Origin of the sequence: Gordonia sp. SMJS1 (genome assembly GCF_029866425.1) — a bacterium.
Classification (GTDB): Bacteria; Actinomycetota; Actinomycetes; order Mycobacteriales; family Mycobacteriaceae; genus Gordonia; species Gordonia hongkongensis.
In genome coordinates, this window is the sequence record NZ_CP123381.1 from 4,659,326 (window position 1) to 4,716,996 (window position 57,671).

Annotated in this window: 46 protein-coding genes and 5 pseudogenes (2 of these 51 running past the window's edge); 18 read left to right on the forward strand and 33 right to left on the reverse strand. The window is 68.3% G+C overall.

The window, feature by feature from the left end; all coding sequences use genetic code 11:
- Positions 1-293 (forward strand): annotated as a pseudogene (locus QAD21_RS21130) (FAD-binding oxidoreductase); its annotated part reaches 871 nt to the left of the window's first position; the annotation flags it as partial.
- Between the two features lie 38 nt (positions 294-331).
- Here the strand turns inward: QAD21_RS21130 and QAD21_RS21135 are convergent.
- The 12 genes and pseudogenes from QAD21_RS21135 to QAD21_RS21190 form a co-directional block, all read right to left on the reverse strand.
- Positions 332-1,408, reverse strand: coding sequence for a hypothetical protein (locus QAD21_RS21135; protein ID WP_205333353.1), 1,077 nt, complete (start codon positions 1,406-1,408; stop codon positions 332-334).
- Between the two features lie 98 nt (positions 1,409-1,506).
- A complete protein-coding gene (locus QAD21_RS21140; RefSeq protein ID WP_068970790.1) occupies positions 1,507-2,613 on the reverse strand; it encodes a hypothetical protein in 1,107 nt (368 codons plus the stop codon).
- Between the two features lie 18 nt (positions 2,614-2,631).
- On the reverse strand, positions 2,632-3,099 hold the full coding sequence (locus QAD21_RS21145; RefSeq protein WP_058249667.1) for an SRPBCC family protein: 468 nt from the start codon (positions 3,097-3,099) through the stop codon (positions 2,632-2,634).
- Between the two features lie 44 nt (positions 3,100-3,143).
- A complete protein-coding gene (locus QAD21_RS21150) occupies positions 3,144-3,542 on the reverse strand; it encodes a helix-turn-helix transcriptional regulator (RefSeq protein WP_058249934.1) in 399 nt (132 codons plus the stop codon).
- Positions 3,543-3,545: 3 nt separating this feature from the next.
- A complete protein-coding gene (gene dnaJ, locus QAD21_RS21155) occupies positions 3,546-4,748 on the reverse strand; it encodes a molecular chaperone DnaJ (RefSeq protein ID WP_058249666.1) in 1,203 nt (400 codons plus the stop codon).
- Between the two features lie 237 nt (positions 4,749-4,985).
- Positions 4,986-5,630, reverse strand: a complete 645-nt coding sequence (grpE, locus tag QAD21_RS21160) for a nucleotide exchange factor GrpE (RefSeq protein WP_068970965.1) — start codon at positions 5,628-5,630, stop codon at positions 4,986-4,988.
- Positions 5,627-7,471: a molecular chaperone DnaK gene (gene dnaK / locus QAD21_RS21165; RefSeq protein ID WP_068970966.1), complete on the reverse strand. Its 1,845-nt coding sequence runs from the start codon at positions 7,469-7,471 to the stop codon at positions 5,627-5,629. Before dnaK ends, grpE begins: the two co-directional genes overlap by 4 nt.
- A gap of 333 nt (positions 7,472-7,804) precedes the next feature.
- Positions 7,805-8,594 (reverse strand): annotated as a pseudogene (locus QAD21_RS21170) (ABC transporter permease).
- Entirely contained in the window at positions 8,591-9,754 is a 1,164-nt protein-coding gene (locus QAD21_RS21175; protein ID WP_205333352.1) for an ABC transporter substrate-binding protein, read from the reverse strand. Before QAD21_RS21175 ends, QAD21_RS21170 begins: the two are co-directional and overlap by 4 nt.
- Entirely contained in the window at positions 9,751-10,425 is a 675-nt protein-coding gene (locus QAD21_RS21180; protein WP_240198782.1) for an ABC transporter ATP-binding protein, read from the reverse strand. The genes QAD21_RS21175 and QAD21_RS21180 overlap by 4 nt, the downstream gene beginning before the upstream one ends.
- A gap of 35 nt (positions 10,426-10,460) precedes the next feature.
- Positions 10,461-11,499: pseudogene (locus tag QAD21_RS21185) on the reverse strand (acyl-CoA dehydrogenase family protein).
- Between the two features lie 5 nt (positions 11,500-11,504).
- Complete coding sequence (locus QAD21_RS21190) at positions 11,505-12,032, reverse strand: DUF4242 domain-containing protein (RefSeq protein WP_205333351.1); 528 nt, start codon at positions 12,030-12,032, stop codon at positions 11,505-11,507.
- 101 nt (positions 12,033-12,133) lie between these two features.
- Between QAD21_RS21190 and QAD21_RS21195 the strand changes: the two are divergent.
- The 3 genes and pseudogenes from QAD21_RS21195 (at position 12,134) to QAD21_RS21205 (ending at position 15,675) form a co-directional block, all read left to right on the forward strand.
- Positions 12,134-12,737, forward strand: a pseudogene (locus tag QAD21_RS21195) (TetR/AcrR family transcriptional regulator).
- Positions 12,738-12,920: 183 nt separating this feature from the next.
- On the forward strand, positions 12,921-13,739 hold the full coding sequence (locus QAD21_RS21200) for a DUF1353 domain-containing protein (protein WP_205333349.1): 819 nt from the start codon (positions 12,921-12,923) through the stop codon (positions 13,737-13,739).
- Positions 13,740-13,840: 101 nt separating this feature from the next.
- A pseudogene (locus QAD21_RS21205) lies at positions 13,841-15,675 on the forward strand (DUF222 domain-containing protein).
- Positions 15,676-15,756: 81 nt separating this feature from the next.
- Here the strand turns inward: QAD21_RS21205 and lon are convergent.
- Together lon and QAD21_RS21215 are read right to left on the reverse strand one after the other, a co-directional pair.
- Entirely contained in the window at positions 15,757-18,099 is a 2,343-nt protein-coding gene (gene lon, locus QAD21_RS21210; protein ID WP_205333400.1) for an endopeptidase La, read from the reverse strand.
- 496 nt (positions 18,100-18,595) lie between these two features.
- Positions 18,596-18,778, reverse strand: a complete 183-nt coding sequence (locus tag QAD21_RS21215; RefSeq protein WP_280360213.1) for a hypothetical protein — start codon at positions 18,776-18,778, stop codon at positions 18,596-18,598.
- Between the two features lie 196 nt (positions 18,779-18,974).
- Here QAD21_RS21215 and QAD21_RS21220 point away from each other — a divergent pair, with 196 nt between their 5' ends.
- Positions 18,975-19,394, forward strand: coding sequence for a MauE/DoxX family redox-associated membrane protein (locus QAD21_RS21220; protein ID WP_058249658.1), 420 nt, complete (start codon positions 18,975-18,977; stop codon positions 19,392-19,394).
- Here QAD21_RS21220 and QAD21_RS21225 read toward each other — a convergent pair.
- The 3 genes from QAD21_RS21225 to QAD21_RS21235 are packed head-to-tail and all read right to left on the reverse strand — an operon-like array spanning position 19,391 to position 21,962.
- Positions 19,391-20,863 (reverse strand): MFS transporter, encoded by a 1,473-nt coding sequence (locus QAD21_RS21225; RefSeq protein WP_280360214.1) that lies wholly within the window; start codon positions 20,861-20,863, stop codon positions 19,391-19,393. The two genes, QAD21_RS21220 and QAD21_RS21225, sit on opposite strands and share 4 nt — an antisense overlap.
- Positions 20,860-21,378, reverse strand: coding sequence for an alpha/beta fold hydrolase (locus tag QAD21_RS21230; RefSeq protein WP_280360215.1), 519 nt, complete (start codon positions 21,376-21,378; stop codon positions 20,860-20,862). Before QAD21_RS21230 ends, QAD21_RS21225 begins: the two co-directional genes overlap by 4 nt.
- Entirely contained in the window at positions 21,375-21,962 is a 588-nt protein-coding gene (locus QAD21_RS21235) for a TetR/AcrR family transcriptional regulator (protein ID WP_280360216.1), read from the reverse strand. The genes QAD21_RS21230 and QAD21_RS21235 overlap by 4 nt, the downstream gene beginning before the upstream one ends.
- A gap of 98 nt (positions 21,963-22,060) precedes the next feature.
- Here QAD21_RS21235 and QAD21_RS21240 point away from each other — a divergent pair, with 98 nt between their 5' ends.
- Positions 22,061-22,966, forward strand: a complete 906-nt coding sequence (locus tag QAD21_RS21240; RefSeq protein ID WP_280360217.1) for a chlorophyllase — start codon at positions 22,061-22,063, stop codon at positions 22,964-22,966.
- A 27-nt stretch (positions 22,967-22,993) separates the two neighbouring features.
- Here the strand turns inward: QAD21_RS21240 and QAD21_RS21245 are convergent, their stop codons facing one another.
- Positions 22,994-23,395 (reverse strand): SRPBCC family protein, encoded by a 402-nt coding sequence (locus QAD21_RS21245; protein WP_280360218.1) that lies wholly within the window; start codon positions 23,393-23,395, stop codon positions 22,994-22,996.
- Positions 23,396-23,456: 61 nt separating this feature from the next.
- Complete coding sequence (locus QAD21_RS21250; RefSeq protein WP_280360219.1) at positions 23,457-24,182, reverse strand: GAF and ANTAR domain-containing protein; 726 nt, start codon at positions 24,180-24,182, stop codon at positions 23,457-23,459.
- A gap of 176 nt (positions 24,183-24,358) precedes the next feature.
- On the opposite strand from QAD21_RS21250, the gene QAD21_RS21255 reads away from it, so the two are divergent.
- Positions 24,359-25,081, forward strand: a complete 723-nt coding sequence (locus QAD21_RS21255; protein ID WP_280361822.1) for a cutinase family protein — start codon at positions 24,359-24,361, stop codon at positions 25,079-25,081.
- A gap of 7 nt (positions 25,082-25,088) precedes the next feature.
- Here the strand turns inward: QAD21_RS21255 and QAD21_RS21260 are convergent, their stop codons facing one another.
- Both QAD21_RS21260 and QAD21_RS21265 read right to left on the reverse strand, forming a co-directional pair.
- A complete protein-coding gene (locus QAD21_RS21260) occupies positions 25,089-25,370 on the reverse strand; it encodes a hypothetical protein (protein WP_065632445.1) in 282 nt (93 codons plus the stop codon).
- A gap of 415 nt (positions 25,371-25,785) precedes the next feature.
- Complete coding sequence (locus tag QAD21_RS21265) at positions 25,786-26,340, reverse strand: TetR/AcrR family transcriptional regulator (protein WP_223258919.1); 555 nt, start codon at positions 26,338-26,340, stop codon at positions 25,786-25,788.
- Positions 26,341-26,735: 395 nt separating this feature from the next.
- On the opposite strand from QAD21_RS21265, the gene QAD21_RS21270 reads away from it, so the two are divergent.
- From QAD21_RS21270 to QAD21_RS21280, 3 genes are all read left to right on the forward strand, one after another.
- The gene (locus QAD21_RS21270) at positions 26,736-27,761 is read left to right on the forward strand and encodes an alpha/beta hydrolase (protein ID WP_259937315.1); all 1,026 of its coding nucleotides are present in this window, start codon (positions 26,736-26,738) and stop codon (positions 27,759-27,761) included.
- Between the two features lie 64 nt (positions 27,762-27,825).
- Positions 27,826-28,923 carry a Rieske 2Fe-2S domain-containing protein gene (locus QAD21_RS21275; protein WP_280360220.1) on the forward strand — a complete coding sequence of 366 codons (1,098 nt, stop codon included), beginning with the start codon at positions 27,826-27,828 and terminating at the stop codon, positions 28,921-28,923.
- A 27-nt stretch (positions 28,924-28,950) separates the two neighbouring features.
- Positions 28,951-30,036 (forward strand): dihydrodipicolinate reductase, encoded by a 1,086-nt coding sequence (locus QAD21_RS21280; RefSeq protein ID WP_058249649.1) that lies wholly within the window; start codon positions 28,951-28,953, stop codon positions 30,034-30,036.
- Positions 30,037-30,165: 129 nt separating this feature from the next.
- On the opposite strand, the gene QAD21_RS21285 is transcribed toward QAD21_RS21280, so the two are convergent.
- The 3 genes from QAD21_RS21285 to QAD21_RS21295 form a co-directional block, all read right to left on the reverse strand.
- A complete protein-coding gene (locus QAD21_RS21285) occupies positions 30,166-31,098 on the reverse strand; it encodes an oxidoreductase (protein ID WP_211539795.1) in 933 nt (310 codons plus the stop codon).
- Positions 31,099-31,168: 70 nt separating this feature from the next.
- Entirely contained in the window at positions 31,169-32,527 is a 1,359-nt protein-coding gene (locus tag QAD21_RS21290) for a styrene monooxygenase/indole monooxygenase family protein (protein WP_211539793.1), read from the reverse strand.
- Positions 32,528-32,654: 127 nt separating this feature from the next.
- On the reverse strand, positions 32,655-33,215 hold the full coding sequence (locus tag QAD21_RS21295; protein ID WP_078114005.1) for a dihydrofolate reductase family protein: 561 nt from the start codon (positions 33,213-33,215) through the stop codon (positions 32,655-32,657).
- 138 nt (positions 33,216-33,353) lie between these two features.
- On the opposite strand from QAD21_RS21295, the gene QAD21_RS21300 reads away from it, so the two are divergent.
- On the forward strand, positions 33,354-35,585 hold the full coding sequence (locus QAD21_RS21300; protein ID WP_159371545.1) for an acyltransferase family protein: 2,232 nt from the start codon (positions 33,354-33,356) through the stop codon (positions 35,583-35,585).
- 17 nt (positions 35,586-35,602) lie between these two features.
- Here the strand turns inward: QAD21_RS21300 and QAD21_RS21305 are convergent, their stop codons facing one another.
- From QAD21_RS21305 to QAD21_RS21320, 4 genes are all read right to left on the reverse strand, one after another.
- Positions 35,603-36,679 carry an ABC transporter ATP-binding protein gene (locus QAD21_RS21305; protein WP_159371546.1) on the reverse strand — a complete coding sequence of 359 codons (1,077 nt, stop codon included), beginning with the start codon at positions 36,677-36,679 and terminating at the stop codon, positions 35,603-35,605.
- Complete coding sequence (locus QAD21_RS21310; protein WP_226514175.1) at positions 36,676-38,274, reverse strand: iron ABC transporter permease; 1,599 nt, start codon at positions 38,272-38,274, stop codon at positions 36,676-36,678. Before QAD21_RS21310 ends, QAD21_RS21305 begins: the two co-directional genes overlap by 4 nt.
- A complete protein-coding gene (locus QAD21_RS21315) occupies positions 38,228-39,199 on the reverse strand; it encodes an extracellular solute-binding protein (RefSeq protein WP_058249930.1) in 972 nt (323 codons plus the stop codon). Before QAD21_RS21315 ends, QAD21_RS21310 begins: the two co-directional genes overlap by 47 nt.
- A gap of 189 nt (positions 39,200-39,388) precedes the next feature.
- Positions 39,389-39,904 carry a YdcF family protein gene (locus QAD21_RS21320; RefSeq protein ID WP_058249929.1) on the reverse strand — a complete coding sequence of 172 codons (516 nt, stop codon included), beginning with the start codon at positions 39,902-39,904 and terminating at the stop codon, positions 39,389-39,391.
- 214 nt (positions 39,905-40,118) lie between these two features.
- Between QAD21_RS21320 and QAD21_RS21325 the strand changes: the two genes are divergently transcribed.
- From QAD21_RS21325 to QAD21_RS21350, 6 genes are all read left to right on the forward strand, one after another.
- Positions 40,119-41,579, forward strand: coding sequence for a wax ester/triacylglycerol synthase family O-acyltransferase (locus QAD21_RS21325; RefSeq protein WP_280360221.1), 1,461 nt, complete (start codon positions 40,119-40,121; stop codon positions 41,577-41,579).
- 141 nt (positions 41,580-41,720) lie between these two features.
- Positions 41,721-45,398 carry a (Fe-S)-binding protein gene (locus tag QAD21_RS21330; RefSeq protein WP_058249641.1) on the forward strand — a complete coding sequence of 1,226 codons (3,678 nt, stop codon included), beginning with the start codon at positions 41,721-41,723 and terminating at the stop codon, positions 45,396-45,398.
- A gap of 134 nt (positions 45,399-45,532) precedes the next feature.
- Positions 45,533-46,786 carry a pyridoxal phosphate-dependent aminotransferase gene (locus QAD21_RS21335; protein ID WP_058249640.1) on the forward strand — a complete coding sequence of 418 codons (1,254 nt, stop codon included), beginning with the start codon at positions 45,533-45,535 and terminating at the stop codon, positions 46,784-46,786.
- 141 nt (positions 46,787-46,927) lie between these two features.
- Entirely contained in the window at positions 46,928-48,709 is a 1,782-nt protein-coding gene (locus QAD21_RS21340) for an SDR family oxidoreductase (protein WP_058249639.1), read from the forward strand.
- Between the two features lie 5 nt (positions 48,710-48,714).
- Positions 48,715-49,617, forward strand: a complete 903-nt coding sequence (locus tag QAD21_RS21345; RefSeq protein ID WP_280360222.1) for a metal-dependent hydrolase — start codon at positions 48,715-48,717, stop codon at positions 49,615-49,617.
- Between the two features lie 22 nt (positions 49,618-49,639).
- Positions 49,640-50,764 carry a PDR/VanB family oxidoreductase gene (locus tag QAD21_RS21350; RefSeq protein ID WP_280360223.1) on the forward strand — a complete coding sequence of 375 codons (1,125 nt, stop codon included), beginning with the start codon at positions 49,640-49,642 and terminating at the stop codon, positions 50,762-50,764.
- Here the strand turns inward: QAD21_RS21350 and QAD21_RS21355 are convergent.
- Entirely contained in the window at positions 50,726-52,366 is a 1,641-nt protein-coding gene (locus tag QAD21_RS21355; protein ID WP_058249637.1) for an MFS transporter, read from the reverse strand. The genes QAD21_RS21350 and QAD21_RS21355 overlap by 39 nt on opposite strands.
- A 115-nt stretch (positions 52,367-52,481) precedes the next feature.
- On the opposite strand from QAD21_RS21355, the gene QAD21_RS21360 reads away from it, so the two are divergent.
- The gene (locus QAD21_RS21360; protein WP_058249636.1) at positions 52,482-53,072 is read left to right on the forward strand and encodes a TetR/AcrR family transcriptional regulator; all 591 of its coding nucleotides are present in this window, start codon (positions 52,482-52,484) and stop codon (positions 53,070-53,072) included.
- Between the two features lie 34 nt (positions 53,073-53,106).
- Here QAD21_RS21360 and QAD21_RS21365 read toward each other — a convergent pair whose 3' ends face one another.
- The 4 genes from QAD21_RS21365 to QAD21_RS21380 form a co-directional block, all read right to left on the reverse strand.
- A complete protein-coding gene (locus QAD21_RS21365; RefSeq protein ID WP_058249635.1) occupies positions 53,107-54,654 on the reverse strand; it encodes a hypothetical protein in 1,548 nt (515 codons plus the stop codon).
- Positions 54,655-54,749: 95 nt separating this feature from the next.
- Positions 54,750-56,186: a UDP-glucose/GDP-mannose dehydrogenase family protein gene (locus QAD21_RS21370; protein ID WP_058249634.1), complete on the reverse strand. Its 1,437-nt coding sequence runs from the start codon at positions 56,184-56,186 to the stop codon at positions 54,750-54,752.
- 132 nt (positions 56,187-56,318) lie between these two features.
- Complete coding sequence (gene dcd, locus QAD21_RS21375) at positions 56,319-56,891, reverse strand: dCTP deaminase (protein WP_058249633.1); 573 nt, start codon at positions 56,889-56,891, stop codon at positions 56,319-56,321.
- Positions 56,892-56,912: 21 nt separating this feature from the next.
- Positions 56,913-57,671 carry the 3' portion of an HNH endonuclease signature motif containing protein gene (locus QAD21_RS21380; protein WP_280360224.1) on the reverse strand. The gene runs 741 nt beyond the window's last position, so 759 of the gene's 1,500 nt are visible here — the last part of the coding sequence; the start codon falls outside the window, past its right edge; it ends in the stop codon at positions 56,913-56,915.

Consider the following 57,671-nt stretch of genomic DNA (forward strand, 5'->3'; position numbering starts at 1 on the left):
TGTACGACCTGACCGTGCTGCGCCGCATCGCGTCGACCAATCCCTGGCTGCGGGTCACCGCCGTGTCCCAGGAGGAGCGCGATCCGTGGTGGATCAACGCGGTGGCGACGCCCGCCGAACTCGGCATCGACCACGAGATCGGCACCCTGGCCGACGTCGTCGCCCGGTCCGGTGATTGGCAGGACCGCCAGGTGCTCATCGCGGGATCACCGCAGATGATCGAGAACACCCGACGCACGCTGATCATCGCGGGCGTCCGGGCCAGCCGCATCCAGCACGACCCGGTGTTCTGACCCGGTACCGGAGTTGGCTCCCCCGAACCGGTTGCGCCTCAGGGGACTTCGAGGCTCGGCTCGCCGCCGGCCGGAGCCGTGACCGTTTCGGTCTCGGTCACGGTGTACGTCTCGGGAGCCGACTCGGTCACCGTCTCCGTTCGAGTGACCGGACGCGGGGTGCTGGTGACCGTGGTCGTGCGGACCGAGGTTTCCGTTGCGGTCTCGGTGACCGTCGCCTCCTCGGTCGAGGTGACCGCTGCCGGTGTCTCGGTCACGGTGACGGGCGCGGGTTCGGCGACCGTCGACTCGGCGGTGAGGATCAGCGTCATCCCGACGGCGGCCAGGAACACGGCCGCGCCGATGGCGGCGCCGACGAACCACCAGCGACGTCCCGTGGACGTCCGCGGGGCGGCGGGGGGTGCTGCCGCGGCGACCACCGCGGCGTCGGCCGCACCGAGGGCCGAGGCCAGCGCCGGGTTGTCCGCGACGGTGACGGGGCGTTGCGCCGCGTACTCGAAGGCCGGCGCGATGCCGGGGAGTTGCGCGCCGGGGCCGACCACGATGACCGACGTGATGTCACGCCCGCGCGGCAGGCGGGTGACCGCCGTCGCGAGCCGGGTCGCCGCGTCGGGGTCGGTGACCGAGGCGATCTCGCCCGGCGCGAAGTCGGTCGTGCCGAGGACGGCGCCGGAAGACGTGTCGACGGTGGCGAGGGTCGTGCCGGCGGCCGGCGCGGCATCGCGATCCAGGTCGACGACGGCCACCACCCCACCGCGCGTCGCATGCGTGCATGCGATCTCGGCGAGTGCGGCGGCATAGCCGGTGACGACGACCTTCTCCGTCCACGACGGCCCGGTGCCGGCGCCCGGCGCGAAGGCCCGTGCCAGGTGGTCGCGGACGTCTGCGCGGGACGCCGAGATGCCGATGCGGTCGACCTCCACAGGCACGGAATCGACGAGTTCGAGGATCGCGGCCTCGGCACCGGCCGCCGACGCGTCCGGGAGGTCGACAAGATTGCTCGCCAGGACGTGGCCGTCGGCGTCGCGGACCACCGAGCTGATCTGGTCGTCGACGACGGAGATACCCAGGACCACGAACCCTGGCATCGGACCGTTTGCCGGTACCTCGGACATGGTTCACCTCCCGTCGCCGACCTTGCTGTGGCGTTCTGACCCGCAAGCCTAGCGGCTGACGCGAGGACCGGGGCATCCGGCTGTGTCCGGCGTCCGGCTCAGATCGACTCGGCAGCGTGCTGGGTGTACGCGGCGTCGCGCACCGCTTCGTCGGTTTCCAGGCCGGCGCCCAGGGCACCGCCGACGGTCGCGAGGGAGCACGTCAGCCAGGCAACCTCCAGATAGTCGGTGAAGCCGACAGGGTGGTCGAGCGTCGCACCGATGACCTGCGGCACCACGAGGCAGAGCGCGCCGATCGCGGACAAGACGAACAGCGCCGCGTAGAACGCGCCCACACCGAGAACGACTGTGATCATGGTGACGATGTTGAACAGCACCACCTGTTCGCGCGTCTGTCGGGAGCCGCCGCGTTCCCACAGGTCGGCGCCGATGATCAGGGTCGCGGTGATCGCGATGATCGAACCGAGTGCCACGCCGGTGAGCCGAATCCCACCGAAAGTGTCTGCGAGCAGCCAGATGTCGGCGGTCACCAGTGCGAAGACCCCGGCCGCGATAGCGCCGGTGAGTGCGCGGCTCAGGCCGAGTGCCAGCCGCCACGGGCGGTTGGCGCGCACCATGCCGGTGAGCAGACGCAGGTTCCCGGTCAGGACACGCGCGGTGAACGCGGTGCCCGCCTCGTCGACGTCGGTCCCGAGTTGGCGCACGCGATGGCGCAGCGCCGACCGCGCCGGCGACTTCTGGTGACTGCGGAGGTCGTCGGCGTCGGCACCGAGGAGTTGACCGACGAGTCCGGTGATGATGCCGCGGGCCCGCTGCCGCACTCCGGTGGCGCCGAGCGCCGGCACCGAGAGGACCGCGACGCCGTGCACTGCGTTGGCATGCGCGACGACCGGACGTTTGCCGACGTGTAGCGGCAGGTCGGTCAGGCAGAGCACCAGATCCCACTCGTGTTCGAGCAGAAGATCTCTCGTGGCGTCGACGATCTCGGCGTCGCCGACCGGCGGCTGTACGACGCCGGCCTCGAGGAGATCCAGCTGCCAGCGCGCGCCGGGGAAGGTCGTCTGGATGTGGTCGGTGAGGTCGGCTTCGATGAGCTTGCGGGCGAGGTCGATCGCCTGGCCCGGCGCGGCGACGATGCCGAGGACGACGACGGGTTCATCCGAGGTGCCGGGCTCGGGGAACGACTCGGGGGAAGAGGAGTCCATCAAGGGTGACGGCTCGGCTCAGGCGAACCGGGCCGCGAGGGCCCGCAGGGTGCCCTCGATCCCCTTGCCGTTCTTCTTGTCGTAGCCGATGAGTTCCATGATCTTCGGTACCCGGAGCGTCGAGTAGTCGAAGGTCTCGGTGACCGCGGTCGTGGTCGGTGACGTCGACTCGAGTTCCCACCGCCAGCGGTGCCCCATCGGGTGCTGCCATTCGACGACCCGACCGGGTTCGAAGTCGGTGACGGTCGAGGTGATCTTGTACGGCACGCCGTACTGCTTCATCCCGACGCTGAAACGCGCCCCACGGGTCAGCGTCTCGGGCCCGTCCACAGGGGTGTCGCGGACCGTGCCGGAACCGTCGAGCTCCGGATGCCGATGCGGATTCGACACGAGCGCGAACACATCGGCGGCCGGGGCGTTCACGACGACCCGGCGCGAGACCTTGTGCGGGCCGGAGTCGACGGTGGTGACGGGTTCAGAAGCCATACGCTCAACGTTACGCACGTCCGTGGGCTCGCGTCGAAACCACGTCAGTCGGTGGTGCGTTTGCGTCGCGGCTGCCAGACGACCAGGGCGTTGGTGCGTGGCACGGGGACGAGTTCGCCGCCGCGGCGGGTCCGCGACGCCTGCACCTCGTCGGTCAGCTCGCGCACGCGGTGCTGGAGCGCCTCGACCTGATTGCTCAGGTCGATGATGCGTTTGATGCCCGCGAGGTTGACGCCTTCCTCCTGCGAGAGACGCTGGATCTCGCGCAGGAGTTCGACGTCGCGGGACGAGTAGCGGCGACCACCGCCACTCGTCCGTTGCGGGGTGACCAGGCCCAGTCGGTCATAGGTCCGCAGGGTCTGGGCGTGCATGCCGGCGAGTTCGGCGGCCACCGAGATCAGGAAGGTCGCGCCGTCGCCGTCGAAGTTGCTCGCACCGGCCATGACTCATCGCCCCCAGTCCGCCCGCGGGTCGAAACCGCTTGCCCGCTCGGCCTGGTCGTAGGCGCGCATCGCCTCGACCGCGGCCTCGTCGAGCTTGTTCGGAACCGCGACCTTGACGGTGACGAGCAGGTCGCCCGCCCCGCCGGAGCGCTTGGGCACCCCACGACCGCGCACGCGCAGCGTGCGGCCGTCGGTGGTGTTCGGCGGGATCTTCACCCCGACCGAACCCTCCAGGGTCGGAACCGAGACCGTCGCTCCGAGAACGAGTTCGGAGATCCGCACCGGCAGCTGCACCCGAAGGTCGTTGCCGCTGCGGGTGAACTGCTTGTGCGGGGTCACGTGCACGACGACGTAGAGGTCACCCGACGGGGCGCCACGACGACCGGCCTCGCCCTGCCCGGCGAGCCGGATGCGTTGACCGTCCTCGACGCCGGCGGGGATCCGGACGTTGATGGTGCGCGCCCGGACCTTCACGCCGCTGCCGTCGCAATCGGTGCACGGGTCGTCGATCCGCGACCCGGTGCCCTGGCAGTCCTGGCAGGGCTCGCTGAATCCGAACGCGCCCTGGTTGCGGCTCACGAACCCGGAACCGTTGCAGTTCGCGCACACCCGCGGACTGGTCCCGGGCTTGGCGCCCGAGCCGTGGCAGGTGGTGCAGGGCGACGGACTGGTCACCCGCAGGGGGACGGTCGTGCCGAGCGCGGCGTCGGAGAACGAGAGCGTCGTCTCGGTCTCGAGGTCCTTGCCACGACGCGGCCGGCTCGCCGTCGAAGTACGTTGCGTTCCGCCGCCGCGGTTGAACAGGCCGTCGAAGATGTCGCCGAAACCGCCACCGCCGCCCCCGGTCTGTGCCCCGCCGAACAGGTCGCCGAGGTCGAAGTCGCCACCGCCGCCGGTGGTGTAGGTGGTTCCGCCGCCGGGGAAGCCACCCGGGAAGCCGTTGCCGCCGCCGCGGAATCGTCCGCCGGCGAACATGGCGCGTGTCTCGTCGTATTCCTTGCGCTTCTCGGCATCGCCGAGGACGCTGTGGGCTTCGGACACCCGCTTGAAGCGCTCTTCGGCCGCGCTGTCACCCGGATTCGCATCCGGATGCAGCTCGCGCGCGAGCTTGCGGTAGGCCTTCTTGATCTCTTCAGCCGAAGCGTCAGAAGCAACGCCCAGGTCCTTGTAGAAGTCGTGTTCTAACCACTCACGTTGTGGTGCCACCAGACGTCACCTCCTTGAGTTCTGTTGTCTGGATTGAAGTTTCAGTTGGGGCCACCTGCTCCCTGAGGTGCGAGCCGACCACCTGCTCCCCGAGGTGCGAGCCGACCATGTGCTCCCTGAGGTGCGAGCGAAGCGAGCCACGAAGGGTTCGTCGCCCTTCGTGGCTCGTCGCTTGCGCTCCTCGCACCTCAGGGATCAGTGGTGAGTTCGCCCACTCAGGATCGAGCGACGGTCGTTCTATTGTGCACCGGGCGCGTCGCCCGCGGGAGCGGGATCGGTGACCGTCACCATCGCGGTGCGGATCACCTTCTCGCCCAGGCGGTAGCCGCATCGGTACACCGATCCGATCACCGGGTTCGCGCCGGTGCCGTCGTGCTGCACGGCTTCGTGGAGTTCGGGATCGAACTCGTCACCCGCCGCACCGAAGGCCACGAGACCTTCGGCGGCCAGCACACCGGTCAGCTTGTCGGCGACCGCACGCAGCGGACCGCTGTCGAGGTCGCCGTGTTCACGGGCACGGTCGAGATCGTCGATGATCGGCAGCAGCTTGTCGATCAGGATCTGCTTGCCGTAGGCGACCGAACCCTGCTTCTCCTCGGCGGCACGCCGCCGGAAGTTGGCGAACTGGGCGCGTTCTCGCTGCAGGTCGGCCGTCAGCTCGGCGACGCGGGCATCCGGTTCGTCGGCTGCGGCGTCCGGCTGCTCCTCGGTGGCCTGTGACATGTCGGTCTGCTCGTCGACGACCGGTCCGGCATCGGCCGGGCCAGGTCCGGCGGCCGGCTCGTCGCGCACCTCACCCGTCTCCGGGTCGATACGACGACGGTCGGTCACCGTCACCGGCTCCTCGCCGGACCCATTCGACGAATGGGCTCCTGCGGTCACTTGTTCTCCTTCGAGTCGGCATCGTCGACGACCTCGGCGTCGACGACGTCGGGATCGGTGTCGGCCGCGGCGGACTCACCGTTGGGGGACTCGGCAGCGGCGTTGGCGTAGATCGCCTGGCCGAGGGCCTGCGACTCCTCCGACAGCTTCTCGATCGCGGACTTGATCGCCGCGGTGTCGTTGCCCTTGAGCGCTTCCTGCGCCCCGGCGACGGCCGCCTCGACCTTCTCCTTCAGCTCCGCCGGGACCTTGTCCTCGTTCTCCTTGAGGAACTTCTCGGTCTGGTGGACCAGCGACTCCGCCTGGTTGCGGGTCTCGGCCTCCTCGCGGCGCTTGCGGTCCTCGTCGGCGTGCGCCTCCGCGTCCTTGATCATGCGGTCGATCTCGTCCTTGCTCAGGCCGGAACCGTCCTGGATGCGGATCGAGTTCTCCTTGCCGGTGCCCTTGTCCTTCGCGGTGACGTGCACGATGCCGTTGGCATCGATGTCGAAGGTCACCTCGATCTGCGGGACACCCTGCGGCGCAGGGGCGATGCCGCCGAGCTCGAAGCTGCCGAGCAGCTTGTTGTGCGAGGCGATCTCGCGCTCACCCTGATAGACCTGGATCTGCACCGACGGCTGGTTGTCCTCGGCGGTCGTGTAGGTCTCCGACCGCTTGGTCGGGATGGTGGTGTTGCGCTCGATCAGCTTGTGCATCACGCCGCCCTTGGTCTCGATACCGAGGGAGAGCGGGGTGACGTCGAGCAGCAGCACGTCCTTGACCTCGCCGCGGAGCACACCGGCCTGGAGTGCGGCGCCGACGGCGACGACCTCGTCCGGGTTGACGCCCTTGTTCGGCTCACGGCCACCGGTCAGTTCCTTCACCAGGTCGGTGACGGCCGGCATACGGGTCGAACCACCGACGAGCACGACGTGGTCGATGTCGCCGACGGAGATGCCCGCATCCTTGATGACGGCCTGGAACGGGGCGCGGGTGCGCTCCAGCAGATCAGAGGTGATCTTCTGGAACTCGCTGCGCGAGAGCTGCTCGTCGAGGAACAGCGGGTTCTTGTCGGCGTCGACGGTGATGTAGGGCAGGTTGATCGAGGTGCTCTGCGAGCTCGAGAGTTCGATCTTGGCCTTCTCGGCGGCCTCGCGGAGACGCTGCAGGGCCATCTTGTCCTTGGTCAGGTCGATGCCCGAGGTGCTCTTGAACTTCTCGACGAGCCAGTCGACGACGCGCTGATCCCAGTCGTCACCACCGAGGTGGTTGTCACCGGAGGTCGCACGGACCTCGACCACGCCGTCGCCGATCTCGAGCAGCGAGACGTCGAAGGTACCGCCACCGAGGTCGAAGACCAGGATGGTCTGTTCCTTCTCACCCTTGTCGAGTCCGTAGGCCAGGGCGGCCGCGGTCGGCTCGTTGACGATCCGGAGCACGTTGAGGCCGGCGATCTGGCCGGCTTCCTTGGTGGCCTGACGCTGCGCGTCGTTGAAGTAGGCCGGGACGGTGATGACCGCGTCGGTCACGTCCTCACCCAGGTACGACTCGGCGTCGCGCTTGAGCTTCATGAGCGTGCGCGCGCTGATCTCCTGCGGGGTGTACTTCTTGTCGTCGATCTCGACGGTCCAGTCGCCTTCGCCCATGTGGCGCTTGACGGAGCGGATGGTGCGGTCGACGTTGGTGACCGCCTGGTTCTTGGCGGGCTGGCCGACCAGCACCTCGCCGTTACGCGCGAACGCGACCACCGACGGGGTGGTCCGTGCGCCTTCGGCGTTGGCGATCACGGCGGCTTCGCCGCCTTCGAGCACGGCCACCACCGAGTTGGTGGTACCGAGGTCGATTCCAACAGCACGAGACATGTTTGGCTTCCTCCTAGTTTGCGGGTGTGCACCCGAGTCCTTGTCCCGGGGTCTCGCGACCGCGGGGATGTCGTGGCGAAACTCTGCGGGACCGGACTTCAGTGCGTCCGACTCATGTCCTACTGAAAAAGTAGATCCGAGTCAAACCGACTTGAGTCTTCGTCGCTCAGTTTTCTCGAAGTGTGTAACGGGGGTGGCCGACGGATTGTTCCCGGATCGTCGAAGAAAGTTGAGCGGATGTCGCTCAATGTCCGCCGGGCCGAAAACGCGTATGACGTTGCGCCCGGTTTCCGGGCACAACGTCATACGGAATCGCGAGGCCGTCGGCGGGGCTCAGCGTCGTCGGGTGAGCACCAGCCGGGCACCCGCATCGAGGAGGAAGCCGAGGATGCCGATCACCACGATCAGGGCGGCCACCTGGTCGTACGCCAGCTGATCGCGGGCGTTGAGAATCTGGTAGCCGAGACCGGAGCGCACGCCGAGCATCTCGGCAGGCACCAGGACCACCCAGGCGATGCCGAGCGCGACACGGATACCGGTCTGCACGTTCCCGCGGATCGCCGGGATCACCACAGACACGAGGACTTCGGTCCGGGTGGCGTGGAACGATCGCGCGACCTCGACGAAGCCGGGGTCGATCGACTTCACGCCGGCGGCCGTGTTGATGACGATCGGCCAGATCGCCGCGATCGCGATCAGGAAGATGACCGGTTCGTCGCCGATGCCGAACACCATCACCGCGACCGGAGCCCACGACAACGGGGAGATCATCCGCAGGAAGGCGACGATCGGATTCGCCGCGCGTTCCGCGGTGAGACTCAGGCCGATCAGCAGGCCCAGCGGGAACCCGAGCACGACGGCGATCAGAAGACCGATCAGCAACCGCCACAGACTCAGTCCGATGTCGGGCAGCAGCACGCCGCGATCGAGGAGTTCCAGCATCGCCGGGAACACCTGCTGCGGAGCGAACTGGCGGGCGAGGGAGTCCGCCGCGGGGGACGACGGTGGTCGTCGCCCACCAGATCGCGACGAGCACCGCGATCGCGATAAGCGGCGGGACGATGGCGGAACCGGATCGCCGGCGCGGGTCCGTCGTGGTCTCGTCCTGGGTCAGCAGCGTCATGGCGTCACCTGTTCGGTTCTCGTGAGATCGGCGGGTAGTCCGAGAGCGGCTGCACCGCCGCGCATTCCGATGGCAGTACGGATGAATCGGTCGTCGACGAGGTCGGCATGGACGGTCGCCGGGTCCAGACGGCCGAGGAAGCGGCGATCACCGTCGACGAGGGTGTTGTCCATCTCGGTGACGAGCCGCTCGGTGAAACTCGCGAACGGGAAGGGTTGGAATCCGAGCCGTTGCGGCTGCCAGTCGACGTTGCTCACCGCGAAGTCGGCCGGGTCGTAGGTGAGCGCCTTGGCGATGGCCGGTTTCGGTTGCGGGAGATAACCGCCGGCGAGTTCCGCGGCGGCTCGGGGACGATCGAGATCGATGTGGTGCTGGGCCGCGACCACGGAGTCGGCGAGGGATTGGACCGCGGCGGGTCGTTCGTCGATGGCCGACTGATGGACGAGGAGCGCGCAGCAGGCGTGCTGTCGCCACACGTCGCCGAGAAAGGTGTGGATGCGGCCGATCTTGCGCACCTGGGCCATCGCGTTGAACGGATCGGCGACGACGTAACCGCCGATCGACCCGTTCGCCAGCGCCGGCACCATGTCCGAGGGGCTCATCACGATCAGCTCGACGGTCTTGTCGCCCCGGGACGCCCCGGTACGGATGACCGGTCGCAGCCCGTGGGTCCGCAACATCCGCTGCAGGATGATGTTGTGGATCGACCACCATGCCGGGATGGCCACCTGAGAGCCGGCGAGTTGCTCGAGGTCGACGATGTCGGGCGCCACGGTCAGCGCCGATCCGTTGGTGTGATTCCAACCCAACACCTGCACGGGGCTCTGCATCGCGTACCGGAGTGCCACCGCCATCGGCATCAGCAGATGGACGACGTCGACCTTTCGCGTCACGAAGGCCTCCGCGAGCGAGGACCAGCTCCGGAACAGCACGGGTTTCGTCGAACTCACGGCCGCGGGGTCGTATAGTCCGGCGGCGTGTGCGACGAGAAGCGGCGCCGCATCCGTGATGGGGAGGTAGCCGACCCGCAGTGCATCGGACGCACCCGGTGGCGCTGCCGTGGCCGCCCGGCCCAGACCGACGACGCCGCCGATGCCGCCCGCGACGGTGAGACCACCGACCCCGGCCAGGAGGAGTCGGCGTGAGATGGGCGCGTTCACACCTGCTGCCCCACCTGGTGACCGAAGTGCGTCAGGATCTCCGCGCGCCGGTCGGGATCGTCTCGGCCGAGACCGAATTCGAGCCGCCACTCCCCACCGATCCGGCCGGTCTCGGACAGCAGGACGATCCGGTCGGCGAGTTCGAGCGCCTCGTCGACGTCGTGCGTGACGAGGACGACGGTGATCCCCAGTTCGGCGGCCAATTCGGCCAGCCAGCTGCGCAATTCGCCGCGCACCGCCGGATCGAGCGCGCTGAACGGTTCGTCGAGCAAGAGCAACCTCGGCCGGATCGCCGCCGCACGGATGATCGCCACGCGTTGCGCCTGACCGCCCGACAGCTGATCGGGGTAGCGGTCGGCGAGACCGTCGAGCCCGAAGCGGCGCAACAGGCCGAGTGCGTAGTCGTTCTCGAACGACGCACGGTGCGCGGCGAATCGCCGTCCGAACCGGATGTTCTCTTCCACGGTCAGCCACGGCATCAGCAGCGCGCGCTGGAAGACAACCCCCGTGTGCGGTCGCTCACCGCCGGACTCGTCCCGCCACTCCAGGCTGCCGGCGTCGAGGGTCTCGAGGCCGGCGAGCACACGCAACAGCGTGGTCTTTCCGCTGCCGCTACGCCCGAGGACGGCCACGAACTCCCCGTCGTCGACGGCGAGGTCGATGCCCGACAATACAGCGGTGTCGCGAAAGGCTCTGCGGCCACCAGTTATTCGAACTGCGCGAGTTCCCACCGCAGTTGTCCTTCCGAGGGTGATTGGATGGGGATGAAAGCTGTTTCCCGGAACCGCCGGTTGGTGGCGCTCGCGGTCGCATAACCCGCACCGCCGCGGACGGTCGCCTCGAGCCGGGAGGCCGCGACCGCGGTTCGGGCGGCGTCGAGGCGCAGCCGGATCAGTTGGGCCGGCGACGGTGTCGTCGGATCGGCGGCGAACGTCGCGAGACGTGCACGTATCGACTCGAATTCGGCCGTCCGGTCGTCGAACTCGGGACGGAACACCTCGTTGACCCCCGCCAAGGACTCGACGGCACCGTCGAGTGCGGCACCGATGGCACCGCTGCAGAACGCGGACTGCAGCAGCAGGAACACCGGACGTATACCCCGGACGAACCCGGTGAGGTCGTCGGAGATCACGTTCTCGTCCTCGATCACCACGTCGGTGAGCGCGAGGGACGTCGAGGCGGTGGATCCCAAACCGATGAGGTCAGGCGCGGAACGGATCTCGACGCCGGGCGCGTCCGCGTCGACGACCGCGACGAGGGTCGTGTCACCGGCGCGCACCGGGAGGACGATCAGCGACTCGGCGTAGACGTTCGACGCCCAGCGGATCAGTCCGGTCGCCACGACCCCCCCCCCCCCGGCCGCGACGCCCCGTGATGGGTACGTCGCCGAGCCCGGCCACCTGTTTCAGACCGGCCGCCATGGCCGTGACACCGATCCGCTCGCCACCGAGGAGCGACGCGAGGTGCCTCTCCCGCAACGCTTCCGGCGATCGGGCGACGTACTCGATCGTCATCCGCTGCGCCCACAGCGAGAATCCGGCCGACAGACTCACTGCCGACACACGTTCGAGGACGTCGATCATCGACGTCAGCGAACCGTCGACCACTCCCCGGCCCAGGAGGCCGGCCGCACCGGCCGCGGCGATGTCGACCCGGGTGTCGGTGTGGCCGGCGTCGAGGTCGCGGGCGCGGCCGGCCACGGATGCGACGACTTCGCCGAGTTCATCGGTCAGCGTCGGCGCCATACCGGTCAGCCCTGTAGCCGGTGGAGGCGGTCCACCGGGGTCGAGACGACCTCACGAGCGTGACGGACGGCCGCCTCGTCCGGGGCGTCGTAGAAGCACAGGCACTTGTCGGTGTCCTCGCGGACGTAGGTCCGCAGGAAGCTGACCTCGGGGACGTCGGCATACTTCGGCGAGTTCGCCTTCTTACGGGCCAGGTAGGTCTCCATGTCGATGGCTTCGGGGATGTCCCATTCGACGAGATAACCGGCGGTCGGACGCGCCTTCTTCAGCTCGTCGAGGTCGGCGCCGACGAGCCGGACCTCGTCCGGGCCGGCAGCGACGAGCCCCCGGAAGTCCTCGACCTCGTCCAATACGGCCGCCCGGCACCCCTCGAACTCGGCGATCACGAACAGTCGCTCGGCGCCTTCGGTCACCTGCGTCTCGATCAATTCGCCGCCGGCGGTCCGCAGATGTGCGTCGAGTCCTTTGATAAGTTCTTCGATCTTGCCCGCGTCACTGTCGGCAGGTTCGAGTTCGTAGAGGAAGAGCGCCATGGGTGAGCCTTTCTGCGTCGGTGTGCCCGCTGGTGACCGCACCGACCCTGGCATAGACAGACCAGTCTGTCTACGGCGTCTCGTGGTCTACCCTTGGCGCTGTGAGCAACCCCGCACAGGCGAGCACCAGCCGCGCGACCTCTGCTGCCGGGCCCGGCAGCCCGGCCGATCGACTGCTCGCCACCGCCACCGAACTGTTTGCCGCACAGGGCATACGGTCGGTCGGCATCGACCTGATCCTGCGCGAGTCCGGCGTTGCCAAGGCGAGTCTGTACAACGCCTACGGCTCGAAGGACGGGTTGGTCGTGGCCTACCTCGAGCGTTTGGATCAGGCTGATCAAAACCGGTGGTTCGAGGCGACGAAGGCCGTCTCCGATCCGCGCGAGCGGATCCTGGCCTTCTTCGACCTCGCCATCGCCGGGCCCGACCCGCAACTTCCGCGGCTGTCAGTACGCCAACGCCGCGACCGAGTTCCCCGACACCGACCTGCCTCCCATCACGGCGCACCGCGCGTGGCTCCTCGACACCCTCGGCGACAACCTGCGCGCACTCGGAGTCCCGGAGCCCGATGTGACCGCGCGACAGATCCAGGTGGTCTACGACGGTGCGCTCTCGGGGTCGAAGATGGCTCGCTCCACCGCCCCCATCGAGACGGGCCGGCTACTGGTCGAGGCACTCCTCGACCGTCACCCGCCGGTTGCGTAGCGCCACCCCCGCTGGTTGAGCAGGCGACGAGCGCAGCCGCCGGGCCGAGCAAGCGACGAAGGAGCGCGTCGAGGTCGAGGAGCCGTGTCGAAGCCACCTCGCAACACGCCGCGCTGTTGGTTACCCACTCGTCCCGGTCGCACCCGGCTACCGTCAGTTCATCCCCTCGACGCGGAGGTGGCGATGAACGAGACCACACCGAGCGATCCGCGATGGGTGCCGTGGCGGGTCGCGCCGACGTCGGGCTTCGAGGTCGACGACCCGACCGGGCGTGGCGAGGTCGAGATCGCGCAGATCGACGAGCGACAGTTTCTCGTGCGCAACGCCTTTCGGTTCTCCGATCCCGCGGTCGAGGAGTACCTGGTAACACAACTGGTCGAGCGAGGACAGACGGAAGCCGATGCGCGGGGCGCCGTCGACGCGGCCCGCGCGTTTGTGCCCGGCGACGACAACCCCACCGACCTCGCCTCGATCCCCCGGTTCCTGCGCTGGTTCGAGAACCCTTACGGCAGACACTCACTCGCGGCGCTCATCCACGACGAGCTCATCACGGGCACCGTCAACTCCGGCGCGCTCGGGAGTGACACCCTGTCCGACCGGTTCTTCCGCGAGATGATGCGGGCGTCCGGCGTCCCCTGGCTCAAGCGGTGGATCATGTGGTCGGCCGTGGCACTTCGCACGCGATGGGTCGCCGGCGGATGGCGACGTCTCAGTGTGGTCGCGTGGCTGGTGCTGAGCCTCGTCGGCATCTGCGCGGCGGTCGGTTCGGGCGGGGCGTTGCTGTTCGATTGGTCGTGGCCGACATCATCGCCGGCGGTCTCTCTCCTGCTTTCCCTGCTGATGATTTTCGTCGCCGCGCCGCTGTGGGGGCGCCAGTGGGCGGCGAGTCTCGTTGCGGCCGTGGCCGCCTTGTGGGTCCTGCCCGCCGCGATCGTGGCCTACTTCGCCTATGCGCTGTATCTGTTGTCGGAGAGGATCGCTCGCACCGTCGGGCTCACGTAGCGGCTCGGCCGAGCATTCTTGTCGGTGGTCGGGTCTATCTTGGATGTATCAGTTGGACCGGTCAACCAGGCCGGGCGGCAACGACTTCGGGGGGAGTCACTGTGGGGGCATGGACGGATCTGCCGGGCGAGTTCCTCGCCGGGGTCGATCCTGCCCGCCCGGCCGAAGCCGACACCGCCACCCATATGCAGCGCCTGGGGTCGATCCGCGCGGGCGAATCGTATCTGGCGTGGTGCCGCTACCAGACGATCCTGGTGCTCTGCGACCGGCTGTTGACCACTGTCGGCAACAGTTACGTCTCCGACGGTTTCGGTGACATCGTCGCCCGGGTCTCGCGCGAGGCCGGGATCACCCGCTACCGGGCGGGGATGCTGGTCGACGAGGCGCTGTGTCTGCGTGACCGACTGCCGCGGGTGTTGGAGACGTTGCGCGACGGCATCATCGGGCCGCACCAGATCCGGGAGATCATCGGACGCACCCACTTGGTGTCCGATGATCACCTTCTCGACCCCGACGACCCCGACAGCCGCCGGATCATCGAGGTGCTCGACGAATCGATCGCCGACCTGCTGCGCTCTCGGTCCGGGTCGTGGTCGACGTCAGGTTTGCGCGACATGATCGACCGCCTGGTCTTCGGCCACGACGCCGACGCCGTCCGGGAACGGCGCCGCGAAGCGCTCGACAAACGAGGGGTGTGGACCGAGAACCACGGTGACGGGACCGGTGAGATCACCGCGGTCATGGCTGCCGAGAACATCCGGGCTTGCGACGCCTCGGTACGGGAGTTGGCCGCATCCGTGTGCGACCGGGATGGGCGCACCCTCGGGGAACGGAAGTCCGACGCCATGTGCGCGTTGCTCACCCGAACAGCGTTCACGTGTGCGTGCGGTCAGTCCGACTGCACCGCAACACCTGTCGATCCTGGAGGTTCGGCGGCGGGTACCGAGATCGTGATTCACGTGGTGACCGACGCCGACACCCTGGCCGGCGGTCCGGACCCGGCTGGGTCGACGGGCATGGGGTGATCTGCGATGACCATGTGCGTGACCTCGCCGCCCGGCCCGACGCGACCATCAGACCGGTCACCCCGGTCCGCACACCACCGTCGCATGTCGTCGCCGGAGGCCCAGCCGTGACCGGCGATGGCGGATACGACGACACCACTACGCAGGCGTCGAACATCGCCGCGCCACAGCAGGATACGGCGGGCAGCGACACCGACACCGACACCAACGCCGATGCCGGCGGCGCGGGCTACGCGTCGACGCCCCCGACTTCGGCCACACCGTCGGCGGAGCCACCATCGACGGAGCCGGTGTCGTCGGAGGTCGTGGTGGTCTACCCGGCTGCCCTGCCTGGTGACCCGTATCGGCCGACAAATGCGTGCGCGGAGTTCGTGCGGGTGCGCGACGGCTACTGCACCGAGCCGGGTTGCACGCGTTCGGCATTCACCGCCGATGTCGATCACGTCGCCGAGTACGACCACGCCCGACCCGCCCGCGGGGGTGCAACCTCGAGTGAGAACCTCAACGCCAAATGCCGTCCCGGTCATCTCCACAAGACCCACAGTGGCTGGACCGATGTGCAGTACCGCGACGACGAGGGCCGTCTGGTCACCGAATACGTGACCCCGGAAGGGTTCGTCATCCCCGGCGAGGCCGAAACCCTCGAAGACCTCTTCCCCAACCTGCGTCGCATCCGGTTCGAACAAGCCGCGAAAGCTCCACCCAGTCCGCGGATCATCGTGCCCGAACGGCAAGGCAGACAACAACAAGGCCGACCACCGCGCACGATCACCGAACGCACCGCCGCCAAACACGCGAAGCGGCGAGAAGAACGCGCCCGCAACAAGGCACAACGCGAGGCGGATCGACTCGCCCGAGCCGAGGCCGCCAGCCATCAACCCGGCACGCCCGACGACCCGCCACCCTTCTGACAGACGCCAACACCCCGGCGGAACGTAATCGTCCACGAACCACCGGGGTGTTGGGCTGGGCCTGGGCTACAGCGCGCGGAATCAGGCCGCGGTCACCTGCGCGTCGTCGGCGACTTCCAGCGCCTGCGCGACGATCTCGGCGACATCGGTCATCGGCCGCACGTCGAGGGTGTCGAGCACCTCGGCCGGCACGTCGTCGAGGTCGGGCTCGTTGCGCTGCGGGATGAAGATGGTCTTCAGCCCGTTGCGTTGTGCGGCAAGCAGTTTCTGCTTGACCCCACCGATCGGCAGGACCCGCCCGTTGAGCGTGACCTCGCCGGTCATCCCGACATCGCTGCGCACCTGACGTCCCGTCGCCATCGACACCAGCGCGGTGACCATGGTGACGCCGGCGCTCGGACCGTCCTTCGGCACGGCTCCGGCCGGAACATGCACGTGGATGGTCTTGTCGAGCGCTTTCGGGTCGACGCCGAGCTGCTCGGCGTGCGCCCGCACGTACGACAGTGCGATCTGCGCCGACTCCTTCATCACGTCGCCGAGCTGGCCGGTCAACTTCAGCCCCGGCTCACCCTCGGTGGCGTTCACCTCGATGAACAGGACGTCGCCGCCCATGCCCGTGACCGCGAGACCGGTTGCGACACCGGGGACCGCCGTCCGTTCCGCCGATTCCGGCGTGAAGCGCGGACGCCCCAGGTAGTCGCGCAGATCGGGCTCGTCGATGATGACGGGCGCCGTCGCGGTTCCCCCGTCTCCCGATTCGACCGCGAGGTTGGTCGCGGCCTTACGAAGCGCCTTCGCCAGCAGCCGTTCGAACTGCCGCACACCGGGTTCGCGGGTGTAGTTGGCCGCGATCTCCCGCAGCGCCGCATCGGTGACGGTCACCTCGTCGGGTGTCAGCGCCGCCCGCTCGGCCTGCCGGGGCAGCAGGTAATCGCGGGCGATGGCGACCTTGTCGTCCTCGGTGTACCCGTCGAGCGTGACCAGCTCCATACGGTCGAGCAGGGCCGACGGGATGTTCTCGATGACGTTGGCGGTCGCGAGGAACAGCACATCGGACAGGTCGAGATCGAGATCGAGGTAGTGATCGCGGAAGGTGTGGTTTTGCGCGGGGTCGAGGACCTCGAGCAGCGCGGCGGCCGGGTCGCCCCGGTAGTCCGAGCCCACCTTGTCGATCTCGTCCAGCAGCACAACGGGATTCATCGATCCCGCCTCACCGATCGCCCGTACGATCCGGCCGGGCAGGGCGCCGACGTAGGTACGCCGGTGGCCGCGGATCTCCGACTCGTCGCGCACACCGCCGAGGGCGACGCGCACGAACTTGCGGCCCAGCGCCCGGGCGACGCTCTCACCGAGCGATGTCTTGCCGACACCGGGAGGACCGGCGAGCACCATCACGGCGCCCGACCCGCGTCCGCCGACGACCTGCAGGCCGCGTTCGGCGCGTCGGGCACGCACCGCGAGGTATTCGACGATGCGGTCCTTCACGTCGTCGAGGCCGTGGTGGTCGGCGTCGAGGATTTCGCGCGCGCCCTTGACGTCCGTGGAGTCCTCGGTGCGGGTGTTCCACGGCAGGTCGAGGACGGTGTCGAGCCAGGTGCGGATCCATCCGGTCTCCGGCGACTGGTCGCTGGCGCGTTCGAGCTTGCCCACCTCACGGAGCGCGGCCTCGCGCACCTTCTCGGGCAGGTCGGCTTCCTCGACGCGGCCGCGGTAGTCGTCGGCGCCCTCGGGCTCGTCCTCGCCGAGCTCCTTGCGGATGGCGGCGAGCTGCTGGCGTAGCAGGAATTCCTTCTGCTGCTTGTCCATGCCCGCACGGACGTCCTCGGCGATCTTCTCGGTCACCTCGGACTCGGCCAGGTGATCGCCCGTCCACTCGATGAGCAGCCGCAACCGCGCCGCGGTCACCGGCGTCTCGAGCAGCTCACGCTTCTGCTCGTCGGACAGCCACGACGCGTAGCCCGAGGTGTCGGCGAGATCCGCCGGATCGGACATCTTGTTGACGGCGTCGATGAGCTGCCATGCCTCGCGGCGCTGCAGCATCGCCAGCACGAGCTTCTTGTACTCACCGGCGAGTTCACGGTCTTCGTCGGTGGCGTCAACCTCGTCGACCTCGGTCACCTCGACCCACAGCGCCGCACCGTGACCGGGTGTCCCGGTCCCGATCTGCGCGCGCTGCTCACCCTTGACGACGGCTGCCATCCCGCCGCCCGGGATGCGGCCGACCTGCACGATCGACGCGATGACACCGTAGGTGGGATACCGATCGTCCAGACGTGGGGCGACCAGCAGTTTCCCGGTCTCGCTCGCCCGGGCGGCGTCGACCGTGGCCTGCGCGGCATCGTCGAGCGGAATGGGCACGACCATGCCGGGCAGGACGACGACGTCGGGAACGAAGAGAACCGGCAGTGAATATGTCTGCGACATGAAACCTCCAGAGTTAAGTCTGACCGACTCAACCCAGGTGGCAGGAATCTTGTTCCCGGGCGATTTATGCCAGGAGCGAACGGGGGGTGCGGCCGCCCAGGTGAAGCCGTCCGGATCGGTCAGCTCGCCGGCGTCGCCGCCGATCACGAGCCGGTGGGAACCCGAACCGTCCGGGTGGACACCCGCATCCTTGGCCGCGGCCTTGCGGCCGTAGAGTGCCAGCTTGATCGAGTTCGGGTCACTCTCGAACTCGACATACTTCCGGCCGAAGCTCTTGGCCACGGTGAATCCGCGGCTCAGATAGAACCCCGTGGTCGCCGCGACGTCGTCGACGCCGAGCAGCAGGACCAGATCGTCGACCTCCCGCTCCGGCGCGCCGGTCGGCTTCTTCGACGAACTGGCGACCTTCCAGATCGCGCCGTCGGGCGCCTGGACGACGCCGCCGTACCCCCAGAAGGACTTTCTCTTCTTCTCGATTCCTGACCGGTCGCGAACCTCAGGTGAGGTCGACCGCGGCGCGGGTGGCGAGGACGACGATCTGGGCGATCACCAGAACCGCGACCGCGACGAAGAACGCCACGGTGGTCACGACGACACCGGCCGCCCCGCGCAGCGCACCCGGCACAGCCTGCAGCCAGGACACGGAGAGTCGGTGTGCGGGTGCGACATCGGGGGTCATGGGCGGTCCTCTGCATACAACGAGCGACCACACCGTTGTGGTCGCAGTCACAACACTCAATCACAAGTAAGTACTTCTGTGCCAGAAATCGACCTCAAGACTCATCCCGACCCGAACTCTCCGGCGCTGACCGTCCGAAACCCCGCCCGCCACGAAGTGCGGTAGAACCGAACCGACACCCACCCGAGGAGCCCGCATGTCGATCGTCACGCCGACCACCACTCGTCAGCCGCTGGGCCGGGCCATCGCCCGGATCGCCCTGGGAGCGGTGCTGGTGATCGCCGGTGTCGGCCACCTCACCGCTCAGCGCGAAGAGTTCCAGGCACAGGTCCCCGACTGGGTGCCGTTCAGCAAGGACTTCGTGGTGCTGGCATCCGGCGGCGTCGAGATCGCGCTGGGCGCCGCGCTCATCGCGCTGCCCCGCCACCGCAAGGTGGTGTCGTGGATCGTGGCCGCGTTCTTCGTGGTCATCTTCCCCGGCAACATCAACCAGTACGTCGAGCACATCGACGCCTTCGGCCTCGACACCGACGAGAAGCGGCTCACGCGACTGTTCTTCCAGCCCGTCCTGGTGCTCTGGGCCATCGCGGCCGGCACGGGCGAACGCCGGGCCTAACCTGCCCGGGTAGCCGCATCCTGGCAGGCGGTGTCCACACCCGCACGGACCTGCGGCCGCACCTCCGTGCTCGAGCGGATCGTGCACGCCGCCACCAGCCCGCCGACCGCGCAGCATCCCGCGCAGATGTACATGGCCGCCCGGAAGCCGTCGCCGAGCGGATCGCCGGGGCCCGCATCGATCCCCGCCACGGCGGGCAGCACCGCCACCGCGAGCAACCCCGCGAGCCGCGCCACCGCGTTGTTCACGCCCGACGCGGTGCCGGCGAGCGCGTCGTCGACGGCGGCGAGCGCCGCTGAGGTGAGCGGCGCGACCGTCACTGTCATGCCGAGGCCGAACAGCAGCACCCCGGGCAGCACGGAGTCGACGTAGCCCGATCCCGGCTCGACGCGGGACATCAGCGCGAAACCACCGGCCGCGATGAGCGGGCCGACCGTCATCGGCAGCCGTGGCCCGGTCCGCTGCGCCAGCTTGCCGACCAAGGGCGACCCGAACAGCATGATGAACGTGCTCGGGAACATCGCCGCGCCGGCCTCGAACGCCGAGTAACCGAGGCTCTGCTGCAACTGCAGGGCCAGCAGGAACAGCGCACCGCCCAGCGCCGCATAGACCAGCAGCGTCGTCGAATTGGCGCCGGTGAACTGCGACGACCGGAACAGCCCGAGCGGCAGCAGCGGCGCCGGCACCCGCGACTCGATCACCACGAAGCCCACCAGCGCGACGACTCCGACCACCCCCGCCGCAACCGTCACCCCGTTCCACCCGTTCGACGGCCCCTCGATCAGGGCGTAGATGACGCCCGCGAGCCCGACGGTCATCGCCAGGGCGCCCGCCACGTCCAGCCGGGCGTTCGACGGCGCGCCTCGCGATTCGGGGACATGCCGGATCGCGATCCACAACGCTCCCAGGGCGAGCGGCACACTGAGCAGGAATGTCCACCGCCACGACGCCGCGTCGACGAGCCAGCCACCGAGGAACGGGCCCAGAGCCGTGGTCGCGCCGGACATCCCGGCCCACAGACCGACCGCCGCACCGCGGTCCGACGGACGGATCTCGGCGTTGATCAACGCCAGACTGCCCGGCACCACCGCGGCGGCGGCGATCCCCTGCACGATCCGTGCGGCGACGAGAAGTTCGACGGTCGGCGCCAGCCCGCACGCGACCGTGGCCACCGCGAACACGGCGAGACCTCCGGCGAAGACGAGCCGACGCCCATACCGGTCGCCGGCGACACCACCGATCAACAACAACGCGCTCAGCGTGAGCAGATACCCGTCGAGTACCCACTGCTGACCGCGTAGACCGGTATCGAGGTCGCGCGCGATGGCCGGCAGTGCGACGTTGACGACGGTGCCGTCGATGAAGGCGACACCCGAACCGAGCACCGCGGCGACGATCAGCCACCGCCCCGCCGCCGACGCGGCCGGCACTCCTTGGGCGTCGGCGTCGGCCGCGCTGTTCTCGCTCATCGGTTCTCGGCGGTGATGAGCTCGGCGGCGACGACGTCGGCGAGCCCGTCGAACTGGTGACCGCCCACCGGATGACGATGCAGCGGCGCCGACGGAAGGAACGCCGCGTTCAGGTCCAGGTGCTCAACGGGCACCACGTCGTCGTCGACGCAGTGGTGGAACGAAGGGAGCAGAGAGCCGGTACCGGGGAACACGTACTGCGGAATATCCCAACCGTCCGGTCCCCAGTTCGGCATCGCAAGCAGTACAGCGTTTCTCGGAGCGAGGCGGGCCTCGGCGAAGACATGCATCAGCACCGTCGCCCCGAACGAGTGCGCGACGACGTGATCGTCGGCGTCCAGCCCAGCGAGACGCTCGCGGATCGGCCGGGCCCACGCCTCGATCGACATGTCATCGTCGGAGAACCGAGGCATGTCCAGCGTCGCGTCGAGTGCCGCGGCCAGCGCCTCGGCGAGCGGGCCGTCGTCGGCGTACCCGCCCGCGCCGTGGATGAAGAACAGCCGACGCTGCGTCATGCGTACTCACTCCCTACCGACGATGCACCGGAGCCGATCAGCAACAGACCGACCATTGCCCTGGCGTCGGCGTCGGTGTACCCGGGTCCGATGATGCACAGGTTGCCGATCGCCCGTAGGAAGGTCAGCGCGCAGATGTCCCGGCTGACCTCTCCCGCGGCCTGCGCCGGTTCGAGTAGCGAGGCGAACGCCGGCACAAGGGTGTCGAAGATGAGCGCGTGCAGATCGACGAGGCTCGGGTCGTCGGAGCTGAGCGCGTCACTCAAGCCGTGTTTGGTGACGAGGAAGTCGGTGAACGCCGACGTCCACCGACACAGCGCGGCACGCGGCGGGACCTGTTCGGTGAGAAGCTGTTCCGCCAGTGCCGCACATTCGTCGACCTGGTGCCGGTACACCGCGGTGACCAGTTCCGCCCGGGTCGAAAAATGCCGGTACACGGTGCCGACGCCGACACCGGCACGCGTGGCGATGTCCCGCACCGGGGCCTGCACGCCCGCATCGACGAAGGCCGCGGCCGCCGCCTCGAGAAGTGCCGTACGGCTCCGTTCGGCCTGCATCTGTCGTGCTGTTTTTCCTGCGGACACCGTCCACCCCTTGCTCGCGGAACACTGTTCCGCTAGTTTGGCGGAACATCGTTCCGTCCAGGTTATCGCGCACCGGCCCCGTCCCGAAGGGAAATCTCATGTCCACGGAAGTGCTCGTTCGTCAGATCGTCTCCGTCAAGCCCATCGTCGTCCCCACCTCGGACCGCCCGTTCCCGTTGACGGCGAAGGTCACCGCACCGGTCACCGGGGATCGGCTCCCGGTCCTCGTGTTCTCCCACGGCAACGCCTGGTCGATGGACGGTTACGCACCACTCGTCGATCGTTGGGCCGCATCAGGTTTCGTCGTCGTACAGCCGACGCATCTCGATTCCCGGCGCCACGGGATCGGATTCGACGACCCGCGATTCACGTCCATCTGGCGCACGCGAGTGCAGGACGCGCACGCGGTGATCGACCATCTCGACGAGATCCTGATCGCGGCCGGCGGGGACCTGCGCCCGCGCGTCGACATCGGCCTGCTCGCCGCGGCCGGCCACTCATGGGGCGGTCAGACCGTCGGCACTCTCCTCGGCGCGCGTGTGATCGGGCCGGACGGGGTCGTCGGCCCGGATCTCGCACACCCCGCCGTGCGAGCGGGCGCACTGATAGCGACGGCCGGGACGGGCGACAGCCTGAGCGAGTACGCGCGCGAACACCTGCCGTTCATGCGGCCGGACTTCTCGACGATGTCCACCCCGGCGCTCGTCGTCGCCGGCGGCAAGGACGACTCGGCACTGTCGACACGTGGTCCGGAGTGGCTGACCGATGCCTTCCACCTCTCCCCCGGCGCGACGGACCTGATGTGGATTCCGGACGGCGAACACACTCTCGGCGGTATCGCCGGTGAGGCGGTCCGGGAGACCACCGATGAGAACCCGGCCCGGGTCGCGCTGGTGGCCGACGCCGTCGCGGCCTATCTACTCGACGCGCTCGGCGTCAGTTCGGCCGCGTGGGAAGCTCTGCGGCACGCGGACTCCGTCGACTTCACGGTGCACCGGAAGTGACGCCGGCCGGGTCGACCCGGTTCGACACTAGGCCGGGCCGGCCGTCTCCAGCAGCGATTTCAGTTGTGCGAGATCTTTTTCCACCATCTGGGTGTCGCGGTCGAACTCGTCGTCGGACATGGCCAGCTGCCGGATCGTGAAGACGACTTCGGCACCTTCTGGATGTGCCAGCACCCGAAGCGGATTGAGCACGGTGTCCCCGGTGGGAAGCACCACCTCGTGGTCGACGACGCCGAGTCCGTTCCGCGGGACGAACCGGACGGTCACGGTGCCCATCGGCGACTCCACGAGCAACTCGTCACCCCGCCGGACCACCTCCGACTTCGCCAGCCCCGCGGCCCAGCGCGGCAGATTGTCGGGCTCGGCCGCGAAGTCGTAGACCTTCGCGGGTTCGGCGTTGATGACCACACTCACGTGCCGGCTGCGCATGTGGCCAACGTAGTCGTGACAGCATGCTGCCGCCTACCGATCCCGACGCCGATCTGCCCGGTCAGGAGAGCGACCCTGCGTCCCCCCCGGTGGGCTCGGCCAGTTCCCTCTCGATGAGCTGTTCGGCGACCTTGGCCAGCGGCGTGTTGGTGTCCTGGGACAGGCGTCGGAGCAGAGCGAAGGCGGCGACCGCATCGATGCGGAAGCGGTACATGATCATGCCCTTGGCCTGACCGATGATGTCCCGGCTGGCCAGCGCACTGCGGAAGTGTTGTTGCTGCCGCGCGGCACGCAACGCCAGGGCGGCGTGGGTCGCGAACAGCAGGCCGACTTCCAGGGACTCGTCGCCGAAGGCGTCGGGCGTATCGGCGAACATGTTGAGCGCGCCGATGGTCCCCTTGTCGGTGAACAGCTTGAACGACAGGCTGGACCGCAGCGGACTCTCGTCGAGGATGCGAGCGGAGAAGGCGGGGAATCGCTCGTCGCGGGCGATGTCGTTCACGAGCACGGTGTGGTGATCCCAGGCCGCTTGCAGGCACGGACCCTCGCCGGTCTCCATCTGGATCCGGTCGGCGAGGGTCATCAGCGGGTCGGTGGGCGCCAATGTGTCGAAGTTCTTCTTCTGGTCGACGAGCAGGACACCGGCGTACTGGGCTCCCGGGACATATTCCACGGCCCCGGCAGTGATGGAGTCCATGACCTGGCCGGTCGTGTCGGCGGCACTCTCCGGCACGGCGTGCATCTGCCGCGCCAGCTCCGCGATCTTGAAATGAACATCAGTTGCCACTGGCACTCAACCTCGACTCGTCTTGCCCGGGATCTGTCCCGCGAACCTCGTGATCGTACAGAATCTTGCACGTGCTCAACCCGGTTGTTCGTGGCAGACCGCCGACCGGATGGCCCCCGAATGCCTCGATCTTTGGGACGATCAATCCCTTAATTAGGGCGATCGTGATCTCTACCATGGGCCTGGTGATCAAACGCTTGAGTGTCTCGGTTCTCTGTGTCATCGCTGCGATCACGGGGGCGGTGGCCGTCGGCACACCGACCGCGCAGGCCGCACCATTGTGCTCTGACGTCGAGGTGGTGTTCGCGCGCGGCACCGTCGAGTCGGCTCCGCCGCTGGGTCTCACCGGCGTCTCCTTCGTCGAAGCCGTCCGCTCGCAGCTGCCCGGCAAGTCCGTCACCAGCTACGGCGTTCCCTACCCTGCCAGCGACCAGTTCAACAACCGTTTGAAGTTCGCGCGCACGGTGGCCGACGGCGTCCGCACCACCCAGAACCGCATCAAGTACCTGGCCGCGAAGTGCCCGGACACCAAGGTCGTCCTCGGCGGCTACTCCCAGGGCGCCGTCGTCGCCGGCTACGCCGTCCACGCCGGGCTGGACCTGCCCGCCCGGTACGCCGCCTACGACCGGTTCGTGCCGCCGCCGCTGCCGGCGAAGATGGCGCGCAACGTCGCCGCGATCGTGCTCTACGGCGCGCCGTCGGATCGCTTCATCGACGACATCGGCGCTCCCCCGGTCAAGGTGGCCGCACCGTACCGAAGCCGCACCGTTCGCTACTGCATCCCCGGCGACACCATCTGCGACGGCGCGCCGGTCGGCGGCCCGAATGCCCTGCACGTGCTCTACTCGGTCAACGGCATGACGCTCGAGGGCGCCCGGTACGCGGCCCGGCGGGTCTGAGCTCGGCTCAGAAGTCCGGCGCAGGCACGACTTTCGCGAAGGTCCTGCTGGCGTCGGACTTCTCCGCTTCGTAGACGAGAGCCAGTTCGGCGCGCTCGAAGTTCTGGAACCACTCGTCCCAGGTGATGTGCTCGAGGTCGCCGTCGACCGCACCGTCGAAGTCGATGCGGAGCATTCCTGTTCCGCCGACGCTCCGGATGTCGCGAACGCGGGCGGGCACACCCCGGTGGGTGGTCGCCCACTCTCGGATCTCGTCGTGATCGCGCGTAGTCCTGCAGTGAGACCCCATCGGTCGTCTCCTATCGTGCCGCACCGAAACCCACCATTGGGCATCGCGGTCCGTGGACCGCCCTGTCCTTGTCTCGGCGTCCGGGCGTCCGACGTCAACCGCTGATCGGTGCGCTGTTCATACCCAGGACAGGCTCTCGTCAACCCTGCGTGACCCGGGATGTCAGGGCGCGGCTCGGAGCGAGACGGTGAGATCGAAATGGTCGAAGGCGCGTGGCATCTCGACGTCGCCGCCGCGCACACGTGGCGCGAGCACGTTGTCGTCGGTAGCGTCGGCCTCTCGACGGCCGCCCGCGTCCGCCAGGCCGCCTCGTGGAATAGCCCGCGGGACAGCGAGCGAAACCGGCACCGGTCATGCGCAATCCACTGGTCGGCGATGCCCCCGAGCGCGGAGTTTGACCCGTCGGGGCGGTTCCTCAGCCCGCGAGCAGCGCGACGATGGCCCTCGCCAGGCCACGTCGGGCCAGTTGCTGATCCTGGAAGGTGCCGAGTTGCTTCTCCGACACCAGGCCTCGCATGGCCCCGGGCAGGAACGCCGCGACCTCACGTACCCGCTCCGGATCGACGTCGAGGTCGGCGAAAGCGCGCTGGCACGAATCGATCCACGACGGCCCCCACGACGCGAACTCGGCGGCGGTCTTGGGAAACATCCGACGCAACTCGTCCGGATCGCGCGGCAGGGCCGCCCGCAGGGTCTCGATCGCACGGGATTCGGGCGCGGTCAGTCCGTCGTACATGAGGTCGACGATGGCCGCGACCCGCTCCGCCAGCGGCGCATCGGGTTTCACACTCATCGGGAGGTCGCCGCGATGTTCCGCGGTCCGATGCAGCACCGCCGCCCACAGGCCGTCGATGTCGTCGAACTGGTACTTGACCGCGCCCCATGTCGCGCCGATGTCCTTGGCGATCCGATTGCCCGACACGGAGGCGGGATCGCCGGTGGCCAACGAGGCGAGCGCGGCGTCGAGCATCGCCTCGCGCGTCGCCTGGCCGCGCCTGTTCACCCGCCGGGTGACGCTGCCCGTACCGCCGTCGGGGGATCCGTCGTCCACCGCGCGGACGTCGGAGGTTCGGGATTCGCCGGGAGCCATGGCTGCCGATCGTAGCCGCTGCCGACCGCGGTCATGGCGTAGCGGCAATGCGCTGACCGGCGCGATGTTTGGCGGTCGTTCGCTCGGCTACCCGTCCGTCGGGCCGACCGCGACGAAGTGCGGACGACCATCGTCCGACCAGGCAGCCGGCCCGTTCGGACACAACCCGACAATTGGCACAAACCGTTACCCGAAGCGGTAGATACAGACAATTGGAGTTTGTATCATTGTGCAGCCGATGTGACACAAGTCACCGGCGGTCCGAGGGGGACGACATGAATGCAGCAACCGGCATCGGAGCCGCCCGACACGCACTGTCCGGACTGCTGCCGGCCGAGGCACGTCGCCGACTCCGCAACCGCGTCTACGTGGACACGCTGTTCAACAGCCGCGAACCCGAACGGACCTCATGGGCGGTGACCGATGACGGCGCGCGGTTGCGCGTCGTCCACCACGGGCCGGCGGACGCTCCCGTACTTGTTCTCGTGCATGGTTGGTCGTGTTGTGTCGAGTACTGGAATCCGCAGATCAATGCGCTGGCCGAGCGTTACCACGTCATCGCCTACGACCAGCGCGGCCACGGCGAGAGCACCTGGGGCCGGCGCGCGTTCGACACCGACGTCTTGGCCGATGACCTGTACACCGTTGTCAACCAGACACTCCCCGAAGCAGCCACAGCCGTGTTCGTCGGGCACAGCATGGGCGGCATCACCCTGCAGGCCTGGGCCCACCGGCATCGTGATCAGGCCGAGTCACGAGCCACCGCAATGGTTCTCGCCAACACCACCTGGGGCGGGGTCGCCACCGAGAGCCGGGTGCTGCCACTCGTCAACGGCCCGATCAAGGCGCCGCTGTGGCTGCTCCAGATGGCGCTGTCCATACCGGTTCCTTTCCCGGGAGATCGGTTCACACGGAGCGTCATCCGGCATCGCATCCTGAACGGCCGATCGGCGACCGTCGATCACGCCGCCTTCGTTCTCGCGATGACCCGCTCGTGCTCGCCCAGCTCGCGCGCGAAGTCCGCCGTGGCCCTTCTCCAGTTGGCGATGGGACCCGCCGGCGCCGACGCCATCACCGTGCCGACCACGGTCATCGGCGGTCGGCACGACCTCCTTCTCCCGCACGCGATGACCCAGCGCATCGCGCATGCCCTGTCGATTCGCGGCTACCTCGATCGCCTGGTCGTCCTCGACACCGGCCACGCGTCGAACATCGAGGCCGCCGACGACTTCACGGCCGAGATCCATCGGGTCATGCATTCCGCGTCACCGCGTCCGGAGCTCGTTGAAACCGCCAGCTGACCAGGCACGTACTTTTTCATAGAACCCTCTTGCATTCTCATCGCGCGGGACCTACGGTTGCCGCATGGCGAGAACGCCGCTGTCGATGACACCCACCGGTTGGTTCCAGGTCGCCTGGTGCTCGGAGATCCCGGTCGGGGCGGTCCACACGATGAAGTACTTCGGGCGCGAGATGGTCGCCTGGCGGTCGCGGTCGGGCCGGGTCTCCGTGTTCGACGCCTATTGCGAACACCTCGGCGCCCACCTCGGCCACGGCGGCCATGTCGAGGGCGAGAACCTGGTGTGTCCGTTCCACGGCTGGGAGTGGAATCGCGAGGGGCGCAACGTCTGCATCCCGTACGAGAAACATCCCAATCGTGGGCGACGAATCCGCAGCTATCCGGTCGTCGAGCGCAACGAGGCCGTCTGGATCTGGCACGACCTCGAGGGTCGTCCACCGCATTTCGACGTTCCCGACATCTTCGGCGACTTCGACGACGATCGCACCGCCGCCGACTACTACCCGCCGGTGCCCGCGGCCACCCTCTTCCGTCCGGGACTCGAGATCCACCCGCAGTACATCATGGAGAACGGCGTCGACTTCGCCCACTTCAAGTTCGTCCACAAGACACCGTTCATGCCCGAGTTCACCCGGCACGACTTCGACGGGCCGGTGTCGCATGTCGACTTCACCATCGCCTTCGAGGAGGGCGCAACACTCGAGAACGCCACCAGCGGAGTCGAATCCATCAACGCCGGGCTGGGTTGTTCGGTCACCAAGAGCTGGGGCATGGTCGACAACCGCACGATGCCGGCGGTCACCCCGGTCGACGAGCACACCTCCGACGTCCGGTTCACCGTGTGGATCGGCCGCAAGCCGGGCGAGGACACCGGCGAGATCACCCGCTACGGGACCGTGATGGCCGACCTCGTCATCGAGCAGTTCGCCGCCGACATCGACATCTGGGCACACCAGCGCTACTCCGATCCACCCGCACTGTCCCGCAGAGAGTTCGAGGGCTTCACCGCACTTCGCAAGTGGGCGCGGCAGTTCTACCCCGACGGCGGACCCGACGATGCCGATACGTCGTCGTCGAGTGGAGCGGTGCTGCCACAAGGCGACGACTTCGTCCGCATCCGCCGTTCCGAGCTCGAGGCGCTACGCGCCGCCACGCAATCCTGACATACATTCAGCCCGAGAGGATCTGTCATGACCACCACCGAACGAATCCGGGTCTTCCAGGTCGCCACCGGCAATCTGGGCACCGAGATGATCGGGCGCATCCAGTCGCATCCCGACCTCGAACTGGTTGGGCTGCATTGTTATACGCCAGACAAGATCGGCCGCGACGCCGGTGAGATCGTCGGCCTCGACCCGATCGGGGTGACGGCCACCGGCACGGTCGAGGAGATCATCGCCGCCCGTCCGGATGTCCTCACCTTCCACGGCGTCTTCCCCGACGAGGACCTCTACGTCCAGGTTCTCGAGGCCGGGATCAACGTCGTGACCACGGCGGACTGGATCACCGGATTCCATCGCGACACCAATCACCCGCACCACTCCGGACGCAAGGTCAGCGAGGTGATCGCCGAGGCCTGCGAGCGCGGCGGCGCAACCTTCTACGGCACCGGTATGAACCCCGGTCTGGCGCAGATCCTCGGCATCGTGCACACCGCCGATGTGGCCGACATCGAGAACGTGACGGTCATCGAGTCCGTCGACGTCTCCTGCCACCACTCCGTGGACACCTGGAAGGCGGTAGGATACGGCCTGCCCGTGGACGATCCGAGCATCCCCGACTCGCTGTACAAGTACACCGCGGTGTTCGCGGACTCCGTCTATCTGATGGCCGACGCCTTCGACCTCGAGCTCGACGAGGTGGCGTTCTCCTACGAACTGGGCGCCTGCACCAAGGACGTCGACCTCGGCTGGTATCAGCTCCCGGAGGGTTCGCTGGGCGGCAGCTACATCAAGTACCAGGGCATGGTCGACGGCGTCGCGCGCGTCGAATCCCACCTCGAATGGCAGATGACACCGCACACCGATCCGTCGTGGAACATCCAGGCCTGCTACATCACCCAGGTCACCGGCGACCCGAACATCTACTCCAAGCACATGATCTTCCCGCGCAAGGGTTTCGACCTCAGCAAGCCGGAGAACTTCGCATCCATCGGCATGACCGTCACCGGACTCCCGGCCCTCAACTCGATCACGTCGGTCGTCGCGGCCGCGCCGGGCATCGTGACGAGCGCGGACCTCCCCCTCCGGTCGTTCGCGGGGCGGTTCGCGATCTGACGGAACGGGGTTGTGACCCTTCGTGGCTCGTCGCTAGCGCTCCTCGCACCTCAGGGAGCAAGAATAATGGTCGCTTCGCTCCTCGCACCTCAGGGAGCAATGGGGGTCGGTTCAAGCTCTGACAAGAAGTCAACCGAGGTCGATCGTCACCCCGGTGAGTTCGGCACCGATGTCCCACAACCGCGCCGCGACGTCGCGGTCCTTCGCCTTCGCCGACGGCTCAACCAGCACCGGAGGGCCGGCGAGCCCGAAACCGCCCACCGGACCGTAGTATTCGCCGCCCTGCGCCTTCGGGTCGGTGCCGGCGCGGAGGACCGACAACGCCCCGTCGGGCGGGTCCATGATGAAACGGTCGGTGAGCCATCGCAGCGAGGACGCGTGATAGGCCCACTGCAGGAACCGGCTCTGCTCGCGCATCACGCCGGTGCGGGTTCCGCCCGGGTGCGCGGCGAGCGAGATCGCCGGCGCCTCCGCGCTTCTCATCCGACGATCGAGTTCGAGGGCGAACAGCATCTGGGCGAGCTTCGCCCGCGAGTAGGCACCGGCGCTGGTGAACGCACGGTCCATCGGGAGGTCCGTGAAGTCGATGTTCCCGGCTCGGTGCGCGTGACTGCCGACGGTGACCACCCGCCCGGCGTCGGCTGCCAGGATCAGATCCATCAGCCGGCCGGTGAGTGCGTAATGACCGAGATAGTTGGTCCCGAAGTCCATCTCGAACCCGTCCGGGGTGAGTTCGTGCCGCGCCCGCATGACGCCGGCATTGTTCACCAGCAGATCGACGGTCGCGTGCCGGCGTCGGATCTCCTCGGCCGCGGATCGCACGGAATCCAGACTCGCCAGATCGAGATCGACGATCTCCACCTCGGCGCCCGGGACCTTCGTGACGATGTCGTCGCGGGCCTCCGCAGACGTTTGAGGATTGCGGCACGCCAGCACGACGCGAGCGCCCAGAGTCGCCAGCCCGAGCGCGATCTCGCGCCCGATCCCCGAGTTCGCCCCGGTCACCACCGCGACCCGTCCGGTTTGCGGAGGCGCGTCGGCCAACGTCCACCCCGACTTCACATCTGCCCCCTCCGGCACCGGCTCGAACGACGATGTTGTTCGTATCACATGGCGCCGGAGGGAGCGAGAGTCAGGCGCTCACGGCCTCCGGGGTGGCGCTGCTGAATTGTCCGGCGGGCGCGAAGCGGGCGAGGACCTCGTCGTGCGGCTCTCCGGCCACCGCGGCGATGAAGCCCTCCACGTCCTCGCGGGTCCGCAGACCGAGCAGTGGATTCGGTTCGGAGAGGAGACCGAACAGGGCCGACGCGATGGCGGGACTGACGGCGGCAGCCGGAAACGACAACTCCAGGTGGGTCGCGTAGTCGGGGTCGCCCAGGTAGAGCCGGGTGACCTCGACCGCGGCCCGTCCGCGTCGCTCCCAGTGCTTCTCGAATTCCGCCGACAGCCATTCGGCGGTGAACTCACCCTCGTGGTCCCGTGCGGCCTTGACGAGTTCGGCGACCTGGAACAGCGTGTTGGCTGCCCCCTGGCCCGCGACCGGGTCGACGGCGATCGCGGTGTCACCGATCGCCGCGACCGGATGTCCACCCGCGGTGGTCGCGACAGCCTGCCGGACAGTCGGGGTGACCGCGCCCTTGAGCCACGAGACCGGATCGGACTCGATGACCTCGAGCTGGTCGATGACCGGTGCGTCCTCCGGGAAGTACTCCGCGAAGATGCCGGAGATCGTCTGCCGGGCGGACACCGCGTCGTGGACGTCGTCGAGCCGGGCCGCCCACGCTCCGTCGGGCTTGGCGAAGACGATGAACGACCACGTCGGCCCGGCATCTTTGTGCAGGAACGGTCCGACGAAGATCTCCCCGTTCTGGGCATCGAGGTTGAACAGCGAGTGCTCGCCGCCCGCGCTGCTGCGGTAGGCGAAGGACTCCGGGCCGTGGTCGACGCCGGTCAGGGTGACCTGCAGCAGACGACGCTGCGGTTCCCGGTAATGCGTGCGTGACTCGTCGACCGGGAACAGCGTCGACAGTCCGCCCTTGCCGGTGGCGACGAGGGTGATGTCGGCGTCGGCGGCGATCGCGTCGAGACGGTCGAGGCCGATCTGCCCCACCTCGAATCGTCCACCGCGGTCCAGGAACCGGGCCAGGCGGTCGTCGGCACGCAGGCGCAGGTCGACAGCCTGTGCGACGTAGCCGTAGTCCGGGTTGAACTCGAGAACCGCGGCGCGCTCGTCGCCGCTGCCGGAGTACAACCGGGCGCTGATGCCGGTGGTGTTGCTGACCTCGTACAGGTCCTCGATGATCTCGGCATCCCACTCGCGGGACTTGCCGAACAGGACACCGACACCGGTCGGCGGCACCTTGTCGCGCAACGACTCGCGGTCCCGGTCGCTGTATAGCGTGACGTCGAACCCGGCGTCGAGGAAGCCGAGGGCGGCGCTGGTCCCGGCCAGCCCGGCCCCGATGATCGCGACCGATCGTCGTGCTGTCATGAATGGATCTCCCCTGGTTGTCGGCGTGGAATGACTGCTCGACAGCGTGCCGGGGCGATCGGTGTGGCTGAAGGGTTAGACGCACCGAGAACGAATCGGCGCGTCGGCGCCGGCTCGGGTGGGGACGCTACGCGTCGTCGCGAACCCGGCGGTACCGCTCGTAGATCACCTGTCCGCCGTAGGTCCGGGTCTCGGCGAGCGACAGCCGGATCGTGTCGGCGACCGGCGGCAGCAACGGGGTACCGCCACCGACGATGACCGGGTAGCGGAAGATGCGGAACTCGTCGACGAATCCGAGTTCGATTGCCTGCCGGGCCAAGTCGGCGCCGCCGATCTCCACGTCACCGTCGGTCGAGTCCAGCACCGCGGTGAGCTCGTCGGCCAGCGATCCCTGCGCCAACCGCGCGTTGCCCTCGACCGACGTGAGGGTGCGGCTGAAGACCACCTTGGGCAGCGCCGACCAGATGTCGGCGAACGCGGCATCCGCGTCGTTCTCACGCATCCGCGGGTCGGTCTCCCAGACCAGCATCGTCTCGTAGAGCCGTCGCCCGCACACGAAGGCACCGAGTTCGCCGACCCGTTCGGTGTGGAAGGCGAACAGATCGTCAGAGGGGACCGACCAGTTGAAGTTGCCGTCGCGGTCGGAGATGAAGCCGTCCACCGAGACGCCCATCGACAAGAGCAGCATGCGGGGATGTTACGACGCCTCGCCGACACAGTCGCGGACTCCGACGCAGCAGGTGAATCCACGAGTCTGCTGTGAGGTCCGACGACACCCCGCTCGTGCCAGGCTTCCCTCAGGTGCGGGCAAGTACCATCGCCCTCTGTGCGTACGCCCCTGACCGATGCGACACCCGTCGCAACCCCGAACGAGGACGCCGCGACCGGCAACACGTCCGGGTACCGGCTGGACCTCGACGGGCTGCGCGGCATCGCGATCGCGCTGGTCGCGATCTTCCATGTCTGGTTCGGCCGGGTGTCCGGCGGCGTCGACGTCTTCCTGACCCTGTCCGGTTACTTCTTCGTCGCGTCTCTGCTCAAGCACGTCCTGGCGACCCAGCCCACGACGAGTTCCTGGGGCGCGGCGATCAATCCGTGGCCGCGATTCTCCCGGCTCCTGCGCCGGTTGCTGCCCGCTCTGCTGCTGGTCCTCGCGGTCACCGCCGGACTGATCGCGCTGATCATGCCGACGACGCGTTGGGGACCGCTCGGGGCCGAACTGCAGGCCAGTGCCCTGTACTACCAGAACTGGCACCTCGCGTTCGAGTCGCAGGACTACGCGGCCGCCGACTCCGCGAACAGCCCGATGCAGCATCTCTGGTCCATGTCGATGCAGGGCCAGTTCTTCGTCCTCACCCTCGTCTGCGCGCTGGCACTGGGCGCGGTGCTGCGTGCCCTCGGCCGGCGATCCGCATTCTTCGCCGACCCCAAGGTGGTCCGTGGAGTCGTCGGGATCGCGCTCGGCGTCGTCGCACTGGGCTCCTTCGCGTGGGCCAACTACCGCCACGGGATCAACCAGCCCTTCACCTACTACGACACCGTGGCCCGTCTGTGGGAACCGCTCGTGGGCGGACTCCTCGCGGTGTGGATGCCGCGGATCGCGCTGTCGCAGCGGGTGCGTGACCTACTGGGACTCGTGGCCCTGGGCCTTATCGTGACGTGTGGCTGGTGGATCGCCGGCGTCCAGGAATACCCCGCGGCGTGGGCGCTCGTCCCCGTGGGAGCGACGCTGATCCTCATCTGGGTCGGCTCGTCCCAGACCGCCCCCATCGATCAGGCCCCCGTCGATCAGAAGACGGCGTCCGGCCAGACCTCGATCCGATCCGGGGTGAGCCGCGGTCTCGCCCATCCCCGGCTGGTGTGGCTGGGCTCGATCGCCTACGCGCTGTATCTGTGGCACTGGCCGCTGCTCATCTTCTACCTGGCGTGGCGCTATCAGGACGATGTCTCGTGGTTCGAGGGCACCGCCATCCTGGCCGTGTCCGTGCTGCTCGCCTGGCTGACCACGAAGTACGTCGAGGCGCCGCTGCGTGCCGGGTCGGCGAAGCGGAAGCAGTCCCCGGTGCCGCCCGATGCCGATGGCGTGGTCGCGCGGCCGCCGTTCGAGAAGACCAGAGGCTACCGGCGCGCCCTCGTCGCGGTACTGGTCGTCATCAGCGTCGCAGCCGGCGCCGCCGCGGTGACCTGGCAGCGCGACGCCGCCAACGCCACCCTCGACACCCAGAACCTCGACCCACGGCTGTACCCGGGTGCGCGGGCATTCCTCGACGGCGCTCCGGTACCGAACGTGACCGCACAACCGAGTCCCCAAGTCGTCGACATGGACTGGCCGATCACCTCCTACGACTCGATCATCAGCGGCTGGAAGGACCCGTCCATCAAGGTCGGGTACTACGGCAACGTGAACGCCACCCGAACCATCGCGCTGGTCGGCGGTTCGCATGCGGAACAGTGGATCACCGCGCTCGACGCCATCGGCAAGCGCCACGACTTCCGCGTGACCACCTACCTCAAGGTCGGGTGCGCCCTCACGACCGAGCACGTGTTCACGTGGTTCGGCCAGAAGTACTACCAGTGCAACGACTGGTCGCGTCGCGTCATGGAGCGGCTCGCCGTCGACAAGCCGGATGTCGTGTTCACCAACAGCACCCGGCCCGTCGAGTCGGGCGACGGCGACTACGTCCCCAAGGACTACGAAGAGATCTTCGCCGAGTTCCGCGACCGCGGGCAGCGGGTCGTCGCGGTCCGCGACAACCCCTGGGCGACCGGACAACTCAAGCCGCCGGAGTGTCTCGCCAGCGGACGCAAACCCGAGGTGTGCGGCGTGCCCCGAGCACAGGCGATGGCGCCGGCCGACCCCGCCGCCGCGCTCGCCGGCGAGTTCCCCAACATGAGCTTCCTCGACTACACCGACGCCATGTGCGACGACGAGTACTGCCCCGCGGTCGTCGGGAACATCCTGGTGTGGCACGACTTCCACCACTTGTCGGCGACCTTCGTCCGCAGCCTCATCCCTGCCGTCGAAGCCGATCTACAGCGGTCGCTGGGTTGGTGGTGAGCGGACGGCACGCCACCTCAGTGCCGCTCGCGAAAGTGCACCGGCCGTCGTTGCCGGTACTCGACGACGGTGCCGGCCGGACGATGCCATCCCGGCTCGGCCCGAACGGTCAACTCGACCGCGGGGCAGCCGGATTCGACCGGAGGCACCGATACTCGGACGTCCACGTGGTCACCGCGAGGTCGTACCGCGAGCACCTCTGCGCAACCGACATTCGCGACGCCGGATACGATCTCCAGGTCCCCGGGCCGCAGCATCACCACTCCTGCCCCGTGGCCCGGCCGGCGAATGCGTAACCGTCCTGCCGCGCACGAGACCTCGCCGTCGTCGGCTTCGCCCGGCAGATCCGTCATCTCCCCGAACATGCGCGCGACCTCCGCGTCGACGGGCTCGAGGTAGATCTCCTCGGGTGTCCCGACCTGGCGCACGCAACCCGCCATCAACACCACGACGTGGTCGGCCATCGCCATCGCCTCCTCACGGTCGTGAGTGACCAACAGCCCACTCGAACCCTCCGCCAGGATCGTGGCCCGGACATGCTCGCGCAGCTGCGTCCTCAGCTGGGCATCAAGTGCCGAAAACGGTTCGTCCAGCCCGATGACAGCTGGTCGGGGTGCGAGCGCGCGGGCCAGTGCCACCCGTTGGCGCTGACCGCCGGACAGCGAATCGGGCCGTCGATCGCCGAACTCCTCCAGCCCGACCACGTCGAGCAACTCAGCAATCCGGGCCGCCCGGCCGGGCATACGTCTCCACCAGGGACCGAGTCCGAACCCGACGTTGCCCGCGACGGTCAGATTGTCGAACAGCGCCCCCTCTTGTGGCACCAACCCGAACCTCCGACGTTCGGGTCGAACCCCCACCGGGCGGGTTCGGGCAGAGCCGGCCGAGGCGACCTCGACACCGTCGATCTCGATGCGACCCGCTCGGATCGGCTCGAGACCCGCGATCGCGCGCAACAGGGTCGTCTTACCGCAGCCCGATGGACCGATGACCGCCGTGATCGACCCGGCGGGAACGTGAAAGGACACGCCGTCGAGAACGGTCGTGCTGCCGTACACGACCGAGACGTCGTCTACACGAACCGCGTTCCTCATGCGTGGCGTGCCCTTCCGAACAGTGCGGACAGCGCCGCGGTGGGTAGCGACGAGACGACGATCAGAACCAACCCGAGGACGGCTGCGCGACCGTAACTCAAGTCGTTGTTCAGACTCCACATATCCGTTGCGAGAGTTCGTGTTCCGATCGGGGCAAGCATCAAGGTGGCGGGTAGTTCCTTGGCAACCGACAAGAACGCGAGAGCGGAGCCGGCCATGATCGCCGGCATCACCAACGGGAGTTGCACACGCACCGCGGTCGTCAGCGGTCCCGCACCGAGAGTGCGCGAGACCTCGGACACCGCACACGGGATGGAGTCGACACCGGATCGGATCGGACCCAGACAGACCGGCAGGAACAGGACCGCATAGGTGGCGATGAGCATCGTGGCGGTGAGGTAGAGGTCCGGGACGACGCGGGTGCCCAAGAAGACCATCGAGAGCGCAACGGTCACACCCGGCAACGTATAACCGAGGTAGGACACGGCCTCGACAGTGTCCCCGGTCCTGCTACGCGGACGAGATATGAAGAATGCCAACGGCAATGCGAGAAGGGCGATGACGATGGCCGCCTGTACCGAGAGCAACGTCGTGGTCCGGGCGTACGGACCCACCCAGGCCAGCAGTTCGCCGACGCTGTCGAATCCGAGCCGGCGGGACTCGCTGATCTCGCGTAACAGCCCGACGATCGGAAGGCAGACGCCCACCGCGACGGTGGCTGTGACGAGACCCCAGGCCACCGGCCGGTTCTTCGAGACCCTCGACCGCGACGGGGTGGCACTTGGATCGACGTGGCGTCGTGCTCGCCGTTCGACGACGGCGAGCGCCACCGCGACGAGTGCGAGAACCACACCGTAGAGTGCGGCGACCGAACGGTCCAGGGTTCCGTTGTAGGCGTTGTAGATCCCCACGGTGAACGGCTCGAAGCGGACGATCGCGGGTCCACCGAAATCGCTGATCGCGTACAGCGCAACCAGCAGTCCACCCGCAACGACCCCCGTGCGAACACGCGGGAGAGTCACGCGCACAAAGGCTTCGAGCGGACCACAGCCCAGAGTGCGGGCGGCATCCTCATCAGTGCGGCCGGTACCGGAAAGCAGCGCCACCGTCGGCAGCATGACCAGGGGATAACAGGCCAGGGTCAAGACGAGTGCAGCCGCCCCCAGGCCCTCGAATCCCGGGAACAGACGGGTCCACACAAAGCCCGATACGTACGAGGGGATCGCGAGCGGCGCCGCGAGTAACGCGATGACGAATGCGCGCCCGCGCCCCACCCCGCGGGACACACACCACGCCAGCACGACCCCGATGATGATCGACGCGCACGTGACGATCGCTGCGAGCTGAACCGTGCGCCAGAGAAGTTGACCGGTGCGCGGGCGGAACAGAAGCGCGGTCGCCTGATCGATCCCGATGTCGGCGACCCGAACGACGAGATAGACCGCGGGCGTGATCAACAACAGGGCGATGCAGACGCTGATCGTGCACAACAGCATTCGCCCCGGCCGGAGATGACGGCCGGGACGAATCCTGGTGTTGACCAACAGGTCAGACAGCGCCGACCTCGCGCAGCAACTCATCTGTGCCGACGACATCGGCCAGTTCGTCGAGGGCGATCTGCGGCGGTGACAGCTGCTCCAGCGTCGGCAGTCCCTCGACCGGGAGCGGCTCGTTCCCGACCACCGGGTACTCGCCCACCTCGGTGGCGAAGTAGGTCTGGGTCTCCGGCGTCAGCAACTGTCGGACGAATTCGAAGGCCTGCTCCTTGTCGGACGCGGTCTTGAGGACACCGATCGCACCCACGTTCACGAGCGCGCCCGGATCGCCGTCGGAGAAGAAGTGCAGTCGCCCGGGAACGTTCTCGATTCCCTTCTCCTGCACCTCCTGGACCCAGTAGTAGTGGTTGGTGAGTCCCGCTGCGAGTTGTCCGGTGTTCACGCCCTCCACGATGGGCCCGTTGCCCTCGAACGACTTGGGGTCGTTGGCAAGGAAGGCGGTGAGCCAAGCGCGAGCGCCATCGTCGCCGCGAGTGAGTCGGAGCGCAGTCACGAAGGACTTGAACGAGGCATTCGTGGGGGCGTAACCGACCTTGCCACGCATCTCGGGCGCGAGAAGTCCGTCGATGCCCGCCGGGAGGGTGGCCGGATCCACCTGCGCCGGATCGAAGATCAACACACGAGAGCGCGCCGACGTGGACACCCAGGTGCCGGTCTCAGACCGGTAGGCCTCGGGGACGTTCTCGGCGATGTCTGCGGGGAGGGGTTCGAGGAGTCCGGCCTCGGCAAGAGCGCCGAGCTCGCCGGCATCTTGCGCGAAGAAGAGGTCGGCCGGGCTACCGTCGCCCTCCTCCAGGATCTGCGCGGCCTTCTTGTCGTACGCCGCCGTCACCGGAACCGTCGCGTGGATTCGTTCCACCAGCGGACCCACCAGAGACTCCGAACGTCCCGAGTAGAGCACGAGCGCCTCGTCGTCGTTCGACGAATCGCTTCCTGTGCAGGCCGCGAGCAACCCGGCGGCCATGATCGCCGCCCCAGCGGTGGCGACCACTCGTCGAACCCATCGTCTTGTGTGCACTTGCCGATACTCCTCTGTTCTCGGGACACCAATGAACCTTCACCCCCGACCAAGCCAGGTAAGCCTAACCGATACTGGCGCAAGGTCGGACAAAACGGTCGTAGTCCGGTGACCGCCTGGGCGGCCGGCTTGCCCTCAGCCCACCGCGGTCAGCAGAGCACGCGGCCCGGCGAAGACCGTCTCGCGAATGTGGTTGCGGACGAGAGTCCAAGCGGGGCAGTCACATCGAGCAGCGACACCGCGCGCGTCGACGCCCTGGTCCCGGCACAACGCGATGGCCCGGCGCAGGTGGAAACCCTGCGTCACGATGACCACCTCGTCGACGCCGAACACCTCCCGGGCGCGCCGGCAGCTCGCCGCGGTGTCGAGGCCGGCCGGGTCGTCGGCGATCACCCGCGGGTTGACACCGCGTTCCTCGAGATAGCGTCGCATCACCGCTGGTTCGTTCCCAGCCTCGTCGGAACCGTTGCCCGAGTTGATGATCCGGGCGACTCCCCCGGTCCGGTACAGCTCCCGCGCCGTGTCGAGCCGCCCTCGCACGTAGTCGCCGGGCGACCCGTCGTCGTGGACGAGGGAACCCAGCACCAGCAGCGTGGACGGGCGAGCGGGTGCCGTCGCGTCGTCGATCCTGCCCACCGACGAGAAGTACATCCACGTGGCGGCCAGGGTGATCCACAGTTCGACCAGCACCAGCAGCACCGGTACGACGAGACGAGCACCTGACCTCACCCCTACAACGTAGGGGACCGACCACCAACATGCCCGTTCGAGCCCGGACCCGGCGGTCGCCCCGTGATACTGAGAGGACCTCGGTCGCGCTCAGCCTGTGCGCGCATCCATTTCGTGGTGTGAAAGTGATGGTGCGATGCCGTACATGCCGGTCACCTCGTCGATGTTCCTCCTCGCCGAGACGCGGGAGCAGCCCATGCACGTGGGCGGACTCCAACTGTTCGTACCGCGCGAGGGCCAGTCGTCGAGCGAACTCGCCGAAGAGATCATCGAAGCGTTCTGCGGCTGCACCGAAGTCCATCCGACCTTCCGCAAACGGCCGGCAGTACCGGTGACCCTGCTGGGCAACGTGGCGTGGTCCTTCGACGACGAGATCGACTTCGACTACCACGTCCGGCGGACCGTGCTCCCCCGCCCCGGCCGCGTCCGCGAGCTGCTGCGATACGTCTCCCTCAACCACGGGGCCCTGATGGACCGGTTCCGACCGATGTGGGAGATCCACGTCATCGAGGGTCTCGACGACGGCCGGGTGGCGCTCTACAGCAAGATCCACCACTCCGTCGTCGACGGCGTCTCCGCGTTGCGCCTGCTCCAGCGGACCTTGTCCGACGACCCCGACGACCGGTCGGGTACTGCACCCTGGGACCCGGCGCTGGTCGAGCGTCGACCCCCGCGCCCCTCGCCGAGTCTGCGCAGCCGGGTGTCCGGCCTGGCGAACGTGGCAGGCCAGGTCGCCGGCCTCGGGCCCGCGGCCGCGAAGGTCGCGGTGGCCGGCCTCCGCGACCCGGAGTTCGTCGCCCCACTGGGACGGGCCCCGCGCACGATTCTCGACGTCGCGATCGGGAGCGCCCGCCGATTCGCCTCGCAGCAGTGGGAGATCGACCGTCTGCGCGCAGTGGCCGATGCCCGGAACATCACCCTCAACGACGTGATCGTCGCCATGTGTTCGGGGGCCCTGCGGTCGTACCTCATCGACCAGGACGCGTTGCCCGACGCCCCGCTCATCGCGGCGGTGCCGGTGTCGATGCACACCGACGGCGATGACGACGGCAACGCGGTGACCGCCATCCTGGTGAGTCTCGCGACCGATGAGCCGGATCCCGAACGCCGCCTGGACAAACTCGTCGAGTCGGCGCGCCACAGCAAGTCGGTGGTCCGGGGCCTTCGTCCGCTGCAGGCGCTCGCGCTGGGAGCGGCGAATTTCGCGCCGCTCGCCTTCGCGACCGTGCCCGGCTTCGTCCAGTACGTCCCCCCGCAGTTCAACATCATCATCAGCAACGTCCCCGGGCCGTCGAAGCACCTGTACTGGAACGGCGCCCGCCTCGACGGGGTGTACCCGGTCTCCATCCCGACGCAGGGTCTCGCGCTCAACATCACGGTGACCAGCACCGCCGAGCACATCAACTTCGGGCTGATCGGCGCCCGGGCCCAGCTCCCGAGCCTGCAACGCCTGCTCACGCACCTCGATACGGCGCTCGAGGAACTCGAGAAGGTCGCGCGAACCGGTGACGTCTCCGGGCACCCGCGGCCCGGACGTGGCCTCGGACACCCTGACTCGACAGTAAGTTACTCGCGAGTATCATCTGATATGAGGTAGACCAGCGTAATTAGGCCAGCCTTGGCAGCGCGCCGGTGGCGCAACGAATTACGGTTACCTGTAGTACACCGCCCCGTGGTACCCAGCCTCGCGTTCCGCGACCGGGGGCGGACGACCTAGACGAAAGGCCGGTACGCGCCCGTGACTACCACGACGATTGCCATCGGCACGACAGCCGCGGTGATCAGCCTCCTCTGCTGGTACCTGTTCCTCGGTGGCATGGTGCGGATCTTCCGCACCATCAAGCTCGGGCACAAGGTCGACAGCTCCCGCTTCTGGCCCATCCTCCCGCGCTTCCTGACGATGATGAAGGAATTCATCGTCCACACGCGGATGGTCAAGTTCCGCACCGTCGGCTGGGCGCACTGGCTCGTGATGGTCGGCTTCCTCGGTGGATTCCTGCTGTGGTTCGAGGCCTACGGACAGTCCATCAACCCGGAGTTCCAGTGGCCCGTCTTCGGTGACACCTTCGCGTGGCACCTCTGGGACGAGCTGCTCGGCATCGCCACCGTCGTCGGCATCATCGTGCTGATCGTGATCCGCCAGCTCAACCACCCGCGCGTCCCCGAGCGGCTGTCGCGCTTCGGTGGTTCGCGCTTCGGACCGGCCTACTTCGTCGAGGCCATCGTGCTGCTCGAAGGCCTCGGCATGATCCTGGTCAAGGCGTCGAAGATCGCGACCTACGGTCACGCGAACGCCTACTCCGATTTCTTCACCATGCAGGTCGCGAAGATTCTCCCGGCCTCGCCGACGCTGGTGTCGATCTTCGCCGTGATCAAGCTGATGAGCGGCATGGTCTGGCTGGCCATGGTCGGCATGAACATCAGCTGGGGCGTTGCCTGGCACCGTTTCTCGGCCTTCTTCAACATCTACTTCAAGCGCGAGCAGGACGGCGGCGTCGCCCTCGGTGCCGCGAAGCCGATGATGAGCCAGGGCAAGGTCCTCGACATGGAGACCGCCGATCCCGATGTCGACGCGTTCGGCGCCGGCAAGATCGAGGACTTCTCGTGGAAGGGATGGCTCGACTTCACCACGTGTACCGAGTGTGGCCGCTGCCAGTCGCAGTGTCCGGCGTGGAACACCGGCAAGCCGCTGAGCCCGAAGCTGCTCATCATGTCGCTGCGCGACCACGGCAACGCCAAGGCCCCGTACCTGCTCGCCGGTGGCCGCAAGGACATGGGCGGCGACGAGGTCGGCCTCGTCGATGCCGACGGCAACGTCCTCGAGGACAAACTCAACGCGATCCCGGAATCGGCGCGTGCCGAGGCGGCCCGCAAGCTCGTCGGCGAGTCCAAGGGCGATCTCGGCGGCGGTCAGGTCGTCGAAGCCGTGGAGGGTGAGTTCGATCCCGAGGCGCTCGGTGCCGTCATCGACACCGAGACCCTGTGGAGCTGCACCACCTGCGGTGCCTGCGTCGAGCAGTGCCCGGTCGACATCGAGCACGTCGACCACATCCTCGACATGCGCCGCTACCAGGTCCTGATCGAGTCGGACTTCCCGACCGAGCTGGCCGGCATGTTCAAGAACCTCGAGAACAAGGGCAACCCGTGGGGCCAGAACGCCTCCGCGCGCACCGCCTGGATCGACGAGATGGACATCGAGATCCCGGTCTTCGGCAAGGACGTCGAGTCGTTCGAGGGCTTCGAGTATCTGTTCTGGGTCGGCTGTGCCGGTGCCTACGAGGACCGCGCGAAGAAGACCACCAAAGCCGTCGCCGAGCTCCTCGACATGGCCGCGGTGAACTTCATGGTCCTCGGCGAGGGCGAGACCTGTACCGGTGACTCCGCACGACGTGCCGGCAACGAGTTCCTCTTCCAGATGCTCGCGCAGCAGAACATCGAGATGCTCGGCGAGGTCTTCGCGACCGCGCCCGAGCAGCGCAAGAAGGTCGTCGTCACCTGTGCGCACTGCTTCAACGCACTGGGCAACGAGTACCCGCAGCTGGGCGCGAAGTACGAGGTCGTCCACCACACGCAGCTGCTGAATCGTCTCGTGCGCGAGAAGCGACTCGTTCCGGTCGCACCGCTCGGCGAGGGTGTCACCTACCACGACCCGTGCTACCTGGGCCGCCACAACAAGGTCTACGACGCCCCGCGTGAGTTGATGGGTGCGGCCGGTTCGACGCTCACCGAGATGCCGCGACACGGCGAACGGTCCATGTGCTGTGGTGCCGGCGGTGCCCGCATGTGGATGGAAGAGCAGATCGGCAAGCGGATCAACATCGACCGGGTCGACGAGGCGCTGGACACCCTCGGCGACACCACCGGCGATCAGGTCAAGAAGGTCGCGACCGGCTGTCCGTTCTGCCGCGTCATGCTCACCGACGGTGTGACCGCCCGGACGAGCGGTACCGAGTCCGAGGGCAAGGTCGAGGTCGTCGACGTCGCGCAGTTGTTGCTCGAGTCGGTGAAGCGCGACCGGACCGAGGTCAAGCTCGGCGGCCGGTTCCTCGGACCGCGTCCCACCCTCGCCGAGCCGGAGCCGGAACCCGAGCCCGAGAAGGTGCCCGCGGCGGCGACTGCGTCGGCCGCGACCACCGAGGCCGCGCCGAAGCCGAAGGTCGGCCTGGGCATGAAGGGCGGCAAGAAGCCGGGCGCGGCGGCCAAGACCGCGGCACCGGAAGCACCCGCCGAGAAGGCACCCGCCGAGAAGAAGCCGGCATCGAAGGGCTTCGGCATGAAGGGCGGCAAGAAGCCCGGTGCCGCAGCGGCGTCGGCCGCCCCGGAGCCGGCAACCGCCGAGACCGCAGCCGAGGCACCCGCCGAGAAGAAGCCCGCAGCCAAGGGCTTCGGCATGAAGGGCGGCGCCAAGCGTCCCGGTGCCGCGAGCAAGCCCGCCGGTGGTACCGCCGAGCCGGTGCCGGCCGAGGCCGAGTCGTCCGAGGCGGTCAAGGAGGAGGTCGCCGAGGCCACCACCGAGACGCCGCAGGCCGAGAAGAAGCCCGCATCCAAGGGCTTCGGCATGGGCAAGGCCAAGCGCCCGGGTCAGAAGACCACCAACGCGGCGGCCCCCGCCGCCGGGGTGACCGCGCCCGCCGAGAGCAAGGTCGACGAAAGCGAATCGGCCCCGGACGCCGCCCCCACCGTGGACACGGAATCGGCTTCGGCGACAGCGGGAACGACGACAGCGGAGTCGGCTACCGCGGGATCGGCGACGGAATCACCTGTCGCTGCGGCAACGGAAGAGAAGCCTGGCAAGGCCAAGGGCTTCGGGATGTCCGCGGGCAAGAAGCGGCCCGGCGGTATCGGCAAGGCCGCGGCCAAGCCGGCTGCGGCACCTGCCGAGGCTGCGGACGCCCCCGCCCCCGCTCCCGAGACGGACGTCGCACCTGCCGAGACCGCCGAGGCACCCGCTGCCGAGGCTCCGGCTGCTGAGACTCCAGCCGCCGAGGCGCCGCAGGGCGGCTCGGCCGCCGTGCTGACCGAGGAGAAGCCGGCCAAGGCCAAGGGCTTCGGCATGGCCGCGGGCAAGAAGCGACCGGGCGGCGCGAGCAAGGCCGCACCGGCAGCTGCTCCGACTCCGGAATCGGCTGAGCCAGAACCCGAGGCCCCGCAGGCCGAGGAGGCACCAGCCGAGGCCGCAGCGACCGAAGCGGCTGTGAACGAGGCCCCGGCCGCCGAGGCTCCGGTAACAGAGGCCGACGACGCGGAGACGGCCGAGGTCGAGAGCCCGGGCGACGCAGACGACGCCGACACAGAGGCGGCGCCTGCGGCGTCGAGCAACGGTTCGTCCGCTGCTCGCACGGTCGCCGAGACCGGGGCGTCGAAGGCCAAGGGCTTCGGCATCGCGGCCGGCAAGAAGCGGCCCGGCCACAAGTAGAACTCTCAGCAAGGCAGACAGATGTCGTCTTTCGTGGCGCCCATCGCCACGAAAGACGACATCTCTCGTTTCGGGTGACCTCAGCTTCGGCACGCGCCAGAAACGCATTTGCCACCGGCTGCGACAATGTACCCGTGAGTAGGCCCCATGTTTCGCACCTCAACCAGAACCTCAAGCCGCTCGAGCAGTCGCTCAAGCTGCAGAACGTGTGCTACGAGATCCGCGGTCCCGTCCACGCGCACGCGCAGCGGCTCGAGGCGGAGGGCCATCGAATCCTCAAGCTGAACATCGGCAACCCGGCGCTGTTCGGTTTCGAGGCCCCCGACGTGATCATGCGCGACATGATCCACGCCCTCCCCTACGCGCAGGGCTACTCCGAGTCGGCCGGTGTCCTGTCCGCGCGTCGTGCCGTGGTGACCCGCTACGAGCTCATCCCCGACTTCCCGTACTTCGACGTCGACGACGTCATCCTGGGCAACGGCGTCTCCGAGCTCATCACGATGACGATGCAGGCCCTCCTGAACGACGGCGACGAGGTCCTGATCCCGGCGCCCGACTACCCGCTGTGGACCGCGATGACCTCGCTGTCCGGCGGGCAGCCCGTGCACTACCGCTGCGACGAGGAGAACGGGTGGAACCCCGACGTTGCCGACATCGCCGCGAAGATCACCGACCGCACCAAGGCGATCGTCATCATCAACCCGAACAATCCGACCGGCGCGGTCTACTCACGGGAGGTCCTCGAGCAGCTCGTCGAACTCGCCCGTGAGCATTCGCTGCTGATCCTCGCCGACGAGATCTACGACAAGATCATCTACGACGACGCCGAGCACGTGAACGTGGCATCGCTGGCGCCGGATCTGTTGTGCCTCACCTTCAACGGTCTGTCGAAGGCGTACCGCGTCTGCGGCTACCGAGCCGGATGGGTCGTGATGACCGGGCCGAAGGACCACGCGCGCGGGTTCATCGAGGGCATGGGCATCCTGGCGTCGACGCGCCTGTGCGCCAACGTGCCGGGCCAGCACGCGATCCAGGTGGCCCTCGGCGGTTACCAGTCCATCGAGGCCCTCGTCTCCCCCGGTGGCCGGTTGTACGAACAGCGGAACGTGACCTGGGAGAAGCTGAACGAGATCCCCGGGGTCAGCTGCGTCAAGCCCAAGGGCGCGCTGTACGCCTTCCCCCGCCTCGATCCCGAGATCTACGAGATCCACAACGACGAACTGTTCGTCCAGGACCTGCTGCTGCAGGAGAAGATCCTGGTGGTGCAGGGCACCGGGTTCAACCTCGACGACCACAACCACTTCCGCATCGTCACGCTGCCGTGGTCGCGCGATCTGAAAGAGGCTGTCGAGCGTATCGGAAACTTCCTGTCGTCGTATCGACAGTGATCCCGCGGAGTTCCGCGAGAAGTCCCTGGTGAGGGCCCGGTCATCCGACCGGGCCCTCACTGCTTTTCCGGGGTCTGGACATTTGTGTAACCGTTGGTAACGTGTACCTCCATCGGCGGGGCACACACAACGAGGTGACAGATGGCTCAACAGGCGATTCGACGACCCGAGTGGCGTCCGGGGACCGTCAGCAACAACGGGATCCGGCTGGCCACCTACGAGCTGGGCGATCCGTCGAAACCGACGGTGCTGCTGGTGCACGGCTGGCCGGACACCCACCACCTGTGGACCCACATCGCGCCGCGGCTGGCGGAGCAGTATCACGTGGTCGCCTATGACTGCCGCGGCTTCGGCGAGAGCGACCGCCCCCGGCAGGTCGCCGCCTACCGCCTCGACGAGCTCGCCGACGACCTGTACGCGGTCGCGGAGTCGGTGAGTCCCGACGACGCCGTACACGTGGTGGCACACGACTGGGGATCGGTGCAGACATGGGAGGCCGTCAGCCGCCCGCGCGCCAACGCCCGCATCGCCTCATTCGTCTCGGTGTCCGGCCCCAACCTCGACCACCTCGGTCAGTTCGTCCGCGATCAGGTCGCCAGCCCCACCCCTCGACACCTGCGCAATGTGCTCGCGCAGTCGATGTCGTCGGCTTACACAGGGCTGTTCCAGCTTCCGGTGCTCCCCAACGTGTTGTTGCGCGCGATGGGCAATCCGGCGGTGTGGAAACAGTTCCTGCGCGCGGTCGAGGGCACGCCACCGGAGAACGTCGACGTCGCCGACTCGTTGCGCCGCGACATGGTGAGCGGCCTCGCCCTGTACCGCGCGAACATCCGCGCCAAACTCCTGCGCCCCGATCCGCGGACCACCACGGTGCCGGTGCTCCAGGTGGTCAACGAACGCGACATCGCGCTGCGGCCGGCCATCTACGACATCACGCCGACGTACGTCGCGAAACTCTGGCGCCGCGACACCCCGACCGGACATTGGCTGCCCTACACCAACCCCGACTATCTGACCGATCTCGTCCTGGATTTCCTTGCGGTGCAGACCAACAGTGGGGCCCCGGCCCCGGTCATCGAGCGGGCCCGGCTTTTCACCGAACCGAAACCTCTGGCGGGCAAACTCGTCGTGATCACCGGTGCGGGCAGCGGCATCGGACGCGAGACGGCCCTGGCACTGGCCGAACGCGGGTGCGAGCTCGTCCTGGCCGACCTCGACCTCGCGTCCGCCGACGAGACCGCCCGCGCCTGCAAGGCCGCGGGGTCGGCCGCGCACGCCTACCTCCTCGATGTCTCGGACACCGCCGAGTTCGCCACCTTCGCCGCTCGCGTCCGAGAGGCCCACGGCATCCCCGACATCGTGGTCAACAACGCCGGAATCGGTTTGGCCGGCGGGGTGTTGGCGGCCACCGACGAGCAGGTCGACCGGCTCCTCGACGTCAACCTGCGCGGCGTCGTCACCGGCAGCCGGGAGTTCGGCCGGCAGATGGTCGAGCGCGGGGTCGGCGGGCACATCGTCAACATCGCGTCGGCCGCGGCGTTCACGCCGTCACGCAGCCTCGGTCTGTACTCGGCGTCGAAGGCGGGCGTACTCCTCTTCTCCGAGTCGCTCCGCGCCGAGCTCGCCGAACACCGCATCGGCGTCAGCGCGATCTGTCCCGGACTCGTCGACACCAACATCGTCTCCTCGACGCCGATCGCCGGCCTCGACGCCGAGGCCGAACAGGCCCGCCGCGATCGGCTCGACCGGTTCTACCAGCGCCGGGGATTCACCCCGGACCGGGTCGCCGGTGAGATCGTCGCTGCCATCGAGCACAACAAGGCGGTGGTGCCGGTGACCGTGGAGGCGAAGGTGGGATACCGGATCTACCGCTTCGCGCCGTGGCTGTCGCGCATCGGCGCCCGTCAGAACGTCACGGGGTGAACCACATGACGCACACCGAGGATCACGCACACGACGACGCTTCGGCCGATCCCGGCCCCGTCGAACTGCACGCCCGGAACGTGGCATTCGACTGGGATGACGTCCCGCTGCATTGGATTCCCGGCCATCCGGTCGCGTCGAACTTCATCAGTGTGCTCAATCTCCTCCTGCCCGAGGGCGAACGATGGTTCGTGCAGACCTACAACGAGGCCCTTCCGCTGGTCGACGACGAGGAACTCGCCTCTCGCATGCGAGGATTCATCGGCCAGGAGGCGATGCATGCCGAGGCCCACGATCACGTCCTGTGGGAGTTCCTCGATCACCACGGCATCGACCCGCGGCCCTACCAGCTACAGATGGAGTGGATCTTCCGCAAGGTGCTCGGCCCGCTGGAGGGTGGCACCCAGGAGGCCCGCGACAAGCATCTCGTCGAACGCCTCTGGCTCATCGCGGCTTTGGAGCACTACACCGCCATCCTCGGCGACTTCGCGTTGAACAACACCTGGACCCGGGTCGGGGCGCACCCCACGATGACCGACCTGTTCATGTGGCATGGCGCCGAGGAGGTGGAGCACCGCGCGGTGGCACACGATGTCGCCGCGTACTTCGGCGACGGATATCTGCGTCGCGGCCGGGCGATGTTCGTGGTGCTGCCGATCCTGTTGATCCTCATCCAGCGGGGTTACCGATTCATCATGGGCCAGGACAGGTCGTTGTCGTACAACTACTTCCAGAAGACCTGGCATTACCACCGCGGGGTGCGGGCCGGCGTGCTCCCGAAGATGCGGACGATCGTCTTCGCCACCTTCAGCTACTTCCGGCCCGGGTTCCGGCCGGAGGACATCGGCAGCACCGCACAGGCGGTCGCGTATCTCGCGAGCTCGCCGGCCGCGCGCAACGCGGCGTGAGTGCGGACGGGAGAGCAGGGTCATGAACCAACGCGCGCATCCGCATTCGACAACGCTCACGCAACCACCGCCCCACCTGCACGGCCGATGGCGGCATGACCCGCTGCTCACGTTCGGCACCATGGTGTTCCGGGCGTGGTGGCCGGTCTGGCGGCCGCTGTCACCGCTGCGCCGAGGTGCGGTGCGCGACGGGACCACCCGGGTCCGAATCGTCGGACGCGAGGTGGTCGCGCGCGACGAGAACGTCATCGCGCTCACCCTCGCCGCCGCGGACGGTGGCGCGCTGCCGAACTGGCACGCCGGGGCGCACATCGATCTGTTGTTGCCGTCGGGACGCATGCGGGAGTACTCGCTGTGCGGTGACACCGCGGATCGGGAGCACTACCGGATCGGCGTGCGCCGGATTGCCGACGGCGGTGGTGGTTCGGTCGAGGTCCACGACTCGTTGCGTGTCGGCGACGTCTTCTCGATCAAGGGTCCCCGCAACGCCTTTCCGTTCGCGGTCCCCGGCCACGGATCACCTGCGCGCCGAATCCGCTTCGTCGCGGCCGGAATCGGCATCACCCCGATCCTGCCGATGCTCGCCACGGCCGAGCGCTTCGGGCTGGACTGGTCGATGATCTACACCGGCCGCACCGCCGAGTCGATCCCGTTCCTCGACGAGGTGGCAGCGTTCGGCGACCGCGTCACCATCCGGACCGACGACGTCCACGGACTGCCGAGCATGGCCGATCTGGTCGGTCCCGTCGACGCCCCCGCCGACCTCGCCGTCTACTGTTGCGGCCCGGTTCCCATGCTGGAGGGGCTTCGCCGTCATCTCGCGACACGCGCCGACATCGAGCTGCACTACGAGCGGTTCAGCCCGCCACCGGTGGAGAACGGCTCCGAGTTCACGGTGACGCTGGCCTCGACCGGTCAGGAGATCCCGGTCGCCGCAGACGAATCGGCGCTCGCCGCGATCCGCCGAGTGGTGCCGTCGGTACCGTACTCGTGCCGGCAGGGATTCTGCGGCACCTGCAAGGTCAGGACGCTGTCCGGCGAGGTCGACCACCGCGACAACATCCTGACCGAGCCCGAGCGCGCGGCCGGGACCATGCTGACCTGCGTATCACGCAGTCCCGGCGGGAATCTCACCCTCGACCTCTGAGGCTTCCGCCCCCTGAGCTGAGGTGTGAGGAGCGCTGGCGACAACCCGTCCGCTCCCTGAGGTGCGAGGAGCGTTAGCGACGAGCCACGAAGGGTTCCCGCTCCCCCGCAACAAGAATGCCGCCGCGACGCCCGCGACCGCCGTGACGGCGACCGCGGCCCAGACCGCGTCGTGCAACCCGACCATGAAGGCGTCCTGCACCGCGATCCGGACCGCATCACCGATCGCGCCCGGCGCCTGGTCGGCCACCCCGACCCCGGCCATCACCGATTGCTTCGCCGCGTCGACCGCCGCGGCCGGCAACCCGCTGCCCGCCAGCCGGTCCCCGACCCCGGCGACATACGCCGAAGTCAGGATCGACCCGAGGACCGCGACACCGAGCGTCCCGCCGATCTCGCGTGTCGTGTCGTTGACCGCACTGCCCGCACCGGCCTGTTCCGGACGCAGCGCGTCCATGATGAGCTGGGTGCACGGACCGGAGATGAAGGCGAGACCCGCCGCCATCAGCGACATCGCCCAGATGATGAGTTCCCAATACCCGGAGTCCCGCGCGGAGAGCTCGACGAGCGCGAACCCGCCGGACATCAGGAAGGCACCGGTCACCGAGACCACCCGGGGCCCGAAACGGTGCGACAGTGCCATCGCAACCGGCGACAGCGCCGCCATCACGATCGCGAACGGAAGGGTACGGACACCGGCCGCCAGCGGACCGTATCCCTTCACCGCCTGGAAGAACTGCGTGATCAGGAAGATGAAGCCGAAGAGCGCGAAGAACGCCACGCTGATCATCCCGGCCGCGGTGGCGAAGCGCCGGTTGGCGAAGAGCCGGACGTCGAGGATGGGGTGCGCGATCCGCAGCTGTGTGGCCACGAACACCGCCAGGATGGCCACTGCGACAACGACACCCGCCACCGTGCGTGGCGTGGCCCAACCGACGTGGGGCGCCTCGATCAGGGTGAAGGTCAGCAGGCCCAGGCCGGCGATCGAGAGCACGACCCCGAGCGCGTCGAACCGGGGCACCGACACCGGTCGCGTGCCGGGTACGACCGCCAGGATCATCGCGAGGGCCACCACACCGAACGGGACGTTGACCCAGAACACCGATGTCCACGAGAAGTGTTCGAGGAGCCAGCCGCCGAGAACCGGTCCGATGGCCACTGCCACTCCGGAGACCGCCGCCCAGATCCCGACAGCCATCGCGCGTTCCCGGGCATCGACGAAGATGGTCGTGATGATCGCGAGCGTGGCGGGAAAGACCAGCGCCGCGAAGACCCCGAGCCCCGCACGGCCGGCGACGAGCTGCCCGAGGTTCTGGGATGACGCCGCCAGCACCGACACCAGCATGAAACCTCCGATGCCGGTGAGGAGCACCCGACGGTGCCCGAACCGGTCACCGAGGTAGCCGCCGGTCAACAGCAGGCCGGCGAAGACGAGCGTGTAGGCGTCGACGATCCATTGCAGGCCCGAGATCCCGGCGCCGAGGTCGCGGGCGAGCGTCGGGAGGGCCACGTTGACGATCGTGTTGTCGATCATCACGAGTAGTTCGGCGAAGCTGAGGGCGCCCAGCGCCCACCAGCGAGCATGCGTGCGTTCGGTTGGCATCGATCTTCTCCTGGTCGGGTGGCGCAAGCGGTTTCGTCGATCCGTTAGAACAACGTTCCAGTTTTGTAGAACAGTGTTCTATTCAAGAAGAACACCGTTCCAGTAGGTTGTCAACATGTCTCCCGCGAAGCCGCGCACGCGTACAGCAGGCGCCGACGTCCGATCCGCGCTGCTCCGGGCAGGTCGCACGATCCTCGAGCGCGATGGCACGGCCGGTCTGACGGTTCGGGCCGTGGCCGGTGAGGCGAAGGTCGCCCCGATGGGCGTCTACAACCACTTCGACGGCCGGGACGGCCTGCTGGACGCCCTGGTCACCGACGGTTACGCCGAATTCGGACGGGCGATTGCGACGAGGGATGACGATCCGGCGACTCGTCTGCGCAACGCCGGTGTGGCGTACCGGAAGTTCGCACTCGCCAATCCGGTGCTCTACGGGCTGATGTTCTCAGCGCAGTGCACGCCCGAGATCGACGTGGCCGCAAATGCATTCGAGGTCCTCGTCGACACCATCCGGTACGGCCAGGTGGCCGGGGTCATCTTGTCCGCCGACCCCGTCGAACAAGCCATGCAGACCTGGTCCGCCGTTCACGGCGCCGTGAGTCTCGAACTCGCCCATGCCTATCACCCCGACGTCGATGCATCGGCGAACTATGAGAACGTCCTCGACTTCGTGGCGCGCGCACTGGCGCCCCGGCCCGGCGACTGAGACCCGGCTCGGACACGGTCATCGGGTTCGTGCGTCAGGGCAGGACGATCGGCGGCAGACCGGGAAGCGGGATCGTCACGCCACCTGGCGGACGCGGAGTCCGCGGCCGGGGACGAGGCCGGGGCGCGGGTTCCTCCGCGGAGGGCGTCGTCGTCTCCGGCGGGGGAGGAGTCGTGTATCGGCGCGCCGGTTGCCGGGCCTCGGCATAGATTGCGGGATCGGCGAATTCGGGTTCCGGGGTGGCGCTGGTGCGCTGGGGAAGCGGCGCGGCCACGGTCGGCGACGCCTCATCGTGTCCGACGGCCAACGCCGTGGCCACCGCGACGACGGCCACCGCGCACAGCAGCGCCACCGCGGCGAGAACGCGCTTGCCTCCGTGCCGCCGTCGCCTCGCGCCGGCCGCCTGCGGCCCTGCTACGGACACGTCGGAGTGCGGTGGAGCCCCGATGGCCGACCCTGTGTCCGCCGAATACCCGGCCATCGGATCGACGTTCACCTCCCCATCGCCGGACCGGACGGGCGGCGTGGGCGTATGCGCCGACGTCCACCGTGGCGCAAACTCGGCCGACGGCGGCGGCTCGGCAACCGGATTCGTCGGCGTGCGCTGATCGTGACCGACCGGAGAGAGCTCGGAGAACTGCTGGTCGTCCCGAAGCGGCTGGGCGCGAGGGACATCCGGGGCAGCAACATACGGAGCGAGCGCCCCGAACGCCGTGGCCACCACCGGTGGCGACTGGGTGACGGACTCGAAGATGGGGGTGTCGTGCGTATCGTGCGTATGGTCGTCGCCACTCGGAGCGATCTCGGCCATCTCGGCGGGGGCCGAGAAACCGTCATCCGGCCGGGTCGGGACCGCATCCTGTTCGGCGGGCGGGGTCGCCACTTCCACGTCCGGTTCGATCACATCGCCGGACACCGCGATCGGGTGCGGTACCTCCGGTTCCGCCGCGTGTCCGCCGTGCACCGGGGGCCGAGTGATGCTTCCCGACGGAGCGACGTCGACGACCGGCACGGGTACCGCTCGCGCGATCGCGTCCCGGAGGCCGGGCCATGCGCTCACGCGATCGGTGACCACGACCGCGGGGGCGGAGGCTCCGGACACCGCCGCGCGAGCGAGGTCCTCGGCGCGTGCGGTCAGCGGGGCTCCGGCTTCGGCGACGTCGCGGCGCGCCATGCGGAACAGCCGGATGTGGTCGCGGCCCATCAGGAAGGTGCCGTCGGACTCGCGGAGCCGCTCGCGGCCGCGGGTGACGAGGTCGAGGACCTCCTCGTGCCATTCGCGCGAGGTCGGTGCCGCCACCCGCCCGACCCGAACGAGATGGTCGGCGATCACCTCATCCAGGACGGCGAGGGTGAGACCGGAATCGGAGTAGGAGTCCGCGACGGTCCCTCGAGCCGGGTCCAACCGTCCCACCGAGACGCCCGCCCGCGGATCGAGATCGAACAGCACGACCTCGGCATTCTGCGCGATCCCCCGCTCAGCGAGTTCGGCGCGCACGGCGTCGACGACGGCAGCACTGACCGTGACCTCTGCCTGCGCAGACGTCGGTGTCACGGCCGGATCGGCCACCGTGTCGGTCATCTGGTTGATTCCTGCACCTCACGTGCACCTCGCCTCATGTCCCCCACCGGCGAGTAGGTGCCCCCTGGACAGTCGCGAGCTCAACCTAGCACGACTCAGCGGACGGTGGCCCCCGGCGCATATCCGTTCACCTGCTCGGACGGGTGGTTTCGCGGCGCAGGGCGGGTGGGAGCGGGGCCGCCCAGGGCGCGGTAGTCCCAACCCGCGTCGCGCCACATCTGCGGGTCGAGGCAGCGCCGGCCGTCGACGATGCGTTTGGCGCGGACGACGCCCTCGAGTTCTTCGGGCGCCATGTGCACGAACTCGGCCCACTCGGTGGCGATGACGACGACGTCGGCCCGGTCGCACGCGTCGCGCGCCGAGGTGGCGTAGCCGAGGCTCGGGTGGACGCGTCGTGAGTTGTCCATGGCCTTCGGGTCGAAGACGGTCACGGACGCCCCTTCGAGCGCCAGCCTGCTGGCCACCGTCAGCGCGGGTGAGTCACGGACGTCGTCGCTCTCCGGTTTGAAGGCGGCGCCCAGGACGGCGACGTTGCGCCCGAGGACCTCGCCGCCGAGGGCCTCGAAGACCAGTTCCACCGCCGCACCCCGGCGACGCATGTTGATGGCGTCGACCTCCCGCAGGAAGCCGACGGCCCGCGGGGCGCCCATGTCGTCGGCGCGCGCGGTCAGGGCGCGGATGTCCTTGGGCAGGCAACCGCCGCCGAAACCGAGACCGGCGTTGAGGAATCGGCGTCCGATCCGCGGGTCGTGCCCGATCGCGTCGGCGAGGGTGTTGATGTCGGCGCCGGCGATCTCGCACAGTTCACTGATCGCGTTGATGAACGATATCTTGGTGGCCAGAAAGGCGTTCGCCGAGACCTTCACGAGTTCCGCGGTGGCCCAGTCGGTCTCGATCAACGGCACGCCGGTCTCGAGGATCTCGCGGTAGATCTCGCGGGTGACCTCCCCGGCCGACGACCCGGCGTCGGGGTCGTCGGCGGCCGTGTTGAGGCCGCTCGGGTCGAGCGAACCGGTACCGAGGACGAGCCGATCCGGCCGGAGCGTGTCCTCGACGGCGAATCCCTCGCGCAGGAACTCCGGACTCCACGACAGTTCGACATCCGCCCCGGCGTGCGACAGTACCGAGATCCGTTGTGCGAGTTTGGCGCAGGTGCCGACCGGTACGGTCGACTTGCCGATGATGAGGTGGGCGCCCCGCAGCGTCGGCACGAGCGCGTCGATCGCCGAGTACACGTGCGAGAGGTCGGCCCGGTGCCCGCGGGGTTCCTGCGGGGTCCCGACGCCGAGGAAGTGCACCGAGGCGTGGTCGGCGGCCGCGAGGTGGTCGGTCGTGAAGCGGAGTCGTCCGGCGTCGATGTTGCGGCGCAGGATGTCGGCGAGCCCCGGCTCGAAGAACGGGACCTCGCCGGCCTGCAGGCGTTCGATCTTGTACGGATCGACGTCGATGCCGACGACCTCGTGCCCGAGTTCGGCCATGCAGGCCGCGTGAGTGGCACCGAGGTAGCCGCATCCGATCACCGTGAGCTTCATGAGGGCAACGGTTACCCAGGCGGAACCACCGGTAACCATCCTCGTCGTGGCGGGTTGTCATCGGCTGGGTGAACTTCCGGAGCCGCGCCCACCCGGTCCGCCCACCCGCCGGTTGAGCCGAGTCGAAACCCCTCAGTCGTGCTTCTGGAAATTCAGGTACGCCTTCGACGGGGTGGGGCCACGTTGTCCCTGGTATTTCGATCCGACCGACGCGCTGCCGTACGGTTCCTCGGCCGGGCTGCTGAGGCGGATGAGGCACAGCTGCCCGATCTTCATGCCGGGCCAGAGGGTGATCGGAAGGTTCGCGACGTTCGACAGCTCGAGGGTGATGTGGCCGGAGAAGCCGGGGTCGATGAAGCCCGCCGTCGAATGCGTGAGGAGGCCGAGCCGACCGAGTGACGACTTGCCTTCGAGCCGGCCGGCGAGGTCGTCGGGCAGCGAGCACACTTCAAGGGTGGACCCCAGCACGAACTCACCCGGGTGCAGCACGAAGGGCTCACCGTCGGCCGGTTCGACCAGCGAGGTGAGTTCGTCTTGGCGTTGTGCGGGGTCGATGTGGGTGTAGCGGGTGTTGTTGAACACCCGGAACAGGCCGTCGAGCCGGACGTCGACGCTGGAGGGCTGGACGAGGGCGGGATCGAACGGATCGATGGCGAGGCGCCCGTCAGCGATCTCGGCGCGGATGTCGCGGTCGGAGAGCAGCACGGTGTCGAGGTTATCGAATGGTCAGGGAGGATCTGCGCCGGTGTCGGTCGGCGCCGACCCTCCGCTCTCCGGCACCGCTGTTCTGCGCCGCCGCCGGACATCAGCGCGCATTCGGTCGAGGATCGCGTCGGTGCGATGGGCATGGTTGATCCGCGGCGTCGGCGACGGGTGCGCGCGGGGCGGGTGCCAGACGGCGCGGCCGGCGTCGACCCCTTCGGTGGCGATGGTGGTGGCCCACTGATCCACCCCGGTGCCGACCACTCGGTTGTGTGGTGGGCAGGCGGTCGCGAGGGTGTCGAGGTCGGTGGAGCCGTGGTGGGCGTCCCACTCGACGACATGGTGGATCTCGCAGTCGAACGACGGCCGCGTGCATCCCGGGAAGGTGCAGCCGCCGTCGCGGGCGACCGCGGCGATTCGTTGTGCGCGCGAGGCCAATCGCCGGGACCGTCCGAGATAGAGGACCTCACTGGAGTGGTCCCGGAACACCGCGAGATGGTGCTGCGCGTCGGCGGCAAGGTCGATGGCGTCCTTGATGGGTAGGAGGGTTCCCGTCGCGGTCCGTGCCGGGTCGCCGGCCGCGTCGCGCAGCGCCGATTCGGTGATGGAGACGACGAGGTGTGGCGGCAGCCCGTGGTGCGAACCCCCGAGCGCGCCGGCGTCGAGCACGAAGCGCAGCATGGCGCGCAACGCGTCGTGGTTCCGCTTCTCGGCCGTGCGCTCGTCGCGTCCGGCAGCGGCGACCAGTGCGTCGGGGTCCGCGGCGGCGGGGTTGCCGGTGGG

Excerpts from the sequence above, each read along its gene's own strand:
- QAD21_RS21150 (WP_058249934.1), bottom strand. The coding sequence starts at position 3,542 with ATGGCCGGTGCGAGCAACTTCGACGGCGACGGCGCGACCTTCCTGATC.
- QAD21_RS21245 (WP_280360218.1), bottom strand. The coding sequence starts at position 23,395 with ATGCGCAGCCGGCACGTGAGTGTGGTCATCAACGCCGAACCCGCGAAG.
- QAD21_RS21255 (WP_280361822.1), top strand. The coding sequence starts at position 24,359 with ATGGGCCTGGTGATCAAACGCTTGAGTGTCTCGGTTCTCTGTGTCATC.
- QAD21_RS21230 (WP_280360215.1), bottom strand. The coding sequence starts at position 21,378 with ATGACGCAGCGTCGGCTGTTCTTCATCCACGGCGCGGGCGGGTACGCC.
- QAD21_RS21190 (WP_205333351.1), bottom strand. The coding sequence starts at position 12,032 with ATGGCGCTCTTCCTCTACGAACTCGAACCTGCCGACAGTGACGCGGGC.
- QAD21_RS21215 (WP_280360213.1), bottom strand. The coding sequence starts at position 18,778 with ATGACCCCCGATGTCGCACCCGCACACCGACTCTCCGTGTCCTGGCTG.
- QAD21_RS21225 (WP_280360214.1), bottom strand. The coding sequence starts at position 20,863 with ATGAGCGAGAACAGCGCGGCCGACGCCGACGCCCAAGGAGTGCCGGCC.
- QAD21_RS21145 (WP_058249667.1), bottom strand. The coding sequence starts at position 3,099 with ATGGCTTCTGAACCCGTCACCACCGTCGACTCCGGCCCGCACAAGGTC.
- QAD21_RS21220 (WP_058249658.1), top strand. The coding sequence starts at position 18,975 with ATGTCGATCGTCACGCCGACCACCACTCGTCAGCCGCTGGGCCGGGCC.
- QAD21_RS21295 (WP_078114005.1), bottom strand. The coding sequence starts at position 33,215 with ATGCTGCTCTTGTCGATGGGCGTCTCGGTGGACGGCTTCATCTCCGAC.
- QAD21_RS21325 (WP_280360221.1), top strand. The coding sequence starts at position 40,119 with ATGCCGTACATGCCGGTCACCTCGTCGATGTTCCTCCTCGCCGAGACG.
- QAD21_RS21135 (WP_205333353.1), bottom strand. The coding sequence starts at position 1,408 with ATGTCCGAGGTACCGGCAAACGGTCCGATGCCAGGGTTCGTGGTCCTG.
- QAD21_RS21315 (WP_058249930.1), bottom strand. The coding sequence starts at position 39,199 with ATGGCCGCCGGGTTGCTCGCGGCCTGCACAGGAAGCGATTCGTCGAAC.
- QAD21_RS21280 (WP_058249649.1), top strand. The coding sequence starts at position 28,951 with ATGACCACCACCGAACGAATCCGGGTCTTCCAGGTCGCCACCGGCAAT.
- QAD21_RS21345 (WP_280360222.1), top strand. The coding sequence starts at position 48,715 with ATGACGCACACCGAGGATCACGCACACGACGACGCTTCGGCCGATCCC.
- QAD21_RS21265 (WP_223258919.1), bottom strand. The coding sequence starts at position 26,340 with ATGCTCGACGCCGCGCTCGCCTCGTTGGCCACCGGCGATCCCGCCTCC.
- QAD21_RS21310 (WP_226514175.1), bottom strand. The coding sequence starts at position 38,274 with ATGTCGTCGGCACAGATGAGTTGCTGCGCGAGGTCGGCGCTGTCTGAC.
- QAD21_RS21290 (WP_211539793.1), bottom strand. The coding sequence starts at position 32,527 with ATGACAGCACGACGATCGGTCGCGATCATCGGGGCCGGGCTGGCCGGG.
- QAD21_RS21240 (WP_280360217.1), top strand. The coding sequence starts at position 22,061 with ATGTCCACGGAAGTGCTCGTTCGTCAGATCGTCTCCGTCAAGCCCATC.
- QAD21_RS21355 (WP_058249637.1), bottom strand. The coding sequence starts at position 52,366 with ATGCCAACCGAACGCACGCATGCTCGCTGGTGGGCGCTGGGCGCCCTC.
- QAD21_RS21270 (WP_259937315.1), top strand. The coding sequence starts at position 26,736 with ATGAATGCAGCAACCGGCATCGGAGCCGCCCGACACGCACTGTCCGGA.
- dnaK (WP_068970966.1), bottom strand. The coding sequence starts at position 7,471 with ATGTCTCGTGCTGTTGGAATCGACCTCGGTACCACCAACTCGGTGGTG.
- QAD21_RS21340 (WP_058249639.1), top strand. The coding sequence starts at position 46,928 with ATGGCTCAACAGGCGATTCGACGACCCGAGTGGCGTCCGGGGACCGTC.
- QAD21_RS21370 (WP_058249634.1), bottom strand. The coding sequence starts at position 56,186 with ATGAAGCTCACGGTGATCGGATGCGGCTACCTCGGTGCCACTCACGCG.
- QAD21_RS21305 (WP_159371546.1), bottom strand. The coding sequence starts at position 36,679 with ATGAGGAACGCGGTTCGTGTAGACGACGTCTCGGTCGTGTACGGCAGC.
- QAD21_RS21320 (WP_058249929.1), bottom strand. The coding sequence starts at position 39,904 with ATGTACTTCTCGTCGGTGGGCAGGATCGACGACGCGACGGCACCCGCT.
- QAD21_RS21200 (WP_205333349.1), top strand. The coding sequence starts at position 12,921 with ATGAACGAGACCACACCGAGCGATCCGCGATGGGTGCCGTGGCGGGTC.
- lon (WP_205333400.1), bottom strand. The coding sequence starts at position 18,099 with ATGTCGCAGACATATTCACTGCCGGTTCTCTTCGTTCCCGACGTCGTC.
- QAD21_RS21360 (WP_058249636.1), top strand. The coding sequence starts at position 52,482 with ATGTCTCCCGCGAAGCCGCGCACGCGTACAGCAGGCGCCGACGTCCGA.
- QAD21_RS21140 (WP_068970790.1), bottom strand. The coding sequence starts at position 2,613 with ATGGACTCCTCTTCCCCCGAGTCGTTCCCCGAGCCCGGCACCTCGGAT.
- QAD21_RS21260 (WP_065632445.1), bottom strand. The coding sequence starts at position 25,370 with ATGGGGTCTCACTGCAGGACTACGCGCGATCACGACGAGATCCGAGAG.
- QAD21_RS21365 (WP_058249635.1), bottom strand. The coding sequence starts at position 54,654 with ATGACCGACACGGTGGCCGATCCGGCCGTGACACCGACGTCTGCGCAG.
- QAD21_RS21350 (WP_280360223.1), top strand. The coding sequence starts at position 49,640 with ATGAACCAACGCGCGCATCCGCATTCGACAACGCTCACGCAACCACCG.
- QAD21_RS21275 (WP_280360220.1), top strand. The coding sequence starts at position 27,826 with ATGGCGAGAACGCCGCTGTCGATGACACCCACCGGTTGGTTCCAGGTC.